At 71.0% G+C, this 55553-nt stretch carries 54 protein-coding genes and 1 pseudogene (1 of these 55 running past the window's edge); 15 read left to right on the top strand and 40 right to left on the bottom strand.

What is annotated here, in order from left to right; translation table 11 throughout:
* The 5 genes from AB0J02_RS38400 to AB0J02_RS38380 form a co-directional block, all read right to left on the bottom strand.
* Positions 1–403, bottom strand: the beginning of a protein-coding gene (locus AB0J02_RS38400; protein WP_363198521.1) for an MFS transporter. 929 nt of this gene lie to the left of the window's left edge; only the first 403 of its 1332 coding nucleotides appear in the window; it begins with the start codon at positions 401–403; the stop codon falls past the left edge of the window.
* Positions 404–466: 63 nt separating this feature from the next.
* A complete protein-coding gene (locus tag AB0J02_RS38395; protein WP_363198520.1) occupies positions 467–1321 on the bottom strand; it encodes an HEXXH motif-containing putative peptide modification protein in 855 nt (284 codons plus the stop codon).
* A 39-nt stretch (positions 1322–1360) separates the two neighbouring features.
* On the bottom strand, positions 1361–2260 hold the full coding sequence (locus AB0J02_RS38390; protein ID WP_363198519.1) for an HEXXH motif-containing putative peptide modification protein: 900 nt from the start codon (positions 2258–2260) through the stop codon (positions 1361–1363).
* 121 nt (positions 2261–2381) lie between these two features.
* Positions 2382–2531 (bottom strand): hypothetical protein, encoded by a 150-nt coding sequence (locus AB0J02_RS38385; RefSeq protein ID WP_363198518.1) that lies wholly within the window; start codon positions 2529–2531, stop codon positions 2382–2384.
* Positions 2532–2770: 239 nt separating this feature from the next.
* A complete protein-coding gene (locus AB0J02_RS38380) occupies positions 2771–3373 on the bottom strand; it encodes a ScbR family autoregulator-binding transcription factor (RefSeq protein WP_363198517.1) in 603 nt (200 codons plus the stop codon).
* Between the two features lie 283 nt (positions 3374–3656).
* On the opposite strand from AB0J02_RS38380, the gene AB0J02_RS38375 reads away from it, so the two are divergent.
* Entirely contained in the window at positions 3657–4598 is a 942-nt protein-coding gene (locus tag AB0J02_RS38375) for a ScbA/BarX family gamma-butyrolactone biosynthesis protein (RefSeq protein WP_363198516.1), read from the top strand.
* 121 nt (positions 4599–4719) lie between these two features.
* Here the strand turns inward: AB0J02_RS38375 and AB0J02_RS38370 are convergent.
* The 17 genes and pseudogenes from AB0J02_RS38370 to AB0J02_RS38290 all read right to left on the bottom strand — a co-directional run.
* Positions 4720–5658: pseudogene (locus AB0J02_RS38370) on the bottom strand (hydroxyacid dehydrogenase); the annotation flags it as partial.
* Between the two features lie 7 nt (positions 5659–5665).
* Positions 5666–6613, bottom strand: coding sequence for a hypothetical protein (locus AB0J02_RS38365; protein WP_363198515.1), 948 nt, complete (start codon positions 6611–6613; stop codon positions 5666–5668).
* On the bottom strand, positions 6604–7245 hold the full coding sequence (locus AB0J02_RS38360) for a 4'-phosphopantetheinyl transferase superfamily protein (RefSeq protein ID WP_363198514.1): 642 nt from the start codon (positions 7243–7245) through the stop codon (positions 6604–6606). The genes AB0J02_RS38365 and AB0J02_RS38360 overlap by 10 nt, the downstream gene beginning before the upstream one ends.
* A complete protein-coding gene (locus tag AB0J02_RS38355) occupies positions 7242–8375 on the bottom strand; it encodes an acyl-CoA dehydrogenase family protein (protein WP_363198546.1) in 1134 nt (377 codons plus the stop codon). Before AB0J02_RS38355 ends, AB0J02_RS38360 begins: the two co-directional genes overlap by 4 nt.
* A 1-nt stretch (position 8376) precedes the next feature.
* A complete protein-coding gene (locus AB0J02_RS38350) occupies positions 8377–9579 on the bottom strand; it encodes an acyl-CoA dehydrogenase family protein (protein WP_363198513.1) in 1203 nt (400 codons plus the stop codon).
* The gene (locus AB0J02_RS38345) at positions 9576–9848 is read right to left on the bottom strand and encodes an acyl carrier protein (protein WP_363198512.1); all 273 of its coding nucleotides are present in this window, start codon (positions 9846–9848) and stop codon (positions 9576–9578) included. The genes AB0J02_RS38350 and AB0J02_RS38345 overlap by 4 nt, the downstream gene beginning before the upstream one ends.
* Positions 9848–11164 (bottom strand): alanine racemase, encoded by a 1317-nt coding sequence (locus AB0J02_RS38340; RefSeq protein WP_363198511.1) that lies wholly within the window; start codon positions 11162–11164, stop codon positions 9848–9850. Before AB0J02_RS38340 ends, AB0J02_RS38345 begins: the two co-directional genes overlap by 1 nt.
* A complete protein-coding gene (locus tag AB0J02_RS38335) occupies positions 11148–12668 on the bottom strand; it encodes a class I adenylate-forming enzyme family protein (RefSeq protein ID WP_363198510.1) in 1521 nt (506 codons plus the stop codon). Before AB0J02_RS38335 ends, AB0J02_RS38340 begins: the two co-directional genes overlap by 17 nt.
* Positions 12668–13858 carry an acyl carrier protein gene (locus tag AB0J02_RS38330; RefSeq protein ID WP_363198509.1) on the bottom strand — a complete coding sequence of 397 codons (1191 nt, stop codon included), beginning with the start codon at positions 13856–13858 and terminating at the stop codon, positions 12668–12670. The genes AB0J02_RS38335 and AB0J02_RS38330 overlap by 1 nt, the downstream gene beginning before the upstream one ends.
* A complete protein-coding gene (locus AB0J02_RS38325) occupies positions 13848–15218 on the bottom strand; it encodes a TrpB-like pyridoxal phosphate-dependent enzyme (protein ID WP_363198508.1) in 1371 nt (456 codons plus the stop codon). Before AB0J02_RS38325 ends, AB0J02_RS38330 begins: the two co-directional genes overlap by 11 nt.
* Positions 15215–15493: a phosphopantetheine-binding protein gene (locus AB0J02_RS38320; protein ID WP_363198507.1), complete on the bottom strand. Its 279-nt coding sequence runs from the start codon at positions 15491–15493 to the stop codon at positions 15215–15217. Before AB0J02_RS38320 ends, AB0J02_RS38325 begins: the two co-directional genes overlap by 4 nt.
* Before the next feature lie 47 nt (positions 15494–15540).
* The gene (locus AB0J02_RS38315; RefSeq protein ID WP_363198506.1) at positions 15541–16824 is read right to left on the bottom strand and encodes a glutamate-5-semialdehyde dehydrogenase; all 1284 of its coding nucleotides are present in this window, start codon (positions 16822–16824) and stop codon (positions 15541–15543) included.
* A gap of 6 nt (positions 16825–16830) precedes the next feature.
* Positions 16831–17571 carry an SDR family oxidoreductase gene (locus AB0J02_RS38310; RefSeq protein ID WP_363198505.1) on the bottom strand — a complete coding sequence of 247 codons (741 nt, stop codon included), beginning with the start codon at positions 17569–17571 and terminating at the stop codon, positions 16831–16833.
* On the bottom strand, positions 17568–18299 hold the full coding sequence (locus AB0J02_RS38305; protein ID WP_363198504.1) for an alpha/beta fold hydrolase: 732 nt from the start codon (positions 18297–18299) through the stop codon (positions 17568–17570). The genes AB0J02_RS38310 and AB0J02_RS38305 overlap by 4 nt, the downstream gene beginning before the upstream one ends.
* Complete coding sequence (locus tag AB0J02_RS38300; RefSeq protein WP_363198503.1) at positions 18299–21469, bottom strand: amino acid adenylation domain-containing protein; 3171 nt, start codon at positions 21467–21469, stop codon at positions 18299–18301. Before AB0J02_RS38300 ends, AB0J02_RS38305 begins: the two co-directional genes overlap by 1 nt.
* A complete protein-coding gene (locus AB0J02_RS38295; RefSeq protein ID WP_363198502.1) occupies positions 21466–21720 on the bottom strand; it encodes an acyl carrier protein in 255 nt (84 codons plus the stop codon). Before AB0J02_RS38295 ends, AB0J02_RS38300 begins: the two co-directional genes overlap by 4 nt.
* 219 nt (positions 21721–21939) lie before the next feature.
* The gene (locus AB0J02_RS38290) at positions 21940–23253 is read right to left on the bottom strand and encodes an MFS transporter (RefSeq protein WP_363198501.1); all 1314 of its coding nucleotides are present in this window, start codon (positions 23251–23253) and stop codon (positions 21940–21942) included.
* A gap of 141 nt (positions 23254–23394) precedes the next feature.
* Between AB0J02_RS38290 and AB0J02_RS38285 the strand changes: the two genes are divergently transcribed.
* Together AB0J02_RS38285 and AB0J02_RS38280 are read left to right on the top strand one after the other, a co-directional pair.
* Complete coding sequence (locus AB0J02_RS38285) at positions 23395–23955, top strand: CGNR zinc finger domain-containing protein (RefSeq protein WP_363198500.1); 561 nt, start codon at positions 23395–23397, stop codon at positions 23953–23955.
* A 197-nt stretch (positions 23956–24152) separates the two neighbouring features.
* Entirely contained in the window at positions 24153–25697 is a 1545-nt protein-coding gene (locus tag AB0J02_RS38280; RefSeq protein WP_363198499.1) for an amino acid adenylation domain-containing protein, read from the top strand.
* 58 nt (positions 25698–25755) lie between these two features.
* Here the strand turns inward: AB0J02_RS38280 and AB0J02_RS38275 are convergent, their stop codons facing one another.
* On the bottom strand, positions 25756–26676 hold the full coding sequence (locus tag AB0J02_RS38275; protein ID WP_363198498.1) for a LysR family transcriptional regulator: 921 nt from the start codon (positions 26674–26676) through the stop codon (positions 25756–25758).
* A 161-nt stretch (positions 26677–26837) separates the two neighbouring features.
* On the opposite strand from AB0J02_RS38275, the gene AB0J02_RS38270 reads away from it, so the two are divergent.
* Together AB0J02_RS38270 and AB0J02_RS38265 are read left to right on the top strand one after the other, a co-directional pair.
* Positions 26838–27353 carry a flavin reductase family protein gene (locus tag AB0J02_RS38270; RefSeq protein ID WP_363198497.1) on the top strand — a complete coding sequence of 172 codons (516 nt, stop codon included), beginning with the start codon at positions 26838–26840 and terminating at the stop codon, positions 27351–27353.
* Positions 27354–27415: 62 nt separating this feature from the next.
* Entirely contained in the window at positions 27416–28522 is a 1107-nt protein-coding gene (locus AB0J02_RS38265; RefSeq protein WP_363198496.1) for a Gfo/Idh/MocA family oxidoreductase, read from the top strand.
* A 78-nt stretch (positions 28523–28600) separates the two neighbouring features.
* Here AB0J02_RS38265 and AB0J02_RS38260 read toward each other — a convergent pair whose 3' ends face one another.
* From AB0J02_RS38260 to AB0J02_RS38215, 10 genes are all read right to left on the bottom strand, one after another.
* Positions 28601–29347 carry an alpha/beta fold hydrolase gene (locus AB0J02_RS38260; protein WP_363198495.1) on the bottom strand — a complete coding sequence of 249 codons (747 nt, stop codon included), beginning with the start codon at positions 29345–29347 and terminating at the stop codon, positions 28601–28603.
* Between the two features lies 1 nt (position 29348).
* Positions 29349–30107, bottom strand: a complete 759-nt coding sequence (locus AB0J02_RS38255) for a 4'-phosphopantetheinyl transferase superfamily protein (RefSeq protein ID WP_363198494.1) — start codon at positions 30105–30107, stop codon at positions 29349–29351.
* On the bottom strand, positions 30079–30474 hold the full coding sequence (locus AB0J02_RS38250) for an acyl carrier protein (RefSeq protein ID WP_363198493.1): 396 nt from the start codon (positions 30472–30474) through the stop codon (positions 30079–30081). The genes AB0J02_RS38255 and AB0J02_RS38250 overlap by 29 nt, the downstream gene beginning before the upstream one ends.
* A gap of 155 nt (positions 30475–30629) precedes the next feature.
* The gene (locus AB0J02_RS38245; RefSeq protein WP_363198492.1) at positions 30630–31655 is read right to left on the bottom strand and encodes an AvrD family protein; all 1026 of its coding nucleotides are present in this window, start codon (positions 31653–31655) and stop codon (positions 30630–30632) included.
* Between the two features lies 1 nt (position 31656).
* A complete protein-coding gene (locus tag AB0J02_RS38240; RefSeq protein ID WP_363198491.1) occupies positions 31657–31944 on the bottom strand; it encodes a phosphopantetheine-binding protein in 288 nt (95 codons plus the stop codon).
* Positions 31938–32687 (bottom strand): SDR family oxidoreductase, encoded by a 750-nt coding sequence (locus AB0J02_RS38235; protein WP_363198490.1) that lies wholly within the window; start codon positions 32685–32687, stop codon positions 31938–31940. Before AB0J02_RS38235 ends, AB0J02_RS38240 begins: the two co-directional genes overlap by 7 nt.
* Positions 32684–34030, bottom strand: coding sequence for a long-chain fatty acid--CoA ligase (locus AB0J02_RS38230; protein ID WP_363198489.1), 1347 nt, complete (start codon positions 34028–34030; stop codon positions 32684–32686). Before AB0J02_RS38230 ends, AB0J02_RS38235 begins: the two co-directional genes overlap by 4 nt.
* A complete protein-coding gene (locus tag AB0J02_RS38225; RefSeq protein WP_363198488.1) occupies positions 34027–34812 on the bottom strand; it encodes an HAD-IB family hydrolase in 786 nt (261 codons plus the stop codon). Before AB0J02_RS38225 ends, AB0J02_RS38230 begins: the two co-directional genes overlap by 4 nt.
* Before the next feature lie 309 nt (positions 34813–35121).
* A complete protein-coding gene (locus AB0J02_RS38220) occupies positions 35122–35970 on the bottom strand; it encodes an MBL fold metallo-hydrolase (RefSeq protein WP_363198487.1) in 849 nt (282 codons plus the stop codon).
* A 113-nt stretch (positions 35971–36083) separates the two neighbouring features.
* The gene (locus AB0J02_RS38215; RefSeq protein WP_363198486.1) at positions 36084–37532 is read right to left on the bottom strand and encodes an MFS transporter; all 1449 of its coding nucleotides are present in this window, start codon (positions 37530–37532) and stop codon (positions 36084–36086) included.
* 242 nt (positions 37533–37774) lie between these two features.
* On the opposite strand from AB0J02_RS38215, the gene AB0J02_RS38210 reads away from it, so the two are divergent.
* The gene (locus tag AB0J02_RS38210) at positions 37775–38203 is read left to right on the top strand and encodes a MarR family transcriptional regulator (RefSeq protein WP_363198485.1); all 429 of its coding nucleotides are present in this window, start codon (positions 37775–37777) and stop codon (positions 38201–38203) included.
* A gap of 1 nt (position 38204) precedes the next feature.
* Here AB0J02_RS38210 and AB0J02_RS38205 read toward each other — a convergent pair whose 3' ends face one another.
* Entirely contained in the window at positions 38205–39170 is a 966-nt protein-coding gene (locus AB0J02_RS38205) for a helix-turn-helix transcriptional regulator (protein WP_363198484.1), read from the bottom strand.
* 344 nt (positions 39171–39514) lie between these two features.
* Here AB0J02_RS38205 and AB0J02_RS38200 point away from each other — a divergent pair, with 344 nt between their 5' ends.
* From AB0J02_RS38200 to AB0J02_RS38185, 4 genes are all read left to right on the top strand, one after another.
* The gene (locus AB0J02_RS38200) at positions 39515–40153 is read left to right on the top strand and encodes a TetR/AcrR family transcriptional regulator (RefSeq protein WP_363198483.1); all 639 of its coding nucleotides are present in this window, start codon (positions 39515–39517) and stop codon (positions 40151–40153) included.
* 237 nt (positions 40154–40390) lie between these two features.
* Positions 40391–41218: an AAA family ATPase gene (locus tag AB0J02_RS38195; RefSeq protein WP_363198482.1), complete on the top strand. Its 828-nt coding sequence runs from the start codon at positions 40391–40393 to the stop codon at positions 41216–41218.
* A 69-nt stretch (positions 41219–41287) separates the two neighbouring features.
* A complete protein-coding gene (locus AB0J02_RS38190; protein WP_363198481.1) occupies positions 41288–41893 on the top strand; it encodes an ATP-binding protein in 606 nt (201 codons plus the stop codon).
* Positions 41894–42000: 107 nt separating this feature from the next.
* Positions 42001–43161 (top strand): LLM class flavin-dependent oxidoreductase, encoded by a 1161-nt coding sequence (locus AB0J02_RS38185; protein WP_363198480.1) that lies wholly within the window; start codon positions 42001–42003, stop codon positions 43159–43161.
* Between the two features lie 77 nt (positions 43162–43238).
* Here the strand turns inward: AB0J02_RS38185 and AB0J02_RS38180 are convergent, their stop codons facing one another.
* Both AB0J02_RS38180 and AB0J02_RS38175 read right to left on the bottom strand, forming a co-directional pair.
* Positions 43239–43994: a glucose 1-dehydrogenase gene (locus AB0J02_RS38180; RefSeq protein ID WP_363198479.1), complete on the bottom strand. Its 756-nt coding sequence runs from the start codon at positions 43992–43994 to the stop codon at positions 43239–43241.
* A complete protein-coding gene (locus AB0J02_RS38175; protein WP_363198478.1) occupies positions 43995–44699 on the bottom strand; it encodes an HAD family phosphatase in 705 nt (234 codons plus the stop codon).
* A gap of 325 nt (positions 44700–45024) precedes the next feature.
* Between AB0J02_RS38175 and AB0J02_RS38170 the strand changes: the two genes are divergently transcribed.
* On the top strand, positions 45025–46521 hold the full coding sequence (locus AB0J02_RS38170) for a carboxylesterase family protein (RefSeq protein WP_363198477.1): 1497 nt from the start codon (positions 45025–45027) through the stop codon (positions 46519–46521).
* A gap of 22 nt (positions 46522–46543) precedes the next feature.
* Here the strand turns inward: AB0J02_RS38170 and dnaE are convergent, their stop codons facing one another.
* The gene (gene dnaE / locus AB0J02_RS38165; RefSeq protein ID WP_363198476.1) at positions 46544–50143 is read right to left on the bottom strand and encodes a DNA polymerase III subunit alpha; all 3600 of its coding nucleotides are present in this window, start codon (positions 50141–50143) and stop codon (positions 46544–46546) included.
* Between the two features lie 282 nt (positions 50144–50425).
* Between dnaE and AB0J02_RS38160 the strand changes: the two genes are divergently transcribed.
* On the top strand, positions 50426–51190 hold the full coding sequence (locus AB0J02_RS38160; RefSeq protein WP_363198475.1) for a hypothetical protein: 765 nt from the start codon (positions 50426–50428) through the stop codon (positions 51188–51190).
* Here AB0J02_RS38160 and AB0J02_RS38155 read toward each other — a convergent pair.
* Positions 51174–52316, bottom strand: a complete 1143-nt coding sequence (locus tag AB0J02_RS38155; protein ID WP_363198474.1) for an NAD(P)/FAD-dependent oxidoreductase — start codon at positions 52314–52316, stop codon at positions 51174–51176. The genes AB0J02_RS38160 and AB0J02_RS38155 overlap by 17 nt on opposite strands.
* A 140-nt stretch (positions 52317–52456) precedes the next feature.
* Between AB0J02_RS38155 and AB0J02_RS38150 the strand changes: the two genes are divergently transcribed.
* Positions 52457–53173 (top strand): TetR/AcrR family transcriptional regulator C-terminal domain-containing protein, encoded by a 717-nt coding sequence (locus AB0J02_RS38150; protein WP_363198473.1) that lies wholly within the window; start codon positions 52457–52459, stop codon positions 53171–53173.
* A gap of 85 nt (positions 53174–53258) precedes the next feature.
* Here the strand turns inward: AB0J02_RS38150 and AB0J02_RS38145 are convergent, their stop codons facing one another.
* Complete coding sequence (locus tag AB0J02_RS38145) at positions 53259–53441, bottom strand: DUF5302 domain-containing protein (protein WP_363198472.1); 183 nt, start codon at positions 53439–53441, stop codon at positions 53259–53261.
* Positions 53442–53568: 127 nt separating this feature from the next.
* Positions 53569–54303 carry a helix-turn-helix domain-containing protein gene (locus AB0J02_RS38140; RefSeq protein WP_363198471.1) on the bottom strand — a complete coding sequence of 245 codons (735 nt, stop codon included), beginning with the start codon at positions 54301–54303 and terminating at the stop codon, positions 53569–53571.
* Between the two features lie 252 nt (positions 54304–54555).
* On the opposite strand from AB0J02_RS38140, the gene AB0J02_RS38135 reads away from it, so the two are divergent.
* A complete protein-coding gene (locus tag AB0J02_RS38135) occupies positions 54556–55227 on the top strand; it encodes a DUF4097 family beta strand repeat-containing protein (protein WP_363198470.1) in 672 nt (223 codons plus the stop codon).
* A 47-nt stretch (positions 55228–55274) separates the two neighbouring features.
* On the top strand, positions 55275–55553 hold a 279-nt coding region (locus AB0J02_RS38130; RefSeq protein ID WP_363198469.1), incomplete at its 3' end, for an ATP-binding cassette domain-containing protein.

The following is a 55553-nucleotide window of genomic DNA, read 5'->3' as shown; positions in this document are numbered from 1 at the left end:
GGACGAGAGCGCTGACGGCGGTGGCCGCGACGACGTCGGCGACACCGAGGACGAATCCGATGCCGTACAGGGCGGGCAGGCCGACCGGACCGGCGAGGGCGCAGACGAGCAGGGTGCCGAGGGAGGCGACGCGGGCGGCGTTGGAGAGCCAGAGCAGCGCCCGCCGGTCGTAGCGGTCGACGAGGACGCCGATGTGCAGGGACAGCAGCAGGGTGGGCAGCATCAGCACCGCCGACAGCGTCGCCACGGCAAGGGGTGAGGAGGTGAGTCCCGCCCCGAGCAGCGGAAGGGTGATCTTCAGGGCGCCGTCGGCGAGGTTGGTGACGGCGGTGAAGGCCAGGATGGCCAGGCTGTTGCGGGCCCCTTCACCGCGGCCCGAAGGCGCCCGGGCTGATGTCCTCATGTCGCTTCCTTCACGCGGCCGGGGCGGCCGGCCGGCAGTCGGTGGTGGTGCCGCGCCCGTCTCTCAGAACGTCGTGAGGCGCTGCCCGGCCGCGGCCACGAGCTGGAACATGCGCGGCTTGACGATGCCGTCCCAGTCCGGCAGGGAGACCAGGGTGCGGTGCGAGTCGCGGGCCTTGTCGAGCATGGCCCGCGAAGAGCCGTGGAGCCGGAAGGGGACGGTGTCCCACAGCCCGTGGGCCTTGCGCCACGACAGCACTTCGGTGGCGACGAGGAGGCTGTGCACGACGGCGGGCAGGGTGCGCTCGTCCTTGCGGATGGCGGAGTGCAGCAGCACCTCGTCGGCGCCCACGCGGAAGTGGCCCTTGGCGCGCTCGTCGAGGAACAGGGCGGTGTGCGTGAACTCGTGGAGGAACGCCTCGGCGATGTCGTTCTCGTGCCAGTTCTCGCCCGGGATGATCAGGGTGGCGCCGATGGCCCGCCGGTCCGACATCGATCCGTGCCACGAGGTCTGGACGGTGAATACGGTGTGGGTCAGGAGCGTGATCAGTCCGGCGAGTCCGGGGTCCCGGTCGGCGATGAACTCGCCACCTTTCCGGCACTTGTCCAGTTGCCATGCGGAAGCCGGCGTGAACTGGTCGGGGCCATTCTTGTCCGGGTTCCCGAATATCGCCCCCAGAATCCCGATCTCCAGGCTGCTGTCCGTGAACAGCATCTCGCCCGCGCTCTCGCTATCGCGCTGCTTGAGGCGTCCGTCGAGATAGTCCGCGTAATCACCGGAACCGGCCAGCTCACGCAGGAATTCGAGATACGCGGTCCGCAGTGATCGTGACGACACCGATTCCGGGTCGTCCAGATACGGATGGCTGAGTACGGCGGCGTTCCGGAGGATCTCCGTACTTCCTTCGAGGTGGAACATGGGCGGCCTTCCTTACGCGGCAAAGGTGTCGGAACGGGATCAGGATTCGCTGATCACCGCGAGGCGCTCACGGCAGAGTTCGAGGATTTCGATGGGGCGCGGCCGCAGGAGTTCGTCGAGGGGCAGCGCGAAGACGTCGTCCAGGCTGGTCGTCACGCCGGCCAGCAGCTCGGCGCTCGCGGGGTGCAGGTTGAGGTCGACTCCCTGGGGGCGCACGATGCGCTTCTCGTGGCGGGCGAGCAGCACTTCGGTGCCCACGACGATGCTGTGCAGGACCTTGTCCAGGGGGCGGCGGTCCTGGCGGATGGCCGAGCGGGTGAGGTAGCGGTCCTCGACCAGCAGGCCCATGTTCTTGTAGAAGCCGTGCCGGCGCTCTTCCAGGAACAGGGTGTGGTGCACGAACTCGTGGAGCAGGAACTCCTGGATGTCGACGCTGTTCCAGTGGCCCTTGGGATCCAGCCAGAGCACGCCGAGCACGGTGCTCGCGGTGCCCCCGGCCAGGCCGCCGTCGGGGGCGTAGAGCAGGACGGGCACGAGGAGTTCGTAGAGGCTGCGGAACTCGGGCCACTGCCGCCCGGTCTCGGCGAGTGCGGCCTCGACCGGCGCGTGCTTGGCCCGCAGTTCCTGCGGGGTGTCCTCCTGGGCCCGGGAGAAGATGTCGTAGTCGACGGAGGCCTCACCGGCGACGGAGCCGATGAACGCCTTGACGAGGCCGCTGTGCGCCGGGCCCGAGCCGACGGCGACGGGGAGGTCCGCCGCGCCGGGCAGCACGTCGCGCAGGGCGGGCTGCTTGTCGCTGATCATCAGGTGGTACGTGGCGCGCAGCGCGGCCAGCGCGTCGCTGCCGGCCGGTACGTCCTGACCGGTTTTCCTGGCGTGCGCGCTGGAAACCACATAGAGGGTTTCGACAACGCTCTGAGGGCCTTTCAGGGAAATCATCGAACCCACCCTATTGTTCTCGTGACGGGGTGACGCATGACTGTATTCGCGCGAAATGTGGTACCCGATGAGGCCCGGCCGGTCCGGCATACGGGCCGGCCAGGCCTCATCACCGTCGGCCTTACTTGTCGAGCGCGAACATGTTGACGGGGCCGAAGGTCATCGCGTCCTCGTCGAGGTTCGAGGAGACCTGGGCAGCGGCGGCCACTTCCTCCGCGGAAACCTGACCGACGACGCCGGCAACGATCTCGTCCAGACGAATCGAACCCATGGCGATTCTCCTTTGCGGTTTTTCGAGCGACCGATTCGCTCGACACCGAGGACAGTAGCGACACCAAAGGGAGAGTGATGTGACCCAGATCACAGGCGATTCATGGGAATAGAATTTCCGAATAGGCACCCTCGAAAACAATGCCCATGCGTTAAATTCTGGAGAGCCGGGACTCCGCTTCCGGCGCGGAGGACCATGACGTGGTCGGACTCCGCGCCGGGCCCGGCGGCGACCGCCCGTCAGGCGGTGAGGCGCTTCACGCGCTCGTGGGTGACCTCGGTCCGGGCGATGATCGCGGGGACCGCGACGCCGGGCAGCAGCAGCCGCCACATGCGCAGCGTGCGCTCGGTCAGGTCTTTGCGGCCGCTGACCACGGCGGAGAACATCTGCATGCCCGTGCACGCCTCGGTGACGAACTCGCCGAGTTCGTCCGGCGATACGCCGGCCTGCAGTTCGCCGGTGTCCTTGGCGTCCTGCAGGCAGTCGGTCATCACGCCGGCCCAGGACCGGTAGGGCGTCGCGTCCCGGGTCCCCATCGACGCCTGCTCCCCCGTCAGGCGCACGGCGGCTCTCAGCAGCGGGTCGACCTGGAGCATGTGGGACCACAGCAGGGTGATGTCGACCAGCCGCTGCAGGCCGTGGGACTGCAGCTGAGGGACGATCAGTTCGGGCTGGGCGTTCATGACCGCATGAGCCAGGTCCTCCTTCGAGTCGAAGTGGAAGTACATGGCTCCGGTGGTCAGGCCCGCTCTCTTCAGGATCATGTTGATGCTCGCGCCCGCGTAGCCGTACTCATCGAAAGTCTCGGCCGCCGCGCGGAGGATCGCCTTGCGGGTCTGCACCGCTCGCTCTTGTTTGGGCTCCGCCACGGTCTCTCGCTTTCTACAAAACGTAACGCTCTCTATGTTACGTCGTCGATCAAGACGCAGCAACCCTCGCCCACACACGCCTGCAGCAGGCGGCCAGGCCCGTGGACGCCTGTGCCGCCTCGAACGGAGATCGAGGTTTGCTACATCTTTACTTCCCAAAAAACCGAACACTCTTTATGTTGTTGCTGCGGGGCGACCCAACCGGATCCGCGGGTGCCCTGAGTCCGTTCGTTCCGCACCACTGATGGGGGACAACATGCTCACCACGCTGGCGAACACATCCGAGACAACGATCGGCGGACGGCCCGTGTCCGCGGCCGAGGTGCACAAACTGGACGCGAGCGAGGTGCTGCTCCGCGACTGGCAGCAGGTCGGCGCCGATCGCTTCAGCATCTCCGCGCACTGGCCCGCCCACCACCGGTTCTACGCGGGAGCACACGGCTGCCGCGATGCCCTCATGCTCGTCGAGTGCATACGCCAGTCGATCCCGCTGCTCTGCCACTCCGCCTACGACGCACCGTTCGGTTTCCGGCAGGCGTGGGAGAACCTGCACTTCACCATCGAGCCCTCGATGCTCGCCGGGGCCGACACCCCCGTGACCATGCAGCTGGACGTCACCTGCTCCGACGTCATACGCCGCGGTACGCGGGTCGGGGGAATGACCATGACCGTGCAGGCGTCCTGGCACGGCCTGCCCTCGGCGTACGTCCGGACCAAGTTCAACAACCAGTCGCCGGCGGTCTACCAGCGACTTCGCGGGGAGAACGGTGACATGGCGAGGGCCCACGCCCGTGCGCTGCCGCCGGGCCCGCCGGTCGCCCCGGAGCTCGTCGGCCGGCACAGCGGTTCGGACGTCGTGCTGTCACCGGCGCCGGAACCCGGAGCGGACCACTGGTTCCTGAGAACGGACCTCGGCCACCCCCTGCTCTTCGACCACCCGGTCGACCACGCGCCCGGGATGCTCCTGCTCGAGGCTGCGCGGCAGGCAGCGCTGGCGCGGTCCCCCCGCAGGGCATCCGTGATCGGCATGACGACCCGCTTCATCCGCTACGCCGAATTCGACGTGCCGTGCCGCGTCAGCGCCGTGCCGCTGGCCGCGGGGGCCGACAGCCGCAAGGGGACGCAGGTCGTCCAGGTCACGCTGGACCAGAACGGCCGGCCGGTGTTCACCGCCGACGTGACCACCGCTTCGGTGTAGTACGCCGGGTGCTGGGAGCGGGGGCCGGATCGCTGATCCGGCCCCCCTGTCATACGGCCCCGGCCCCGATCGGCACCTGTGCCTGTGCGCCGGAGCCCTCGGTCCCGTGCCACCAGACCTCGTTGACCGCGTCCGGCACGCGCTCCCCGCCGAGGGCGAGTCGCACCGATTCGGCCACCGAGACACCTGCCCGGTCCTGCGCCTCCCGCGTGGAGGCGCCCAGATGCGGGGTGCAGACCACCTGGTCGAGCCCCAGGAGCGGCGAATCCGTGCAGGGCTCCTGCGCGTAGACGTCCAGGCCCGCGGCGGCCACCCGTCCGTCCACCAGGGCGGCGTACAGGGCCTCCTCGTCGACGATGCCGCCGCGGGCTGCGTTGACGAGACGCACGCCCCGCTTGACCTCGCGCAGCTCCCGCGGGCCGATCAGCCCGAGCGTCTCGGGCGTTCTGGGCAGATGCACGGTGAGGAAGTCGCTCGCGGCGAGGAACTCGTCCAGCGGCAGGATCCGCACACCCAGGCGGTCGGCGCGGGCGGGGTCGATATAGGGGTCGTGGGCGACGATCTTCATGCCGAACGCGGTCATCCGCTCGGCGACCAGCGCACCGATGCGGCCGAGGCCGAGCACGCCCAGCGTCTTGTGCGCGAGCTCGACGCCGCCGTACCGGGAGCGGTTCCACTCACCGTTCTTCAACGCCTGTCCGGCCTGCGGGATGTTGCGTGCCGTGGCGATCAACAGGCCGCAGGCGAGCTCCGCGGCACTCACCACGTTGGCGAACGCGGCGTTGACGACCAGCACACCGGCCTCGGTGGCGGCGGCCACGTCGACGTTGTCCAACCCCACGCCCGCGCGCGCGACCACCTTCAACCGGCCTGCCGCGGCGAGCACTTCGGCATCCAGCCGGGTCGCCGAACGGATGAGGACCGCGTCGACGTCGGCGACGGCCGCCAGCAGTTCACGGCGGTCGGCGCCGTCGCAGTACCGGACCTCGGTGTCCGGCCCCAGGGCGTCGACGGCGGCCGGTGACAGTTCTTCGGCGATGAGGACGATCGGCCTGTTCATGGCAAGCTCATTCCGTATCGGGTGCGGGCAGTTCCCGCAGTGCGGTGAGGAGTTGGTCGACGGACCGGTCGATCGCGCCCGGGCGGGGGCGGCCGCGCGCGGTGGACTGGGCGGCGAACCGCAGCGCTCGGGGCAGTTCGTCCCAGGCAGCCGTCGCGGCCGCGGCCCGTTCGGGATGGGTGTTCCCGTCCGTCACGTCGAAGGCCAGCTTGAAGGTGTGGTGGCGGGCGGCGGCCCACAGGTCGTCCACGTAGCGGGCGACCGTGGCCGGGTCGGCGCGCAGCACCTCGGAGATCCGCAGCAGAGACGGCTCGAGGTCGAGGAGCCAGCTTCCGGGGCCGGGGGCGGCGCCCGGGTCCTCGGGGGCGGGCTCCCAGTCCAGCCAGCGGTAGTGGTCGGCCGGCACGGTGGTGGTCTGCTGCCCGAGGGCGAGGGCGTCGCGGCGGGCGACTTCTTGCGGAGGCCGGGTCCAGGGAGCCAGTGCGACAGCGAGCTCGGCGTCGGTGATCCAGCCCAGGTAGGGCTCCTGGTCGCCGAACGGGGTCAGGGCCGAGAAGTGGTCGGCCACCAGCCACTGGTCCTCACGCCGCTCCTTGATGATCACCCAGTGCGGGGCGTCCGCCCGTCCCCGCGCCGGCGCCCAGGGCAGATGGCGGGTGTTGCCCACGGCGAGGGCGCGCTGGTCGCGCCGCAGCGTGCGGTGCAGGGCCTCGCGCGTGGTCGGCCAGTCGCGTGCGCCGGCGTAGCCGAGCTGTCGGCCGTCGTCGGTCCGGTCGATGCGGGGATGGTGGGAGAAGGCCAGCTCGCCCGTGGGCAGGTCGGTGCGCACGGCGAGCCGGACGGCGGTGGCCAGCCGGCGGTGGACATCGGGGACGTCCGGTGCGAGGAAGGCGAGCAGGTTCGTGGTGTAGCAGCTGAGGTCCGGCATGGTGGCCGGGGCGCCGGTCAGGAACACGTGGCCTCCAGGCCGTTGTCGGGAGCTGAGAAGGCACAGCTCAGGGGTGTGTGGGAGCGATCGCGCAGGCTGATCCAGCGGAACTGTTCCCACTGGCCCTCGTGGCGTCCGGGGGTGATGTCGATCGACCACGGGCTGCCGGGCAGACCGGTTCCCGCCGCTTTGACGCAGGCTTCCTGGGCCGTCCACACCCAGGCGAGCTCGACGGCCCGCCGCCGCTCGGACAGCGGGCGGATCTTCGGTGTGTGCGGTCCGAGGCAGCGTCGCAGCAGGCCGTCCGGCACGGTGTTCAAAGGGAGTTGGACATCGACGCCCACCCGTCGGCGACGGCCGACCGCGACGGCGATCGCGCTGCCGTCGTGCGAGATGCTGATGCCGGTGCCGGGGTCGCCGTCGAGCACCGGCCGGCCGTGCGCGTCGGCCCGTATCGGCGTCCGGGCCCGCTCGGGCACGGTGAGGCGCAGCAGGTGGCGCAGCAGCGACCGGCTGGCGACGAACTCGGCTTCGCGCCGCCGGGACAGGGGCGCCGCGGCGGCCCGGTCGTCGGGGTGCGCCTTTTCCCGGGCCCACTGCTCCAGTTCGCCGCTCGCCACCCACACGTCGGGGGCCGCCTGCGTGATGAGAGTCGTCATGCGCGCAGCTCCGCGAGGATGGACTGCGCGTGGTCGGCGACCGTGTCCAGGACCAGTTCGGTCACCCCGCCGCCGATGCCGAACACCGCGGCCTCGCTGCGGACACGCTGGGCTCCGTCGCGCGACAGGCCGTCGGCGCCCTGCAGTTGGGCGCAGACGGCCAGTACGGGGTCGACGACCAGGCCGACGGCGGACTTGAGCAGCGCCGCCGCGGCGAGGTCCTGGTGCCGGGCGATCCGGTCACCGAGGCCGTCGCACAACGCGTGCAACTGTCTGACCTGGACGAGGCAGGCGGCGTAGCGCTGGCGCACGGAACTGTTGTGCCACAACGGCAGGCCGTCCACGTGCCGCCGGGTCAGCCGCTCTTGTGTGTCGGTGAGCACCCGGCTCGTCAGCGCGACCGCCCACAGGGCGCCCGCCAGCCGTTCGGTGCCCATGTGCTGGGCGAAGGCGACCATGCCGCGGCCCGGGCGGCCGACCACGTGGTCCGGCGTGAGCCGGACGTCCGTGAACTCGACGTGCCCGGTCGCGGCGCCGGTCAGCAGGTCGGTGTCGGCCGGGGTGACCCGGACACCGGGTGCGTCGGCCGGGACCAGGACCCAGGTGAAGCTGGTGAAGTGGCGGCCGGGGCGGTGCCTGGCGAGGACGAGGAACCACGGGGCCGTGCACGCGGTGGTGATCCAGCGTTTGCCGCCGCGCAGCACGATCTCGTCCGGCCCGATCACCACCTCCGTCTGCAGGCCCGCGAGGTCGGAGCCCGCCGCCGCGCTGTCGGTGGCGGCGAGCGCGAGCGTCTGCGTACCGGAGCGGACGCGCCCCAGTGCCTCCCGCACGGGTCCGTCGGCCGGGGCACCGGCGGCCAGCACCGGGAGGGCGCTCGCCGCCTGGACCAGCACGCTCAGCGTCACCCCGTTGTCGCCGCGGGCGTCGACGGCGGTGAGCAGTTCGGCGAGCCGCCGCGGGTCGACGGATCCTTTCCGGTCGTAGAGCCCTTCGATCAGCCCGGCCGCACCGCAGGCCTCCCAGACGAGCGCGGCCGGAGCCCGCTCGGGCAGGGTGGCGAGGACGGCGGCCGGTCCGAGCGGTGAGGGCCGCGAGGGGAAGTGCCGGACGTTCGTCGGTGCCTGCACGTCAGTCAAGTCGCACCTCGGAGTCCAGCAGGGCGAGCTTGCCGTCCACGAGGTGGAGGCGGTCGTTGCTGTAGTTCAGGGCGGCCGAGCGCAGATCCCGCAGACTCTGCTCCAGCCGTGTGGGCGAGTCCTTGAGGTAGCCGTGCCGCATGCCCACGGCGTCCACCAGCTCGTCGACGGCGCGGTAGCACTCCTCGGCGGCGGTGATCTTCAGCCCGTTCAGCAGCAGTTGGACGCGCGGGGCGCCCACGTCGGGGGCCTCGGCGACGGTCCTGCGCGTGTGGTCGAGCAGGGCGTGCACGGTGTCGATGCGCTGCCTGGCCCGGGACAGCCGGGTGAGCAGCAGTTCCGAGTCGAGGTCGGCCCGTCCCCTGGTGCGCGCGGAGCGCAGCAGTTTGACGACACGGGAGAGCGCGCCCGCCGCGGTGCCGAGCCAGCAGGCCGACCAGCCCAGGTGGGCCAGGGGACCGAACACGGTGGTCACGATGGTGCGGAAGTCACCGTGTTCGCCCACCACATGGTGCGCCGGCACGGTTCCGGCCAGTCGCAGGGCGACGCTGTGGCTCGAGCGCATGCCCAACGGCTGCCAGTGCCCGGACCGTTCGATCTCGAGCTGGTCGCGGTGGGCGTAGACGAGCGAGACCTGGTGCGGGGAGGCGGAGTCGGGGCTCTGCATGGTGACGAGGAAGCCGTCGGCGTGCTCGCCGCCGGTGACGATCGGCGCGAAGCGGTCGAGGACCAGGCCACCGTGGTGTGCCGTGAGGGCCGTCTGTGAGGTGAGCAGGTGGCCGCCCTTGCCGGACTCGGTGGTGACGGAGGCCAGGTACTGGCGGCCCGCGGCGACCTCGGGCAGCAGCTCGTCGCGCAGCCGCCGATTGCCGAACTCCACGAGGGCAGCGACCTGTTGGCAGTGCATGACGAAGATCATCGCCACGGACATGTCGACGCGGCCGAGGGCGATGCCGGCCCGCACCACATCGGCGGGGGTGCCGCCGAGCCCGCCGTGTTCCTCGGGCACGAGCAGGCCGAGCAGCCCGCCGGTGCGCATCTGTGCCAGCGCCTCCACGGGGAAGGTGGCGTCCCGCTCGTGCCGGGCGAGGTGTTCGCCGGCGACGGCGGCGACCTCCTCGACCCGGCGGCTCAGGCTCACGGCGTCCGGTGCGACAGCCGTGGGCGGCGGCGGGAGAACGGCGGGCGCGCTCATGCCGCCGCCCGGGAGGTGTCCGCGAGGCCGTGCTCGGCCTCGACCGCCGCGGACACCGCCTCCCACAGGCTGCCCGCGGTGGCGAAGGTGGCGTCGTTCATGGCGTCGTCCGGAAGGGTCACCTCGAACGCGTCCTCCAGGGCGAACAGCAGCTCGATGGCCTGCATGGAGTCGAGGCCGTACGACCGCAGGGACGCCTCGGGCGCGATCTCCTGGCCGTCGAGGAACTTCAGGAACGGCACGAGCGCGTCGGTGAATCGGGGGTCCATCACTTCACTCCCAGGGTGGTGCCGGCCTCGGCCGGGACGGTGGTGCGGGTCAGGTGGATGCGGGTGGTCTCGGGGACGCTGCCGGGGTCGTCGCCGTCGATGACGGCCTCCAGCGGCAGCGGGTGGCCGAGGAAGGCGATGAGGCTCGCGCTCAGGCCGTAGGCGCCGACGTTGGGGACGACCAGCACGTCGCCGGGGCGCAGCGCGGGCAGCTTCGCCGCCCGTGACCATGTGTCGAGCGGAGTGCACAACGGACCGGTGACCAGGGCGTCGAGGACGTCCGGCCGCGGGGCGGCGGATCCGGTGGCGTCCGGCACGAGCTGCGGGTTGAGCGGCGGCAGGCGGCGCATCCCGGACATGCCGCCGAGGTGGTTGATACCGGACTCCAGGACGACGACGTCCTTGCCGTGCGAGCGCTTCACGTCGAGCACCGATGTCAGCAGGACCCCCGCGGTGCCCACCAGGTACCGGCCCGACTCGAACACGATGCGGGTGCCGTCGTCGTGCCGGTCCGGCAGTTCCTCGTCGAGCAGTGCGGTGAGGCCGGGGCGCAGCGCGCTGAGGTCGATCCGCTCGCCGGCGCTCGCGAAGGGCGCGCCGAAACCGCCGCCGAGGTCCAGGACGCGCAGGCGCACACCGTGTTCGGCGAGCACCGTGCGGAGGGTTTTCGCGGTGCGCAGCGAGCGGTCGAACTGCCCGAGGAGCGCTTCGGGTTCTGCCAGGTTGGTGCCCATGTACAGGTGCAGGCCGACGAGTTCGGCGTGCGGCCGTCCGGCGAACCGGGCCGGCTCCTGGAGCACCCACTGGGTGTCGGCCCCGAACTGGGACGCCACCCCGGTCATCGCCAGTCCCTGTCCCCGCACGGGCTGGTCGTCGTTGATCCGCAGCAGGCACTGGGCTCTCACGTCGAGCCGTCGGGCGATCCGGTCCAGCTGCTCGATGGCGTGGGGGGAATCCACCGAGAAGTGGCGCACCCCGGCGCGCAGCGCCTGCTCGATCTCCTGGTCCCGTTTGCCGGGGCCGCTGTACAGCACCTCGGCTGCGGGCCATCCCGCGCCCAGTGCCGCCTCCAGTTCTCCGCTGGAGCACACCTCGGGGCTTGCTCCCTGTTCCCGCAGCACACGCAGCAGGGACGGATGGGCGTTGGCCTTGAGCGAGTAGTACACGCCGCTGTCGGCGGGCAGGGCCGCACGCAGCGCCCGGTGGTTGCGCCGCACTTCGGCGAGGTCGTAGACGTAGGCGGGGGTGGGGATCTGCGACAGGACGCCGGGCGGTGGCTGCGCGGCCGGGGTGACGGCTTCAGCGGGTGCGGACACGGACGGCCTCCTCGGTCAGGGCGGCGAGCGCCTTGCGGTCGACCTTGCCGTTCCCGGTCAGGGGGAGCGCGTCGAGCACGAGGCAGTGCCGGGGGATCTTGAACTCCTCGATCTCCTCCCGCATGCCGCGCAGCACCTCGCTCGCGGACAGCCCGCCCACGGCGAACAGCAGCGCGGGGGCGGGGCGTTGCGGGGGCAGCACCGCGGCGGCGGTGACGCCGGGCACCCGGCGGGCGGCCGCTTCGACCTCGGTGGCGCTGACGCGGAAGCCGTTCTCCTTGTAGATGTCGTCGCGGCGGCCGTCGAAGTAGAGGAAGCCGTCCTCGTCGACCCAGCCGTAGTCACCGGTGTCGAGTTGCGGGAAGAGTCCCTCGACGCGCCGGAAGCGCTGGGCGGTGAGTTCGGGGCGCCGCCAGTAGCCGGCCATCACGTTCGGTCCCCGCACCACGATCTCGCCGATCTCACCGGGGGCGAGGCGGCGGCCTTCCTCGTCCACGACGAAGACCTCGGTTCCCGGCAGGGCCCGGCCGCTGGATCCGGGCCGCTCCAGGTCGCCGTCGGGCGGCATGATCGTGGCCCGCTTGCACTCGGTCAGCCCGAACATCAACTGGACGTGCAGGCCGGGCAGGGCCGAACGCAGGGTGCGCAGCGTCTCGGCGGGCATCGCCGCCCCGGTGTTGGTCAGCAGCCGCAGGGGCGGCGGCGGGCCGGGCCGGCGGGCGCGGCCCAGCAGCCGGGCCAGGGCCTCGGCCACGGACGGAACCGCGGCGAGCACGGTCGCGCCGGCGCGCACCAGATTGTTCAGCAGCGCGGGCCCGACCTCGGCGGGACGGCCCAGTACGACGTGGGCGCCGGACAGCGTCGATACGAACAGCTGGTAGAGGCCGTAGTCGAAGGAGAGGGGCAGCGGGCTGTACACGACATCGCTCGGGCGGTAGCCGAGGACGCTCTGAATGGCGTGGACGGAGAACGTCAGTTGCTGATGGGTGGTGACGACGGCCTTGGGCAGGGAGGTCGTACCGGATGTGTAGATGAGGCACACGGGGTCGACGGCGAGCGTGCCCGGCGGCGCCACCTCGGGGGCGGGCCCGTCGGCGAAGGCCACGGCGGCCAGCGCCTCGGTGGTCTGCGCCCGTACGTCCCGGCGGCGCGCGGCTTCGCGCGCGTCGGTGTCGTCGGTGACGAGCAGCGCCGGTTCGCAGTCGTCGAGTACGTGGTCGAGCTGGACGCCGCGCACCTGTTCGTGCAGCAGGGAGAAGGTGATGCCCGCGCGTGCGGCGGCGTAGACCAGGGCGGGCTGGACGACGGAGCCGGGCGCGCACACGACGAGCCGGTCGCCGCGGCGCAGGCCCTGGGCCTGCAGCCATCCGGCGAGCCGGTGCGAGGCCGCGTCGAGCTCCCGGTAGGTCAGGGTGTGGTCACCGCTGCTCACGGCGGGGGCGTCCGGGGTGGCGGCGGCCGCCTCGTCGAGGAGATGGTGCAGCAGTTCGGCGTGGGCGGACATCAGTTCCCTCCTGTGCGGGCGGCGATGCGGGCGGGCTCGGGTGCGGTGTGCAGGGCGCTCAGGACGATGCGGCCGATGCCGTCGAGGTGGTGGAGGTTCTCCGGGACGAGGTCGTCGGCGGCGCATTCCACGGACAGGTCGTGTTCGAGGCGCTCGATGATCTCCACCACGCGGAACGAGGTGAAGCCCGGCAGGTCCGCCAGCGAGTCCGCGTCCAGCACTCCGGCGACGTCCACGGTGAGCACCGCGGCGACGGTGTCGGCGACACGATCGCGCAGCGGGGCGGGCACCGTCACCGCGGCGGTCTCGGCGCGCGCCACGGCGTGCGCGGTGCCGGCCCCGAACACCTCGCGGTCGCGGCGGAGCTGTGCGGCCAGCCGGTCCGGTGTCCCGGCCGGTGCGGAGCGGCCGCGGGCCACCCTGCGGTAGCCGACGTAGACGCTCTCGGCGAGCGCCTCCCACGCGGCCACGTGAGCGTCCCGCACCGGGTCGGCGGCGAGACCGGCCGGGCCGTCGAGGAAGGAGGCGTGCAGTCTGCGGGACCGGGCCAGCAGCCAGGTCTCCAGGGTGAGCCGGTCGAAGGCCGCGACACGGTCGGGGTGGCCGGTGTACGCGGACACGTAGGCGTCGATGGTCGCGTCGTCCGCCAGATCGATCACCGTGGCGGGGGTGGCGGGTGCGGGACGCGCGGGTGCGAAGGTGACGGTCGTCGCGGACCCGGGTACGGCTGCGGCGAGTTCGGCGCGGTCCAGTCTGCGCGTGAGGGGCCTGGCGCTGCCCCACGGCGTCTCGTTGTGGTAGCCGTCCACGACCACGGCGCCGTGTGCGTCCGCTTCCAGCAGGAAGCTGTGCTCCATGTGGCGCTGACCGGCGTAGGGGACCCACGGCAGGTGGTAGGCGTCGGAGACGATGTAGCGGCCCTGGGCGGGCTCCGGCGGCTCGCCCGCCCGGGTCCGTGCCTGCTCGGTGATGTCGAGGCCCAACAGGGGTGCTGCTTCGGCGAGTTGGTCGGCCAGGGAGCGTTCCACCGTGGGCAGACCGGCCGGGCCCGGGGTGGGCCAAAAGCGCAGGACGGACCCGAGGTTGAGATGGGTGTGTACGCCGTGCCAGCGGTCCGCGAGGATCGCGAGGTTGACCTGGACGCAGTCGAAGAGGCGGCAGTCGGTGGTGATCGGGCGGTCAGTGCTCACGGCCCGCTCCGACCCCGGCGAGTGTGTTCGCCGGACGCAGGTCGCTCATGGCGCGGCGCAGTTCCCGGGGGTCGGGGGCCACATCGCTCAACTCGCCGTCCAGCAGCTGCTGGTAGGCCCCCAGATCCAGGTAGCCGTGGCCGCTGACGCACACGAGGACGCCCTTGTCGGAGCGGAGCGGGCCGTTGTTGCCCTGCGCCCCGGCGGCGGCCAGGCGGGCGGCGGCGGCCAGTGCGTGTCCCGACTCCGGTGCGGGCAGCACCATCTCGCTGCGGGTGAACAGGCGGCCCGCGTCGAGCGCGTCGACCTGGCCGACGGCCGTCGCGGATATCTGATCGCGGTGGCGCATCGCCGACAGCACTTTCGCGGCGCCGTGGAAACGCAGGCCGGCGGAGTGCGAATCGGGGATCGGATAGGAGCTTCCGATGGTGTACATGGCCTCCATCGGCCCCGTGCCGGTGGCGTCCGTCCGGTCGTAGGCGTACGTGCCCCGGGTCAGTTTGGGCGTGGTGCTGGACTCGGCCGCCAGCAGGAGCGGCGGCCGGGTCCCCGCCGCGGACGCGGCGGCGAAGAACGGCAGCGCGATCCCACCGAAGTTCGAGCCGGCCCCCACACAGCCGACGACCGCGTCGAACTCCGCGTCCAGATCGGCCAGTTGGTCGGCGGCCTCCAGGCCGATCACCGACTGGTGCAGGATGCTGTACGTCTCTCCGCTGCCGATGCAGAACGCGGCCCCCTCGGTGCGGGCGGCGTACTCCACCGCCTCTCCGATGGCCAGGGACAGGCTGTTGACGCCGGCCTCGCTCTGCGCCGCCACCTCGGTGAGCGGGCTGGGGCTGGCGTGCACGGTGGCGCCGAGCGTGCGCATGAGCGTGCCCCGGTAGGGCTTGCGCCGCAGGCTGTTGCCCACCATGAAGACGGTGCACTTCATGCCGAACATGGCGCAGGCCGCGGCGAGCGCGGTGCCCCACTGGCCCGCCCCGGTACCGCTGACGAGTTCCCGGACACCCGCCTTGGCGTAGTAATACGCCTGCGCGAGCGCGGTGTTGAGCTTGTGGCTGCCGGATATGTTGCCGCCTTCGTACTTGACGTAGATCGGCACGCGCGCCCCGACGGCACGCTCGAAGCCCTTGGCCCGCCACAGGGGGGTCGGGCGGAAGGCCTTGTACGCCTCGACGACCTCGGCGGGGATGTCCCAGTGCTCCTTCTGCAGGACGCTCTGGCGCACCAGTTCCATGGGCAGGTTGACCTGGACGCCGCCGTCGCGGCCCGCGGTCTGCGGGGTGCGGTCCGGCGGCAGCTTCTCGTCGAGGTGCGGCAGGACACTGCGCCACGTGGTGGGAAGCCGCGTGGCGCTCATCGGGCCGCCTCCGCGCCGAGCAGCACGACCTCGATCAGGTCGTGGACGGTGCGGAAGCTGCGCCCGACGAACAGGTCGTCGGGCAGGACGATGTCCAGCTCGTCCTCCAGCTGCACCAGCATGCCGACGAAACCCAGCGAGTTGACGTGCAGGATCTCCCCGTTGAGCGGTTCGTGGTCGGCTATGTCGGCGGGCTGCAGGGGCAGGCGGGACTCGGCGAGCACCACGCGCTTGACGGATTCGGCGACCGCCGTCCGGTCCAGTCCTGTGATCATTGAATGCTCCGTGGAGGGGGTGGTGGATCTGTCAGGGACGAGGGGGTTCAGACAGAGCTGCGCAGGGCTCCGCGCGCGTCGACGACCCAGCTGTAGGTGACGAGGGACCCGAGCGTGACGGGGCCCCGGACGTGCATGCGGCCGGTGCTGATGGAGATCTCGGAGCCGAGGCCGAGGGTCGGGCCGTCGTGCAGGCGCAGAGAGCCGTTGACGACGATCGCGGCGGCGTCGGCCCGGCGGGCGAAGTCCTGGGTGACCTCGGGCTCGGTGGCGAAGACGCCCTCGGTGTGGCCGGACCCGTACCTGCGGATGTGCTCCAGAGCCTCGGCCGGTCCCGCGACCGGGTACACACCGACCGTCGCGTCGAGGAACTCCCTGCCGAGGTCGTGCTCCTGCAGTTCCTCGATGCGCCAGGGCCGCTCGCCGTCGTGCCCGGCCGCCGCCTCGGGGCGGGGGATGCGCGAGGAGAGCCGCACGTTCACCCGCCGGTCGTTCCGCTCGGAGGCGCGCAGCAGGGCCGCCACGAAGTCGGACGCGACCGCGTCGTCGACCAGGACCACCTCGGCGGTGTTGCACGCGGTGGGCTCGGGGAGCTTGCTGTCCAGCGCGGCCTCGGCGGCGAGTTCGAGGTCGGCGCTGCGGTGCACGTACAGGTGGTTGACGCCGCCGCCGCTGGCGATCACGGGGATCGTCGACGCGGTCCGGCAGAAGTCGATGAGGGACGGGCTGCCGCGCGGGATGAGTACGTCGATCGCGTCCGGGCGCTTGAGGAGCGCACGCAGCTGGGCGCGGTCGGGGTCGTCCAGCACGGTGATCAGGCCGCCGGGCAGCCCGGCTGCCTCCAGCGCGTCACGGGCCACGGCGGCCAGGGCCTGGTTGGTCCGCGCGATCTCCTTGCCGCCGCGCAGGATCACGGCGTTGCCGACGGCGACGGGCAGCAGGGAGCCTTCCACGGTGACCGTGGGGCGCGCCTCGTACACCATGAAGACGACGCCGAGGGGCTTCGGCATCCGCAGGCGCGTCCCCCACTCCCCCACCGGCACGCCGGCGTCCGGGGCGGTGACCGGGTCGAGTTCGGACAGCACCGCTTCGGTGAGGCGCTCCAGCTGACCGAGGTGGGCGGCGGTCAGGCGGAGCCGGTCGATCAGTACGGGGGGCAGGCCGCGCTGTTCGGCGGCGGCGATGTCCCCGGCGTTGGCCTGCAGGACGGCCGGCCAGTGGGCGGCGAGTCGTTTGGCGAGTTCGCGGCAGTAGCGTTCGTAGGCCAGGTCGCCGACCGGAGGGGCGGTGGCGACGGCTTCGCGGGCGGATACGAGAAAATCTTCGGACATGATCTCCTACCACATGAACTGGCCGCCGTCGACGATCAGCTTCTGACCGGTGACGTAGCGGCTGAGCGGACCCACGAGGTACTCGAGGGCGTCGGCGATGTCATCGGGGGTGCCGATGCGTCGCTGTGGGATCTCGGACAGCACCGCGCCGCGGTGCTCCGGCTCGTTCAGCCGGAACCGTTCGACGAGTTCCTGGGTCTCGGTCATCCCGGGGATCAGACAGTTGACCCGCACGGTGGGGGCGAGCTCCAGGGCCAGGCATTTGGTGAGCTGGAGCAGCCCGGCTTTGGACGCCGCGTAGTTGGCGCCGTTGAGACGGGGGCGCAGTCCGGTGGTCGCGCCGACGTTGACGACGGTCCCGTGACCGGCGTCGAGCATCGCCGGAGCGAAGGCCTGCGTGAGGTGGAAGGGGCCGGACAGGTTCGTGTCGAGCACGCTCTGCCAGTCCTCCTCGGTGAGTTCGAGGAAGGGCCGGTCGATGTTGATGCCCGCGTTGTTGACCAGCACCTCGGGCACGCCGTGCTCGGCCAGGACGTGCCGGGCCGCGGCGCGCACGGACGCGCTGTCGCCGAGGTCGGCCCGGACCGTGCTCAGTCCGTGTTCGCCGGCGGCCCGGAGCGCCGCGTCCTTGTCGGACCGGTACAGGGCGACCGTGCGGTAGCCGAGCCGGCGCAGGCGCCGGGACAGGGCCAGGCCGATGCCGCGGGTGCCGCCGGTGACGACGGCGAGGGGGCTGGGGCGGGTCATCGGGATGTCTCCTGCGGTGGGTCGGTGAGACGGGCCAGGAACGCGTCCAGGTGGGACAGGAGGGGGGGCTGGTGCTCCGGGTCGAAGACCTCGAAGTGGCCGCAGTCGAGGTCGCGTACGGTCAGCCGTCCGGTCAACGCGCGCCAGCTGTCGATCTGTTGGTCACGGCCGGCGCTGTCGCAGGCCATCAGCAGCGCGGGGCCGTCGTGCCGGGCCCGGGTGCGGTGCGCGGCGCTGGCCTCGACGTGGGCCAGCGCCGTGCCGCGGGCCCGGGCGGCGTCGGTGCTGTTGCCCAGGTGGCTGACGGACTGCTCGATGGCGTCCAGTACGTCGGTCCGGGCGCGGGCGCTGATGGTGGTGTGCTCGGTGAAGCTGTCGATCAGCACCACGGCGGGGGCCGGGCCGTGCTCGGCCAGGCGTGCGGCCAGTTCCCAGGCGATGACTCCGCCCAGCGACCAGCCGACCAGCAGACGCGGACGCTCGGGCAGGTTCTCCAGCAGGTCCAGGTAGCTTCGGACCATGTCCGCGACGTTGTCGTGCGGTGTCTCGCCCGGCAGCAGCCCGGCGGCCCGGATGCCGGACACGCTGCCGTGCCGGGACAGCCGGGCGGCGATGCCCAGGTACTGGCCGAGTCCGCCGCCGGCCGGGTGGACGAGGACGCCGGGCAGCGGTCCCGGGCGCTGGGCGAGCGGCACGAGCAGCCGGGTCTCGTGGGTGGCGGCAGGCATCAGCGCACCTCGCGGAGGGCGGTGATCCATGCGGCCTGCGCGCGGATGGTCGGGTCCTGGAAGAAGTCGAGGATCGGGATCTGGACGCCGTGCTCCTCCTCGATCGTGGCGCTGGCGGCCATGACGGTGAGCGAGTGCGCGCCGTGCTCCAGGAGCGAGCGGTCGATGGGTACGTCGCTCAGTGACAGCAGGCGTCCCCACATCTGCTGGAGCGCGGCGATCAGCGGGTCGTCGGTCGTCGTGGTCGGGGCGCCGGCGGAGCCGGCCTCGTCGCGCAGGGCCTGCTGGGCCCGGGCGGCGAGGGAGGCGCGGTCCACCTTGCCGTTGCGGGTGGTGGGAACGGCGTCGAGGGGGAAGGCGCGGGCGGGCACCATGTAGCCGGGCAACGTGCCCGCCACATGACGGCGTACGTCGTCGGGTTCGGGGGCCCGGCCGTCCTCGGGCTGGAAGAACAGGGCGAGTCGGCGTTCGTGGCCCGTGCCGTGCGCCACCGCCACCGCGCGGCGCACGCCGGGGTGGGTGGTGGCGGCGGTCTCCAGTTCCCCGAGTTCGACCCGGTAGCCGCGGATCTTCACCTGGTCGTCGTCGCGGCCCAGGAAGACGAGCGCGCCGCTCTCGTCGCGCAGGACCTGGTCCCCGGTCCGGTACATGCGGGCGTCGGCCTCGTCGGCGTACGGATCGGGCAGGAACCGCTCCCGGGTGCGGGCGGGGTCGTTGACGTAGCCGAGCGCGGGGCAGGCGCCCGCGAGGTACAGCTCGCCGGGCACTCCGCGCGGGGCCAGGTGGCCGGTGGTGTCCACCACGTGGGCCGACACGCCGGTGATCGGGCGGCCGATGGGGACGTGGGCGGGCCAGGGCCGGTTGTCGCCGGTGAGCCGGTGCGTGGTGACGGCGTGGGTCTCGGTGGGTCCGTACAGGTTGATCAGACGCAGGTGCGGGCGCTCGTCGAAGAAGCGGCGGACCCGGTCGTCGAGCAGGAGTTGCTCGCCGGACACGCACACATGACGCAGGTGCGGCAGGGCGTCGCCGGTGTCCTGCGCGGCCCGGGCGAACGCGGGCAGTGCGGCGACCGGAAGGTAGACGTGGGACACCCGGTGGGCGCGCACCCGCTCCAGGACGGCGGGCAGGTCCCTGCGGTCGGCCGGTTCGCGCGAGACGAGGGTGCCGCCCGCGGCCAGGGTCGGCAGGATCTCCTGGAAGGAGACGTCGAAGCCGAGCGGCGCGTACTGCAGGAAGCGGGTGTGCTCGTCCATGTCCAGGGCGTCGAGCTGCCATTCGGTGAGGTTCATCAGCGGGCCGTTGTGCATCAGCACGCCCTTGGGCCGGCCGGTGGAGCCCGAGGTGAACATGATGTAGACGCCGTCGGACGGGCCGCTCGCGGCGGCCGGGCCGAGCGGCCCGCCGTGCTCCTCCGCGGCCAGTTCGGCCGGGGAGACGAGGCCGATACCGTCGACCGGCTCCTGTCCGACGATCAGGCGGCAGTCCGCCTTCCGCGTCATGTACGTCAGCCGCTCGGCGGGCAGGGCCGGGTCCAGGGGGAGGAAGACGCCGCCGCGGGCGAGGACGGCCAGGACGGCCACGACCGTGTCGAGGAGTGTGGTCGTGGTGAGGCCGACCACGGTTCCCCGGCCGACACCGCGTCCGGCCAGTGCGCCGGCGGCCGTGGCGGCCAGGCGGTCCAACTCGCCGTAGGTGACGCGGTGTTCGCTCTCCTCCACGGCGATCTGCTCGGGCCGCTCCGCCGCGGCTGCCTGCACCGCGCGGTACAGGTCGGGCTGTGCCAGGGCGCGCCGGAAGCCGTCGTGTGCGCGGGAGTCCTCGGGCGAGGCGTCCACGAAGAGGTCGGCCACGGTCCGGTCCGGGCGGGCGACGGCCCGCTCGAGCAGGCCGCTCAGCGATGCGGCCAGGGCGTCCACCGAGGTCCGCGGCAGCAGTTCGAGGTCGCTCTCGAGTTCGAGCAGCCAGCCGTCGGGGCCGGGAGTGACACCCAGCCAGAGGTCGAACTTGGCGGTGCCGTTGCCGTGTTCGCGCACGCGGCGCACCGCGGAGCCCGGCTCCGCGTCGGTCGCGTCCTGCAGGGCGAGCATGCAGGAGAAGACGGGGTTGCGGTTGGTCGAGCGGTCCGGGTCGACGTGGCGGACGATGCGGTCGAAGGAGACCGCCGCGTCGGCTCTGGTCCGGTCGGCCTCGGCCCGGACCGTCTCCTTGACGAAGCGGTCGAACGGCGCGTCCCAGGGGACGTCGACGATGAGCGGCAGGGTGTTGACGAAGAATCCGCACAGGTCGATCGAGCCCAGGGTGCGGCGGGCCATGACCGGACTGCCGAAGACCACGGCCGTGTTGGCGCTGTGCCGGGCCAGCACGGCCGCGTAGGCGGCGGAGAAGAGGACGAACGGGGTGACGCCGAGCGTCGCGCACAGGGCGTCCAGGTCGGCGGAGTGCCGCGCGGACAGCCGGATCTCGCGCCGGGTCCCGGTGAACGCGGTGGTCGCGGGGCGGTTCGGCCGGGGGTCGAGGACGGTGGCGGGTGTCGCTCGCAGCCGGCCGGCCAGCGCCACGGCCGCCTGCTCGGCCTTCTCCTCGTCGGCGGCGGCGAGTTGGGCGCCGAGTTCGATGCGCAGGGCCCGTTCGCGGACGGCGCGCACGGCCTCGACGTCGAGACTCCGGCGGGCGGCCGCGGTCAGGTCGCGGACGAACTGGCGCAACGAGAAGCCGTCGAAGACGAGGTGGTGCACCACGATCAGAAGCGTCGAGCGGGTGTCGTCCTCGCAGCGCAGCAGGACGGCACGCAGCAGCGGGGAGCGCGTCAGGTCGAAGGCGGTGTCCCCCAGGCCGGCGAGCAGTTCATCGCGCCGGTGCTCGTGGGCCGCACGGTCGGTGGTGACCACGCGCAGAGGCGCTTCGTCGGGGACGCCGCCGAGGACGGCGTGCGGGTCGGCCCCTTCCCGGATGCTCAGGCGCAGCGCCGGCTGCACGGCCAGCACCGCGGTCAGGGCCGACGCGACGGTGTCCGTGGTGAGTGCCGGGTCCAGTTCCAGCTCGGCCACGACGTTGTAGAGGTGGGGCACCGGCACCGTGCGATGCACGACGAGCAGCCCCTTCTGCGCCGCCGTCAGGGGCAGGGTGGCGGTGGCGGTGTCGGTGTCGGCGGTGTGGGGCGCGAGGGTCATCGGACGCTCTCCTTGGGGGCGAGGAGTCCGCGCAGCCACTTGCGCAGCTCTCCCACCGTGTGCACGGCGGCGAGGCCGGTGGGGTCGATCTCCTGATCCGGGTCGGTGATCAGCTCACTGGCGATGCGCAGTACGGAAAGCGAATGCAGCCCCACTTCAGCCAGCGGGGAATCGTCGTCGAAGGACACACGGATGTGCCTCGAAATAGCTGAGCCGATTTCCCCGTCGGCCATCTCGCCCGCATGCTTCATTACTCAGACTCCTCGGGAAAAGGTCGCTTCTTGGCGCACCACAAATCATTCATCAGTGCCTTCGCAGTGGTCAACGGCCCCTCTGCGCGCCCATCGAAGGGTTTGATCGCGATCTTCGCCCGGAAGTACTCATCAAGGAATTCGATCGATGAAGACAATAAAAAAAGAGGAGGCCGGGTTCCCGGCCTCCTCCTCAGAGCTTCCTTCGGCGACGCGCTGTCACCGGTCGCCGAATGCCTCCGTCAGCACGGGCCGCGTCAGGACGCGCAGGAAGGGGGGAACGGTGAGGGCGACCGAGACGGCGAAGACACCGAAGGCCAGCCGCAGCCCGAACCATTCGGCGAGCAGCCCCATGAGGCCGGCGCCCACCGGCATGGCTCCCCAGCTGAACAGCCGGCTGACGGACCCGAACCGGCCGAGCATGGCGTCGGGCACGAGGCGCTGCGCCAGGGTCCGCGAGTTCACCGTCCACAGGGTGCCGCCCATGCCGCCGAGGAAGGCGGCGGCGGCCACGGCCCACAGATTGGTCGTCAGCGCGGGTACGGCCATCATCGCGAAGGTGCCGAACAGGTCGGCGAACATCACCCACCGGCGGCCGAAGAAGCGGTTCAGCCAGGTGACGGCCAGGGCGCCGGCCAGGCCGCCGACGCCCAGGGCGCTCAGCAGGGTGCCGTACTCGCGCGAGGTCAGGTGCATCACGGAGGTCGCGAACAGCGGCATCAGCGCGAGCCAGGCACCCCAGCACGCGCACAGGACGGTGAGGATGAGGGCCATGGTGCGCAGCAGCACGTGGCGCCACAGGTAGCGCAGACCTTCGGCGATCTGCACGCGCACGGCCGCGGGTGCGGCCTGGGCGGCGTCCTGCCGGACCGCGCGGAACCGGCCGACGAGCAGGATCACGACCAGCGAGGCGGCCAGGTAGGACACCCAGGTCGTGCCGAGGGCGATGCCGGTGCCCGCCGCCAGCAGGAGCCCGCCGACGAAGGGGCCGGCGAACTCGTTGCAGACCGTCTCGGCGCCGGCGATCCAGGTGTTGGCCCGCTCCCTGCCCTCCGGCGGGGTCAGGGCCGGGATCAGGGCCGACGCCGAGGTCAGGGCGATGACTTCGGCGATCCCCAGTACCAGGCCGGCGCCGCAGAGGACCGGGATGGAGACGGCGCCGGCGGCCGCCAGGGGCATCAGCGATCCGAGCGCGATCAGGCGCAGGGCGTTGGCTCCCCACAGCAGACGGCGCCGGTCGAGCCGGTCCACCAGGACGCCGACGTGGAGCGCGGCCAGCAGCCACGGCAGGGACAGGGTGAGGGAGACCGCGGAGACCTGGGCCGGTGAGGCGGATGCCTGGGTGGCCATGAGGGGCAGGGCGATCTTGGTGACACCGTCCGCGAGATTGGTGACCGCCGTGAAGACGAGGAGCACGACGGTGTTGTGCGTGCCCCGGCGCGCGGTGGGGTGCTGGGGTTCCGGCGCGGGCGCCGGCGGCGGATCGGTGAGCGTCACCGGCGCCTTCGTGGTGTCGACGCTGAGTTCACTCATCAGTCTCCCCTAACCGTCTAACGGCTTTGCTGGTGAATCCCGAGGTGTCGAGTCTGGCACGGAGGGCCCGCTCCCGCTACCCGGCAAAGCCGATAGCCGGTTATCCCGTGTAGGCTGGGACCTCGTCACAGGAGGTGGCCCATGCTCGACGCACCGGCATCCGCCCAACTGGTCCAGGCGTTCGCCAACACGGTCGATGTCGAGTGCGGGACCGACGAGCTGGACACGGCCGGCAAGCTCGACGCTTGGCTGCGCGAACGGGACCTCCTGCACGGCGGCGAGCGGGTGCACGCGCAGGACCACGCCCTGTGTCTGCGCATGCGCGCCGGCATCCGCGAGGAACTCGGCGCCCACGTGGGCGATCACACCGACCCGGCGCTCCTGCACGAGGCGACCGAAGCACTGCGTGACCTCCCCGTCGTCGTCACCACGGGAGGCGACGCCTCTGGCGTCCTCGCTCCCGCCCCGCATCTCACGGCGGCCAGGAAGGCCCTCGCGGCTCTCGCGATCGCCTGGAGCGAGCTCGCCGTCACCGGCGAGGCCGCACGGCTCAAGCGCTGCTCCGAGCACGCCTGCGCCTGGGTCTTCTGGGACACCTCGAAGAACCGCAGCCGCCGCTGGTGCTCGATGCGGGTGTGCGGAAATCGCGCGAAAGCCCGCCGGTACGCCGCCCGGCAGACCACCGGGAAGACCGTCGAATAGTCTCTGCTCCCGGTCCCGGCAGCAAATAGAGCATTTGAATAATCTATCGGCGCCCTGCCTCTAAGGGCCGCACTCTTGACTCTTCCTGAACGCGCGGCAAAACATTCATAGGACGCCCTCGGTCCCCGCTTCCGCCGCCTTTCTGAGAAGTCCCGGGGGCTCCTCATACACCGCGCCACGGAAGAGGACCGGACATCATGAACGCCACCGGGACCATGTACGACTGGTTCGCGAACTCCGTTGCCCGACACGGCGACCGGCAGACCGCCCTCGAGGTCGCCGGGGAGGTCGTGACCTACGCCGAACTCGACGCGCTGTCCGCACGCCTGGCGGGCGAACTCGTCGCCGCACACGGCGGCGTGCCCGCCCGGGTCGGCCTGCTGGCCGCACGGAGCACGGCCGCCTACGCGGGATATCTCGCCGTGCAGCGCCTCGGCGCCGTCGTCGTGCCGCTCAATCCGGCCTGGCCGGCCTCCCGCAACGCGACGATCGCCGCCGACGCCGGCCTCGACCTCGTGATCACCGAGGACGACACGGACCCGGGGACGCGGACGGTGGAACTCTCCGCGGCCCGCATGAAGGCCCTGCGAACCGCCCCGGCCCCGGATCTGCCGCCGTCGCAGGCCGGACCCGACGACCTCGCCTACATCCTGTTCACCTCGGGCTCGACCGGCCGCCCCAAGGGCGTCCCCATCGCCCACCGCAACGTGTCGGCCTATCTGAGCCACGTCATCCCGCGCTACGAGCTGGGACCGGGAGCCCGCGTCTCGCAGACATTCGACCTCACCTTCGACCCTTCCGTCTACGACATGTTCGCGGCCTGGGGCTCAGGGGCCGCGCTCGTCGTGCCGGACAAGACGGACCTGCTGACACCGGTGCGGTTCGTGAACCGCGAGCGCATCACGCACTGGAACTCCGTGCCCTCGGTCGCCTCCATCGCCATGCGGCTGCGCGCGCTGCGGCCCGGCTCCATGCCGACCCTGCGCTGGAGCCTGTTCTGCGGTGAGGCGCTGACGCTGCGGCACGCGCAGGCATGGCGGGCCGCCGCCCCGCAGTCCGTGCTGGAGAACATCTACGGGCCCACCGAAATGACGGTCACCTGGACCGAGTTCCGGCTTCCGCGGCAGCCGGAGGCCTGGCCGCAGCCGGCCAACGGCACCGTGCCCATCGGCACCCCCTACCCGGGCCAGGAGCACCTCGTACTCGACGAGGCGGGCCGGGCCGCCTCGACCGGTGAACTGGTCGTGCGCGGCTCGCAGCGCTTCCCCGGCTATCTCGACCCGTCCGACAACGTCGGCAGGTTCCTGCGCATGGTGGACGGACGCGCGCTCGTCCACGACGGCAACGAGCCGCTCACGGACGCGCATTGGTATCGCACCGGTGACCGGGTGGGCCACCTCGACGGGGAACTCGTGCACCTCGGGCGGCTCGACCACCAGCTCAAGATCCGGGGCTACCGGGTCGAACTCGGCGAGATCGAGTCGGCTCTGCTCGATCTGCCCGGCGTCGCCGAAGCCGTCGTGCTGGCGCTGCCCGGCCACGGCGGCGACATCGAACTCGCGGCCGTGTGCACCGGAACGGTCCCGGACACCGCCGCGTTGCTCGAGCGGCTCGGCGCCCGGCTGCCCGTGTACATGGTGCCGGGATCCCTCACCGTGCTGGACGGGCTGCCGCTCAACGCGAACGGCAAGGTGGACCGCAAGGCGCTGACGGCCCGGCTCGGCACGCCGGTCGCCGCCTGAGGGATCCGCCGCCGCGCACATCGGCCGGTGGTCTGCGTCGTACGGAGCCCGGCCGGTGTCAGCACGCGGCGCGCAGCGCGACGCCGTCCGTCGGGTCGTCCTCGGCCGTCACCTGCCGGGCCGCGTCGAGAACGGTGGCGAAGGAGGGGTCCTCATCGAGTCCCCGGCGCCAGACGCACTGCGAGTAGACCTCGAAGGGGGCCCACCACCCGATGCGCCCCAGCAGGCCGTCCCGCAGCTCGTCGCGGACCGCGACGGTGGGCAGCAGCGCGATTCCGATGCCCTCGCCGACACTGCGCTTGACCGCGTCGACCGAACCCACCGCGAGCACACCGCCGGCCGGCTCACCCGCCGCGGCCAGCACGGACTCGAAGCTGTGCTGGTAACCGTTCCACCGGTGAGCGCACACCACGGTGCTCGCGGCGAACTCCGCTGCCGATCCGACGGACACACCGACCAGCGGATGGGACGGCGCCGCCACCAGGCTCAGGCTCTCGGGACGCAGGGTCTGGTGACGCACGTCGGGCGTGGCCGGGCGGGGGCCGATGAAGAAGGCGCAGTCCACGCGCTCCTCCCTCACCAGAGCGACCGGGTCGTCGTCGAGCGTACGCAGCGAGACGCCCAGGGTGCGGTGGCGCAGATGCAGATACTCGATCAGCGGGACGAGCCGGTACGTGGTGATGCACTCGGCCGCGCCGATCGCCAACGAGGAGACCTGGTCGGCGGGTTCGGACACGGAGTGCTGCGCCAGTTCGCTCAGCCGGACGATCCGCCGCGCGTAACTGTGCAGGCGCCGTCCCGCGGAGGTGAGACGGGCGCCGCCGGCCGTGCGGTCCAGCAGCGGCGCGTCGACGATCTGCTCCAGCGCCTTGATGCGGGCCGTGACGGTCGGCTGAGCCAGCCCCAGGAGGCGCGCGGCCTGGGTGAAACTCCGTGACTCCGCGACCGCCAAGAATGCGTCGAGTTGTTTTATGTTCATGACTCAGCCGAACCCCCGATCGTCCGTGGTACGGAGCTCGTGACTCCGGAGTGCGACCTTACGGACAGGGAAAGGGAGTTGCATCAGCTGTCGGTGTTGCCGTCACCAATACCACCGAGGGGCACTTGCCCGATTCCCCGGGCCCGGCCAACCATGGCAGCATGACCTCGCCAGTCGCGCCGCCTCAAATCCAGCGTCCGATCGACCACGATGAATTCCGCGCCACCTTGGGAAAGTTCGCCACCGGGGTCGTCGCCATCACGGCCCTGCACGGAATCGACGCCGAACCGGCCGGCGTCGTCGTGAATTCGTTCACCTCGGTTTCCCTGGATCCCGCCCTGGTGCTCTTCTGTATGGCCAGAACGAGCAGCAGCTGGCCGAAAATCCGTACCGCGGACCGCTATTGCGTCAACATACTCGGAAAGAACCAGCGCGAGATCAGCACACGGCTCGCCTCCCGGGGAGGCGACAAGTTCCGGGGGCTGAGCTGGAGCACCACCCCCACCGGCGCTCCCGTTCTGGACGGGTCGCCCGCGTGGCTGGAGTGCTCCACGGAGGCCGAGTACCCGGCGGGCGACCACGACGTGGTCGTGGCCCGGGTGCACCGCCTCGGCGGTCGCGGGGCGGACGCCCCGCTGCTCTTCTACCGCGGGACGTACGGCCGGCTGGCCGACTGACACCACGGTGGGCGGTGGCCCGCCGTGTCCCTCCACACCGAACCAACAAGAGGTACTTCTTCATGACAGCAAGCACCGGTCCCCGCAAACCCATCGGCGTGGGCATCGTCGGCCTGAGCGCCGGCGGAGGGTGGGGCTCGCGAGGCCATGTGCCCGCGCTCCAAGCCGTGGAAGGCTACGAGTTGCGGGGGCTCGCGGCCTCCTCCGCGCAGGCCGCGCAGCGAGCCGCCGAGGCCTACGGCGTGCCGGCGGCCTACTCCGATGTGAGCGATCTGGCCCGCGACGAGAACATCGACCTCGTGGTGATCGCCGTACGCGTGCCCAGGCACCGCGAGTTGATCCTGCCCGCGCTCCAGGCCGGCAAGGCCGTGCTGAGCGAGTGGCCGCTGGCCACGGACCTCGCGCAGGCCGAGGAACTCGCCCTGCTCGCCGAGCGGCACGGCGTCCGCACCGCGGTCGGCCTGCAGTCGCGTTCGGCGCCCGCGGTGCGCTATCTCCGCGACCTGATCGCGGACGGGTACGTGGGCGAGGTCCTGTCGACCACGCTGCTCGGCTCGGGCGGCGGCTGGGGTCCGGCCGTGGGGTCCGGCGGGGCGTACACGGTCGACCGGAGCAACGGGGCGACCCTGATGACCATTCCGTTCGGTCACACCCTCGATGCCCTGACCATGTGCCTGTCCTCCTTCGAGGAGCTGAGCGCGACGACGGCCACGCGGCGCCCGACGGTCGAGGTCACCGACACCGGCGAGACCATCCCGATGACCGCCGAGGACCAGATCGCCGTCTCCGGCCGGCTGGCGGGCGGAGCCGTCGCCTCACTGCACTACCGGGGCGGGTCCAGCCGGGCGGCCAATCTGCGCTGGGAGATCAACGGCACCGACGGCGACCTGGTCGTCTCGGGGAACACCGGGCACCTCCAGTTCGGCCAGTTCGACATCAGCGGGGCTCGCGGCAAGGAGCAGCATCTCGCGCCGCTCCCCGTCCCGGCCCGGTACCAGGAGGTCGCCGGGGTGGAGGGTCCGGCCGCCGTGGTGGCGCACGCGTACGCCCAGCTGCGGGAGGACCTGCACACCGGCAGCACCACCGTTCCCGACTTCCGGCACGCGGTCGAGCACCACCGTCTCCTGGACCGTATCGCCAGGTCCGCCGAGACCGGGACCCGTCAGTAACGGGCAGGAACCGCACCACGATCGATGCCCTGCCGGCCTGGCCGGCAGGGCATCGATCGTGGTGCGCGGGCGTGCGGGTCAAGCGGCGGAGCGGCAGGACGCGACGAGCCGGGCGCACACGGCTTCCGCGTGCTCGTAGAGGTAGAAGTGCCCGCCCGGCCAGGTGTGGCAGGACACCGGACGGCTGGCGTGGGCCGACCACTCGCCCAGCGTCGCCGCGGGGGCCAGCGGGTCGTCCTCGCCCCCGAACACGGACAGCGGCGTCCGCAGCGGTTCGCCGGGAGCGTACGCGTAGTCGTCGACGAGGAACAGGTCGGCCCGCAGCGTGCGCGCCACCAGCTTCGCCAGCGCGTCGCGGTCGCCGTATCCACCGGGCAGGCCGCCCAGGCCGTGCACCTGGCGCAGCATGCGGTGCGCCGGCTGCGACGGGTCCAGGGGACCGGAGAGCCCGGCGCCGAACCGCTGCGGCGCGCGGCTGCCCGAGACACCGAGCCAGCAGGGGCCCCGGCGGTCGGACTCCAGCGCCCGCGCGACCTCGAAGGCGAGCAGCGCTCCCAGGCTGTGCCCGAACACGGAGAACGGACCCGACAGGGCAGGACCCAGGGTGGTGCACAGGTAGTCGACCGCTTCCGCTGCCGTACGGCACCGCTCCTGCCCGCGGTCCAGCAGACGCCCGGGCAGGTCGACTCCCCAGACCCGCCAGTCCGCGGGCAGGTGGGGCAGCAGCGGGGCGAAGCCGCGCGACGAGCCGCCCGCGTGGTGCAGCAGCACCAGGGTGTGGGCGGGCTCGCCGCGCAGTGCGGGGTTGAGATCGAGGATCGGCATCTCAGGCCGCCAGCTCCGCGAGGAAGGAGCGCTGTGGGTCGAGCGGCACCGGATCGTCCTTGTACAGGCACTCCATGGCGAGCCAGTGCACCCGCACCCGGGCCCGCACCGTGTCGTGCAGCGCCACGGCCGCGACGTGCTGCGGACCGCACGGCACGTCGATCACCTCCCAGGAGTCGGGGCGCCGCGCCGGGTCGCCGCCCAGGTAGTCGGCTGCCAGCGGGCGGCCGAGGCCGGTGCCGAGCCCCTTCAGGTAGGCCTCCTTGCGCGTCCACAGCTGTCCGAACTCGACGACGCCCGCGGACTCGCCCGCCAGCTCCTCCTGTTCGTCCGGGTGCAGGGCGGGAGTGCACACCCGCGCCGTCTCGGCCGTCGGGACCTTCTCGACGTCGACGCCGATCGGCACCGTCGACACCCCGATGAGGGCCATGCCGTTGCTGTGGGAGAGGGAGAAGTGCACGGGCGCGTCGGGGGACTCCAGGACGGGTCGGCCGTGCGGTTCGTCGCAGCACGGGCAGGGCTCCCGGCCCATCCGCAGGCTGCGCGGGTCGGTGTCCAGGTAGGCGCTGAGCAGTCGGCGCAGGCCTACGTGTGCGGAGCTGTAGAGGAGCCGGCCCGCCTCGCGCCGGCACGTCCCGGCGCGGCTCTGTTCGGCCGCGTCGAGTTCGGTGAGGTCCAGGACGCCTGTGCAACTACCGAGCGGTGGCTGGCGCAGGATCCACAGGTCCGCGCTACTTTGCGGCGGGATCGGCAATGTCACGCTGGTCAGTCCCTGCCTTGGATCGGGTGAGGAGGTCGCCGAGGTGGCGGGCGAGCGTTCCGGTGTCGGCGGCACGCAGGATGAAGGTGAGGTCGGGCTCGACCTCCAGGGCGGCGGCGATACGGCGCTGGAGCTCCAGGCCGATCATGGATCCGACGCCCAGGTCGGTCATCGTCTGGTGCCGGTCGACCGCCTCGGCCGGGCAGTGCAGGACCCGGCCGATCTCCTGGCAGACGTGGTCCTCCAGGAGTCGCTCCCGCTCGGCGGGGGCCGCGCGGCGTATCGCGGCCGCGGGTGCGAGTGCGGGTGCGGGTGCGGGCGGTTCGGCGGAGGTCAACTCCGGTTCGGGCCTTGGGAGTCGGGTCATTTCTGACGGACTGATGGAGAACCAGTCGAGTACGGCCTGATCCACTGTCGTGTATCTCTCTGTCGGTCATGGTCAAGGAGCCGACCGGCGGCGCGCCGGGAGCCGGGGGGTGGGCACAGCGGCGCGCCGCCGGTCGTGTCTTTCAGGGCGGGCGGTCAGTCGGCCGCGGCGGCGCCCGGCGGCAGTTCGTGGGCGAAGCCGCAGCGCAGGTTCATGCCGGCGAGTTCGCCGGTGATCTCGACGCTGCGCCACAGGCCGCCGCGCAGCGGCAGCAGCCGCCGGCTGCTGAGCCTGGTGTGCGCGACGGACGCGTCGGGGCCTACGGGCCACGACGTCTCGGGCGGCGCCTCGAGAACGGTCTGCATCATCCACAGCGTGTTGCTCTCGGCCCGGCTGATCGAGTCCAGTTCGTACATGAGGACCTGCGCCAGCTGCAGATTCACCACGAAGGCGTCGACCAGGGAGACGGCCGGCTGCCGGTCGCCCTCGATCCCCTCGTGCGCGGGTTCGCTCTCCGCGTCGAAGGCGATGTCGGCGCGGGCGGAGAAGTCGTCGAGGTCGATGCCGACGTCGCGGATGTGGTGGCGCCTGCGCTTGAAGCCGCCGCCCCAGAAGCGGTCCCGCTCCGGGCCGAGCGCGTCCGTCAGGCTCCGGTGGTGGGCCTCCTCGACGGCGCGTGCGGCGATCTCGTGCTCGATCTCGCAGCGGACCCGCAGATTGCCGACGGTGCAGTCGTGCACCGAACGGAAGCGCCCGGCCCGGCCGGGCAGCGCCGTGGTCTCCACCAGGCGGGCCGCGAGCGGAATGCCGAGCAGCTCCTCCTGGGGTGCGCCGCCCGCCCGCAGGACGACCTTGTGCAGGCGCAGGCGACGGCGGGCCGAGCCGTCCAGGCCGTATCCGTGCGTCAGGTGGAGCTCCGCCAACTGAACGGCCAGGACCAGGGCGTCCACCGTGCTGAGGTGCGGCCGCAGGTCCGTGCCGTCCTTCTTGCGGGACCAGTCTGCGGGGTAGCCGACGTCGACCGTCGCCCGCACTCCGGCGTCCGGGGCGTCGGCCGGCGTGACGACGATGTCACTGACGCGGTACTCGGCCCGCTGGTAGCCGCGGGAGAAGAACCGGGTCTCGCCCGGGCCCAGGTAGTCGTCGATGGAGTGCAGCAGTACGTGCTGACCTGTGCTCACGTCACACACCCGCCCCGGCGGTCTGTATGGAGTCCTCGTAGGCGGCGATCAGTTCACGGACGGTACGGACATCGGTGATGGACCGGTCGCCGTCGAAGGGGTCGACGCCGAATTCGGCCTCGAGCTGCAGCAGCAGCTGGGCGAGCAGCAGCGAGTTGAGGCCGACGGTCAGCAGCGGGTCGTCGAGGTTGTACTGGATGCTGCCCTCGTCGTTGAGCAGGACGTTGTCGATCTCTCGCAGGATGGTCTGCTGCGCTGTGCCGTCCGGGGCCTGGGTGTCCTTCAGCATGTGATTCCTCCGTCGATGACCATGGTCTGTCCGGTGATGAAGCGTGACTGGGGGGTGGCGAGGAAGAGGACCGCGTCGGCGATCTCGTCCACGGTTCCCAGCCGTCCCAGCGGCGTGCGCTGCTGGATCTTTTCGCGGTTGCGCGACGTGACGTCGGCCGTCATGTCGCTGTCGAAGAACCCGGGGGTCAGGGTGTTGACGCGCACTCCCTGGGGTCCCAGCTCGCGCGCCATGCTGCGTCCCAGGCCTTCGAGACCTGCCTTCGCCGCCGCGTAGACGGCCACGCCCCGGTAGCCCCGGATGGCGTTGATGGACGAGATGTTGACGATGCTTCCGCCACCGGCTCGCACCATGAGCCGTGCGCCGGCCTGGCAGAGGTGCAGGGGCGCGAGGAGATTGACTCTGATCAGCTCGTCCATCCGCCCGGGGGCGGAGGTGAGGAAGAGCTCCTGGTGCAGCACGCCGGCGTTGTTGATGAGGAGGTCGAGCCGGCCGAACCGCCTGCCGGTGTCGCGGACGAACCTGCGCAGTTCCTGGGTGTCGGCCAGATCGACGGACTCCCAGTGGAAGGCGTCCTGATGTTTTTCGGACATCTCCGTGACGAACTCGTTGGACGTCCTGCTGAAGGTCGACACGTACCACCCGTCGGCGAGCAGCCGTTCGACCAGCACGCGGCCGAGCCCTCGGCTGCCGCCGCTCACCAGGGCGACGCGGCGGTCCGCCGGTGGCGGGGTCGCGTTCATACCGCGGCCCTGACCTTCTTGAAGCGTTCGGAGTGGTGGTCGTCCTGCCCCACCTCGACCAGGAGCGGCACCTTGTACGACTCCAGGCGCGTGCTGCAGAACTGGCGGACCTGGCGTGCCACTTCCTTGGGGTCGGCCGGGTGCGTCAGCTTCACGAGTGCCTGGACGACCTGACCGGTGATGTGGCTGCTGCGGCCCGAGACCGTGGCATCGGCGATGATGTCCATCTCCAGCAGTACGTTCTCGACCTCGCTCGGGTACACCTTCTCCCCGGCGACGTTGATGATCTCCGACTTCCGGCCCAGGATGCGCACGTACTCGCCGTCGGTCTCGACCGCGTCCTGGGTGTTGAAGTACCCCTGCTCGTCGAAGGGCGCGGGCGCGTTGAGGTAGCCGAGCATCGCCATGTCGGAGCGGATCCACAGGATCGCGTCCCGTATCTCGTAGTCGAACCCCTCGCCGCCGAGCTTGACCCAGAGGCTGTCGTCGCTGCGCGACTTGGTGGCCATGATGCCGAGTTCGGACAGGCCGTAGGTCTGCTTCAGCCGCACCTCGGGGAGCGCCTCGTGGAGCTTTTGCAGCACGCCGAGCGGCATGGGCTCCGTGCCGTAGGTGATGAGCCGCAGCGAACTCAGGTCGTGGCTCTCGTACGCGCCCGAGATCAGGAGCATGTTCAGGAACGTCGGTGTGGTGGGCAGCACGTGGATGTGGTGGGCGGCGATCGCGGAGCAGACCGTGTCCGGGGTGCGCTCGGCGATGGTGACCAGCGCGCCGCCCTGGCTGAGGGTGTGCAGCAGGGTGTTGATGCCGCCGATGTGGTCCAGGTTGAGGAAGCCGAGGGTCCGCTGTGCCCTGCGGACCTCGCGGTACTTGTCGAGCACCTTGGCCATGTCCAGGACGGTGGCCTTGCTGCGCCCGGTGGTTCCGGAACTGAACAGCACCAGGCCCGGGGTGGCCGATGAGCGCAGCCGGTCGTAGAGGTCGTGTCCGGCGCGGCGTCCGGTGCGCTCGACCCGGTGCCCGGCGGCGGATGCCCCGAGGGTGACGACCGCCTCCACTTCGGCGACGTCGAGGAACTCGGTCCGCTTGGCGGCGGGCAGCGGGGCCATGGGGACGACGATCGCTCCCCGCTCGATCAGGGCGAGCAGCCCGGCGCACGCCTCGACACTGCTCGGGCCCTCCAGCGCGACGACGTCTCCGGCCCGGATGCCGTGCGTGTCGAGGAGCGCGCCCCACCGGGCGGTGAGCCCGAGTACGTGCGCGTAGCTGTGCGTCCGGCCGTCGAACACGATCGCGTCGGCGTCCCCGAACTGTTCCAGTCGTTGAAAGAACCAGGTAGTCATGCGCTCTCCGACATGTCATAGAGGGCTGAGGTGAGGAAGGACGGTGGTGTCCGGCCGGGGGCCGGCCGGACGGTGGCGCCGGCGGACCAGGCCGGCAGCCGGAGGTCCGGCGCGGGCGCGGTACCGGGCAGCAGGGGCCAGCCGTAGGTGCGTGCCAGTGCGCGCAGCCGGTCGTCCCCTCCTACGACGACGGCCGAGCCGGCGGCCTTGAGCAGGGGAAGGTCCGAGATGTGGTCCCCGTACGCGATGGATTCACGGGCATCCACCCCGCGTTCGAGGAGGATTTTCAGCGCGGCGTCCGCCTTGGCGATTCCGATCATGGGAGGGCCGTCCAACGCGCCGGTGTAGCGGCCCCGTTCGGTCCGCGGGACGGTGCACCGGGTCTCGTCCGCCCCGAGGTCCTCGGCGATGAGCCGCAGCGGGGCGGGGAAGGAACCGGAGACGAGGACGACGTGTGCTCCCTGGCGCCGATGCCGGCGCAGCTCGGCGACGGCGGGCTCGTGGTAGAAGCCGCCGGTGGACAGCTCGGCGTCGAACCAGGCGCGTGCCATCGCGGTCATGACCGCCGTGTCGAGGCCTTCCAGCCCCGCGTAGTAGGCACGGTTGACCGTCTCGCGCGGGCAGCCGAGAGCCGACATGGCCTTGAGTTCGCACATCCGGTCGTCGACATACCGGCGCGGGTGGCCCAACGCCGCGTGGTAATAGGCCAGAAGCCGGGACATGCTGCCGGAGGTGGTCAGTGTGTGATCCACGTCGAAGAACGCGACTTTCGCACGTCTCATCTGTCGGTACCTCCTGTGGCCTGGGCGAGGGGAAACGACGCGACGGAACTCTTCGTCATTCCTGATCGGTTGGGACAGATACAGATAAGGAAAGGTCCATGGTGAGCGCCGCGGATTCCCGGCTCCCGGCCTCGCGCCGAAGGATGCGGACTCCGGTTCTGCTAAGACTTCGAATAGAAGTTCTGGCTCACGCGATGAATCATCGCAGTGGACGCCCCGGCTCCCCAGACTTCAATGTCACCGGCTTCCACGACGCGACCATTAAGGACACTGCCGCTCCCACCAATACGCAATCGGCCGGAATTCGTGCTAGACGTCCAGGGCCGTCCACTGCGGGACACCGCGTCGTTCCCGGAGCCGGCCCAGTGGGCTCTCGGCGAAGTGGGTGGCGAAGGCGAGGGTGTCGGGGCGGGTCAGTTCCGCCGCCATCGCGTGGCGGGTGCGCACCGCCGTTGTCGGCTCGGCGTCCATGGCGCACGTCCAGTCGGGATGGGCGAACTGGTCCGGAACGTGGAAGACGTCGCCGAAGGCGATCAGTCGACGGCCCCCGGCCGAGAGCACGTAGGCGGTGTGCCCCTCGGTGTGTCCGGGAGCGGCCCACGCCCGGACACCGGGGAAGATCTCGTCGCCGGTGCTCGCGGCGCGGGTCGTCACCGCCGCCGACTGCCGTTCTCCTTGCGCCCATTCGGCGGCGGAGGCCACGTATGCGGCCCGGGGGAAGAGGCGCGGTGTGTCGGGCCCCGAGGGAAAGCCCCATCCGACGTGGTCGTCGTGCAGGTGGGTGAAGGCCACGGTGTCGATGTCCGCGGCGTCGCGTCCGTGGCGGGCCAGGGCGGTCGGCAGGTGTCCGCCGTACAGGTTCCCGATGGTGGCGATGGTGTCCTCGGCGGCCGCGCTGTGCGCGCCGTACCCGGTGTCGATGAGGAGTGCCCGGTCCCGGTGCTCGACCAGCAGGGCGGTGATGGGGGCCGGGATGTACCCGGTGCTGTCCAGGGCGGAGGAGTTCCGGCCGCTCCAGTCGTCCCGCGTGGAGTCGGGGAACCAGTGCAGCGGGTGGAGTTGGACGGCCCCGTCCGTGAGGACGGTGACGCGGTGCTCGCCGAGGCGCAGTGTCGGGTTACGGCCGTGGGTGATGGACGGTTCGGTGGTGTGTGTCATGGGTCTCTCTCGTGCGCGAGGCCCGGTATCGAGTGGTCTCGATACCGGGCCTCGGTCGGCTCCGTGCGCACGCCGCGTGGACTGCGCTCGTGCGCACGGACTTTGACGGTCCGTCAGGCGTTCTGGGTCTGCACGGCCGGCTCCACCGGGGTGGCGCTCGCCGCGGGCTGCGGGCTCTCGGCCTCGACCTCGACCTCGGCCGCCTGCTCCTTCGGCTGCTTGCTCAGCGCCAGGGCGAGGCCGACGGTGAGCAGGATGAGCACGGCCGAGGTGTACGTCGCGGTCTGCAGGCCGTCGGACAGCTTGGCCGGAGTGGGGTCGGAGCCGGCGACGGCGTTGGAGACGGCCACCAGAACGGCGAGGCCGACGGCGGCGCCGACCTGCTGCCCGCTCGTGGCAAGGCCCGAGGCCAGGCCCTGCAGGCGCTCCTCGACGCCCGCGGTGGCCGCCGAGAACATGGCGGTCCAGATGAGGCCCTGGGCGAGGCTGAAGATCACGATGCCGGGGCTCATCTGGGCGTAGGACGCGTCGGCGCCCAGGAAGGCGGCGAACAGCGCCGTGCCGACGGCGCCCATGACCAGGCCGATGACGAGCGTGCCGCGGACACCGATCGCGGTGGACAGTTTGCCGCCGATCACGGATCCGACCAGCACGCAGGCGCAGGGCAGGATGAACGCCAGACCGGTGGCCAGGGCGCTCCAGTCCCGCACCGTCTGCAGCGCGAGCGTGATGAAGTAGGCGCTCGCTCCGAAGGTGGCCATGAACATGAACGTGATCATCGAGCCGAGACGCAGGCTCTTGTAGGAGAAGACCTTCAGGGGCACCAGCGGGTCGGCCGTGCGCGACTCGATGACGACGAAGGCGGCGATGAGGGCCGCGGCGGCCACGAAGCTGACCAGCGTGACGGGCGCGGCCCAGCCGGCCTCCGGCCCCTGGACGAGCCCGAAGACCAGGAGGAGCGCACCGGCGGTCACGGAGATGCCGCCCGGCAGGTCGAAGCCCTGGCGGCGCTCGGCCGGGCGGTCGGCGGGCAGCACCCGCAGGCCGAGCACCCCGACGCCGATCGCGAGGGGCACGTTGACGTAGAAGATCGCCTCCCAGCCGAAGGCCTGGGTCAGCACGCCGCCCAGCAGGGAGCCGACGACCATGCCGCTGCTGCCGGTCGCGCCCCAGATGCCCAGCGCCCGGTTGCGCTCACGCCCCTCCGCGAAGGTGGTCGTGAGCAGCGACAGGGTCGCGGGGGCGAGGAACGCTCCGCCGATGCCCTGGACGGCGCGCGCGCCGACGAGCAGACCCGGGTTCGTGGCGAGGCCGCCGGCGACGGAGGCGATGGCGTACAGGGCGAGTCCGGTGAGGAACATGCGACGGCGGCCGAGCAGGTCGGCGAGGCGGCCGCCCAGGAGCAGGAAGCCGCCGAAGGCGACGGCGTAGGCCCCGATGACCCACTGCAACTGCTGGCCCGAGAAGCCCACCCCCTCACCGATGTCCGGCAGCGCGACGAACACGATGCTGTAGTCCAGCGCGATGATCAGCTGGGCCAGCGCCAGCGCAGCCAGGATCAAGGCTGGGCGGCGAGCGGTACCCGATGAAGTCATGGGTCTGTGTGCCTCTCTGAATGTTCTGTGGGGTCGACAGGGTGCAACGTGGTTCTACATGGTTCTAGTTCGTATCATTCGAGCTAGAAGTAATTGGCTAGACCGTAAGGCCAGTTCGCCATGGACAGCAAGAGCGCTGCGTGACTAGTCAGTTCGAGTTCGTACTAATTTTTGAAGCTTTCGGGGCGACCGGCCGGTACGATGCGTCCATGGCGCTCCCGAACTCCTCCGACCGGCTCGCGAACAGCGAGGTGTGCAGCCTGGTGAATGCCCTGGCGCAGGCGATCGACCGGCACACCCGGCAGGTGTCGGACGCCGTCGGCCTCACCTCCGCCCAGGCGATCGCACTGCGCGAGCTGCCCGAACCCCGCACCCTTCGGGAGCTGGCCCGGCGCATGCACTGCGAGGCGTCGAACGCCACGTTCGTGGCCGACCGGCTCGAGGCCCTCGGCCTGCTGGAGCGGCGGGCGCATCCCACCGACCGGCGCGCCAAGCTGCTCCACCTCACGCCGGCCGGCGCGTCGTTGCGCAAGCAGGTCGTGAAGCGGCTCGGCACGGATTCGCCGGTGGGCAGGCTCAGCGACGACGAGCAGACGACGCTGAAGGCGCTGCTGGAGCGGGCGACCGCCGAGGACTGACTCAGGCGGGTACGGGAACCGGCGCGCTGGACAGCGGAACCCCGCGGGCCCAGCGTGCGATGCGGTCCGCGACGGCGCCGGACTGCGGATCGAGCAGAATGAGCTGCAGACCGGGCCGCGCCGCGAAGTCGAGGCAGAGCTGGGACAGACACACCTGCCCCAGGTCGGGGTGGCGCAGCTCCTGGGTGACGTGCGTTCCGTCGCCGAAGCGGTGCCGTTCCCACAACTCGGCGAAGACGGGGCTGCATTCGCGCAGGTGCTGGGTGAGAGCGGCCAGCCGGGGATCACCGAGGAACTCGCCGCTCTGGGTGCGAAACCGTGCCACCGCCTCGTCCGCCACCCGGTCCCAGTCGGCGAACCGGTCCCGGGAACGCGGGTCGAGGAAGAGCGTCTCCAGGTAGTTGTGGTTCGCCCCTTCGAAGCCCAGCAGCCGCATCGCGGTGCTGTTCGCCGCCAGGACGTCCCAGTAACGGTCCACGAAGTAGGCCGGCTTGGGCAGGAAGCTGTCGACCACTCTCATCGCCAGCCGACGGTCGTCGTCGACGGGGTTGCGCGGCCGCCGGGGCACGGCGTACCCCGCGAGACGCATCATGTGCAGGCACTCCACCTCGTTCAGGCGCAGCACGTGCGCGATGGCCTCGAGGATCTCCAGGGAGACGTTCTTCGCCCTCCCCTGCTCGATCCAGGCGTACCAGGACGCCCCGATCCCCGCGAGCATCGCCACCTCTTCGCGGCGCAGCCCGGTCAGCCGCCGTGAACCACCGCCCGGCAGGCCCACCTGCTCGGGCGTCACCTCGGCCCGTCGGGCAGCGAGGAAGCTGCCCAGTTCGGCGAACTTCAGGCTCGAGGGCCTGGCCGGTACGAGATTCTGCGTCGCCTTCTGCCGGGAACCTCCCTCGGCCTCCCGACGCCCCATGTCGCGCATCAACAACGCGACCCGGGCTGCCGGCGATCCCGTGACAGTCATCGTGGCCATCCTCCTCCGCGAAACAACGAACACTTCCCCCGCCGTCGGATCGGCGCTACCCAACAACATAGCGATCGATCTTTTTTTTCTCCACCCAGAACAGAGAGATCTCTATGTTTTTACTCAATCGCCACGTACACAGAGAGGGGGTAAGTGTCCGTTAACACGGAAAGTGAGACCCAATTATCACGTTTTGTCCAATATGGACAGGCCGATGACGCCCGCCAGAGCATAGCAATCGCTCTCTTCTCGGAGCAGGGCAGGCCGCCGCACGCGGCTTGCACCCTTGCCATGACTCTAGGTAATTATAGAGATTGATTGGTTTTTTATGACTCGAGGAGAAGATGATGATGGCGAGCCAGCGGCGGGCCGAGCGCACACGACAGCGTCTGCTGCACGCCGCCGCCGTGGACATCTCGGCGTTCGGTTACGACGGCTCGTCCCTCCAGCGCATCAGCAGGGCGGCCGGCGTGACCATGGGGGCCCTGACGTTCCACTTCCCCGCCAAGCTGGATCTGGCGTACGCGATCCAGGTGGAGGGCGCGGCCCGCACCCACGAGGCCGTGTCCGCGATCGCCGGGGCGCAGGCCCCCGGCGGCGCCGGCCCCGCCCTGCCGCGCATCGTGCGGATCACGCTGGCGCTGGGCGAACTCCTCGCGGACGAGGCCGCGGTCCGTGCGGCCGCGCGTCTCACCCGGGAGCGGACCCTGGAGCAGGTCGACTGGAAGGACAGCTGGCTGCCCAGTGTGCGCCGGCTGCTCGATCAGGCGCGCGGGGACGGCGAGTTGAGGCCCGGCGTCGCCCCGGCCACCGTAGCGGCACTGACGCGGTACCTCGTCTCGGGACTGGAGGACTCCGCGCTGCCCGGCAGCGGCACGGCCCCCGTGGACGAACTGGCCGACGTGTGGGAGCTGATCCTGTGCGGCCTGAAGGAGTCCCACCCGGCGCTCTCGCAGAACACGTCGAGCCCCCTGACCGATTGAGCCGACGCCGCTCGTGCGTCGCCCTCCGTCACGGGATTCCCCGTATCCGGCGTCCTGTTGGTGGCAGCAATGGTGTGAGCGATGACCGGCCCCCCAACACTGTTGAATCCGGAGTCTGGGCACCTCCGGAGGTCGTTGCCATGCTTCTCACGTGGGTCCGGCCGGTCCCGAACTCGCAGTGAGGCGCACCGCGTTCGTCCCGGCCGCGTCGACGGACCGCGTCTTCCCGTACTTCTCATGGGTCACTGTCGCCCCGCACGGACCAGGGGACCGCTCGCCGCGTACGCGACCGGATCCGCCCTGGACGACGCCTCGCACCACCTCCATCATCTCGCCCTCACGACTCCACCGGGAGCATCAGTGAACCTGTCCATCTCCGGCACCTACTCCGTCGGCAAGACGATCACCAGCATGGCGATTGCCCACCTGACCGGGATCCCGCGCACCGCGGCCCCGACCATGCGGGAGCTCCTTCCCATCTCGCTTCCGGGGAAGACGCTCGAGGAGTGCAACGGCGCGGAGCTCATCATGCTGATCAGCCGGCGGATCCAGGGGCGCGCCGTCGCCGAGAGCCACCTGCCGAACGGTTACATCTCGGACGGTTCCGCTCTGCACGAGTGGTCGTACGCCAACGTCCGCGTCAAGGTCGGCATCAACCCGAACGAGTCCGTGGACCTCGACAACGTCGAGATGCCCGACGACGTCCGGTTCTACGCCGAGGTCATGAAGCAGATCGCGATACCGGCGAAGCAGCACACCAAGAGCAACTACGACGCGTTCGTGCACCTGCCCATCGAGTTCCCGATCGTCGAGGACGGGCACCGTCCGGTGAACGAGCGGTTCCGGCAGCTCGCCGAGCAGCTGCTCCTGGAGACCCTCGACGAGCTGGAGATCCCGGTGCACATCGTCGGCGGCACGATCCCGGAGCGGCTGGCGAGGATCGTCGAGATCTTCGGCTTCCCGCAGGTGATGACCATCGAGCAGGCCATCGCCCGCGCCGAGGAGGAGTACGCGCAGCTCGACACGCGCAACGAGCTGGAGCGCATGGCGGACGCCGCCGCCTGACGGCCCCGCGGTTTCACCCCGGGCAGGCGCTCCCGCCTGCTTTCGACCACTGACTTTTGAGAGGCACGCGTGCGAATCGCTTTTGTCGGCGCATACGGGAACGGCAAGACGACCCTCACCACCGAACTGGCCGAGAAGCTCGGCCTGGAGCGCACCCACGGGAGCGCCATGCGCGACCCGGCCGGCGGCACCCCCAAGGCGCTGGAGGAGACCGACGAGCCCGAGCTGATCCAGCTCGCCGTGCGCCGCTACACCGAGCGCGCCGTCGAGGAGGCCGCGCACCCCGAGGGCTTCCTGTCGGACGGTTCGATCCTGCACGAGTGGGTGTACAGCAAGGTCCGCCTGGCCGTCGGCCGGCACCCGGAGCCGACGGACACCCTGGAGGCGGCGGTCCGTGAGCCGCGGACGCAGGGCTTCGAGGACGTCGTGGACCAGCTGGGCCTGCTCGCCAAGGAGCATGCCCGGACCGGCTACGACGTGTTCATCCACTGCCCGGTCGAGTTCCCGCTGCCGGAGGGCCACAGCCCGATCAGCGAGCGTTTTCGCACGCTGTCCGACGAGCTCATGCTCGACATCCTCAAGACGCTCGACATCCCCGTGCACATCGTCACCGGCACCTTCGAAGAGCGCCTGAACCAGATCCTGAGCATCCCGGGCGTCTCCGAGCCCGCCTGACACCCGCAGCACGTGCTCGACCGGGCAGGAGACCCGAACCGCCTGCCCGGGCCTGGCCCCTGACGCACCGTCACCGCCCCCCTTCCCCGCCAAGCCGAGGAGACACCTTGCACACCGGAATCGGAGCATTCCTCTCACCGCTGCACGCGCCCGGCCAGGACCCGCACCTGACCATCCGCCGCGACCTGCAGCTGGTGGAGCATCTCGATGAGCTGAACTACGACGAGTGCTGGTTCGGCGAGCACCACTCCCTGGCCTGGCCGACGATCGGCGCGCCGGAGACCTTCATCGCCGCCGCCGCGGAGCGGACCCGCCAGATCAAGCTGGCCAACGGCGTCGTCCCGCTCCCCTTCCACCACCCGTACAACGTCGCGACGCGGGCCATCATGCTCGACCACCTGACCCGCGGCCGCTACATCCTCGGTGTGGGCCCCGGCGCGACGCCCAACGACGCCCACCAGTTCGGTGTCGACCAGGACGAGCTCAAGCGGATGGCCAGTGAGGCGATCCCGGCCGTCCGTGAGCTCGTCAACGGCGAGGAGCGCGTCAGCGCCAAGAGCGACTGGTTCGTGCTGCAGGACGCCAAGATGCAGCTGCCCCGCTACAGCAAGCCGGGCATCGAGATGGCGATCTCCAGCATCGGTTCCGCCAACAGCCCCAAGGTCGCCGGGCAGTTCGGGCTGAGCCTGGTCTCCTGGGGCGCTCCCCCGCCCGGTGCCCCTGCCACCGACCTGGCGCAGCAGTGGCGCTACGCGGAGGAATCGGCCGAGGAGTACGGCAACACGATGGACCGCGGCAAGTGGCGTGTCGTCGCGCCGCTGTACATCGCCGAGACCCGCGAAGAGGCCTACCGCGACGCCCGGGAGGGCTTCTCGACGTGGCTGTGGGACTACTGGGGCAAGGCCGCGGGATTCGACGTCGCCGCGAGCATGGAGGGCGTCAAGTCCTCGCAGGAGCTCGAGGCCGGCATCGAGCAGGGGCTGGCGATCGTCGGATCCGTCGAGGACGCGGCCGCCGCCATCCAGCGCCTGCAGGACGAGACGGGCGGCTTCGGCACGTTCCTCGTCTACGCCATGAACTGGGCCTCGTTCGAGAAGACGAAGCGGAGTTACGAGCTGCTCGCCGAGCAGGTCGCGCCGCGCTTCTCCGGCAGCACCGCCCGGGGGGACGAGTCGATCCAGTGGAGCGTCGACAACCGGCACGTCTTCCCGCACACGCAGGCGCGGCGGGAGCGGGCCGAGCGCGAGGGACGGTCCGTGCACTCCTAGGACGCGTCGGCGCCGGCCCCGGGCGACATCCGCCGGGGCCGGCGCCACGTACGCGTGCCGGAGGTGGCGCGCGTCGGTCAGGCGGTGGCCGTGGCGCCGCCGTCGACGGGCATGGCGGCACCGGTGACGAACGAGGACTGATCGCTGCAGAGCCAGGCGGCGGCCCGGGCGACTTCGAGCGGGTCCGCCATCCGGTGCTGCACCGACTCGGCCATGAAATCGCTCTCGAGGCCCGGGTTCGCCGCGATGACCTGCTGCATCATCTCGGTCCTGGTCGCCCCGACGACCAGCGCGTTGACCCGCACCCCGTGTCGCCCGTAGTCCGCGGCGGCGGCCTTGGTGAGGCCGATGACGGCGTGCTTCGCGGCGACGTAGGCCGCGGAGGCACCGGTCGCGGCGACGCCGGCGACACTCGAGGTGTTGACCACGGCGCCGCCCCCGCCCGCCAGCATCACCGGGATCTGCTGCGCGAGGCAGTTCCACACGCCGCGCACGTTGACGTTCATCGTGCGCTCGTAGACCTCGGCGTCGATCTCGTGCAGGCGGACACCCGCGGAGGCGAAGCCGGCGTTGTTGAAGGCCGCGTCGAGCCCGCCGAAGGTCTCCACGGCCGCGTGCACAGCGCGCTCCACGTCCTCCTGGCGGCAGACGTCCCCGGCGACGGCCAGCGCGCGGCCCCCGTCCTTGCGGATCCGCGCCACCAGTTCCCGGAGGCGGTCCTCGCGACGCGCCACCAGGACGACGGCCGCCCCCTCGGCGGCGAACAGTTGGGCCGCCGCGGCGCCGATGCCGCTGGAAGCGCCGGTGATCATGGCCACCTTGCCGTGCAGCATTCAGGCCTCCCACAGCGTGCCGGCGGCGGCTTCTTCGTCGACGGTCCGCAACAGGTCCTCGTCGATGTCGTCCAGGGACCGGATCACGTGACGGACACCTGCCTCCTTCATGAGGTGACCCTGGAAGCTGTGCTCGAACGACGTGGGAAAACCGATGAACGGTATGCCGTGCCGTCGCGCGGCTTCCGCCACCCGCGCCACGTCGTCCACGAACAGGGCCTGGTCGTTGCGGAGCGAGAAGATCTCGGTGGTGATCTCGTGCAGTCCCGGGCGGATGGCGTCGGTGCAGACATAGCCGGGGCCGTCGAACAGGGGCGCGTACTCGCCGAGGAACCTGTCGAAGTGGTCCTTGGCCAGGCCTCCGTAGCAGACGGTCCGCAGCCCCAGCGCGCGCAGCCGCGTCAACAGCTCGACGACACCGGGGTGGACGGTGACCGGGTGCTCCCGCAGGTAGGCCTCCCGCTCCCGGAAGTACCCGGCCAGGGCTTGCGGGCCGCTCAGTCCGCTGCCCAGGACCTCGGCCATGCGCTCCCCCGCGACCTTCTGCGGCTGGGAGAAGATGGTTCGCTCGACGTCTGCCGTGTAGGCCCGGCCACGCGTGGTGATGTAGCGGTGGATGACGGGGCTGAAGGTGTCGTTGAGCAGGACACCGTCGATGTTCAGCGCCACCAGTCGCAGTCGGGCGAAACCGTGCGCGTGCGACATGTATGCCTCTCCGTCGGTGGATTACCGGAGCGGCGCCGCCTCTCCCCCGGACACGCGCACGTCGAGGAGTGCCGCCCGCACGCCAGCCCCCCGAGAGCGTCGAGGCCCGAGGCACGGCCGCGCTCCTAACAATCAGAACGTTCTTTATGTTATCGAGCGGGCGCCATACGTGTCCACAGATTGAGGAATGGACGACCGATCAGGCATCACCGCGCCGACGTCATCAGGAGCTGCGCGGCCGGAAGGTCCGCGGGAACGCCGTGCTGACCATCGGCTGACCCTTTGTAGCCTCCTGAGGAGCGAATGAGGAAGGACGTCACAGCTGATGACAAAGGTGCGTACAGGCAACGGGGTCGTTCGAGGGTGTCCCACGGAGGGCGTCGTCGCCTTTCGCGGGATTCCCTACGCCGCCGCTCCGACGGGCGCGGACCGGTTCGGGCCGCCCCGGCCGGCTGCCGCGTGGGACGGTGAGCTGGACGCGACCCGGTTCGGCCCGACCTCGCCGCAGCCGGGGACCGATCTGCCGGGCGGCCTCGATCTGAAGGCCGTGGTCGGGCCGGGGTGGATCGAGGGCGAGCAGAGCCTGACCGCGAACGTGTGGACCCCCGATCCGGCCGCCGGCGGGCTGCCCGTGATGGTGTTCGTGCACGGGGGCGCCTTCGTCGGCGGGGCGGGGTGCTCGGCGGGCTATGACGGCACCCGGTTCGCGCAGGACGGGGTCGTCCTGGTGACGTTCAACTACCGTGTCGGCGTGGCGGGTTACGCCTCCTTGGCGGGCGCCCCGGAGAACCGGGGGCTGCGCGACCAGATCGCCGCGCTGCACTGGGTGCGGGAGAACATCGCGGCGTTCGGTGGCGACCCCGGCAAGGTCACGGTGTTCGGTGAGTCGGCCGGCGGCATGAGCGTGGCGGCGCTCCTCGCGGCGGCGCCCGAAGGGCTGATGCGGCGGGCGGTGTGCCAGAGCGGCGCCGGTCTGGGCAGCCTCACCGGCGGGCAGGCCGGGATCGTGTCCCGGGCGCTCGGCGAGCTGGCGGGCGTCGCGCCGGACGCCGCCTCGTTCGCGGGGTTGTCCGACCGGGATCTGGTGGGCGCGGTGCTGCGGCTCGCCGCCGAGCGGCCTCGGCTGCGCGTCGAGGGGGCGCGGGATCCGCTGATGGGTCTCTCCTCGTTCTCGACGGTGATCGACGGGGAGTTGCTGCGCGGGCAGGCTTCCGACCTGGTCGCCGCGGGCGCCGCCGCCGGTGTCGATCTCCTGGTGGGCGCGAACGCGCACGAGATGAATCTGTACGCGGTCGCCCTGGGCGGCGGCGCCGCCGTCGACGAGGGCGCCCTGGCGGCAGCGGCCGGGGCCGTGCACCCCGACCCCGGCTCGCTCATCGCCGCCTACCGTTCGGCGGGGCGCGGCACGAGCCCGGCCGAACTCCTGTCGGCCATCGGCACCGACCACGTCTTCGGCGAGCCGGCCCGTCGGCTCGCCGAAGCCCACGCCCCGCATCCGGGCGGCACCTGGCGCTATGAGTTCGACTGGAGCTCACCCGCGTTCGACGGCCGCCTCGGCGCCTGCCACGGCCTCGAACTCCCCTTTGTCTTCGACGGGGTGGGGCGCGTCGACTACGGCAGCCTCGGCGTGCCCGACGACGAGAGCACGCGTGAGCTGGCGCGCCGCACGCACCGCGCGTGGACGGCCTTCGCCACCGACGGCGACCCGGGCTGGCCCCGCCATACGCCCGAGCGCCCCCTCGTGCAGCGCATCGGCGCCGACTGGGCGACCACCGAGCACGCCGACGGCCCCGAGCGCGCGCTGTGGCACGGCGTCCGGTGAGGAACCGCCCCGTCCCCCTCGCTCACGCCACCCCCTGCCACGCGTTGGGCCCGAAGGCCCCCTTGATGTCCGAGGCGATGGTCGCCGCGTTCACCATCGAGGGGAGTTCGTAGACGGTGGTCTTCTGGGGGCCGCGGACCGCGACGCGGACCGGGTTCTGGCCGGGGTGGGCGCCCATGATGCGTTTGAGTTCGCCGATGAACTGTTCGTTGATGCGGTGGTACGGCAGTTGGAGGCGGACCGGGGCCGCTCCGTCGCGTTCGGCGGAGCTCACGTCGAGGACCTGGAGTTCCTGGCCGAAGATGCTGATGGCGCCGTCGCGGTCGTTGATGCGGCCCTGGACCGAGATGACGCTGTCCTCCACGAGGGCGGCGGCGACCAGCTGGTAGGTGGCGGGGAAGAAGAGGACCTCGGTGGTGCCGTCGCGGTCGGCGAGGTTGACGATGGCCCAGGCGTTGCCCTGCTTGGTCATCTTGGGCTGGACGCTGGTGATCAGGCCGGAGAGGCGGACGACGCCCTCGGTGCGGCCGGAGGACAGCAGGTCGACGATGGTGGTGTCGCGGTTGGCGGAGAGGATGTGCTCGGTGCCGTCCAGCGGGTGGGCGGAGACGTACATGCCGAGCATCTCCCGTTCGGTGGCGAGGAGTTGCTTGCGCGGCCATTCGTCGTCGCTGATCGGCACGTCCAGGCTGAAGCCCCCCGCGTCGCCGGCGGCGTCGCCGCCCAGGCCGGCGAAGAGGTCGTCCTGGCCGTAGGCGGCGGCCTTCTTCAGCGGGACGACCGCGTCGATGGCGCTCTCGTGCGCGGCGGACAGGCCCTTGCGCGTATGCCCGAGGGAGTCGAAGGCGCCGGACTTGATGAGGGATTCCACGGCCCGCTTGTTCAGCGCGGGCAGCTCCACCTTGTCGAGGAAGTCGCCGAACGAGCTGTACTTTCCTGCCGACTTGCGGGCGGCGATGATCGATTCGATGACGTTGTCGCCGACGTTGCGTACCGACAGCAGGCCGAAGCGGACGTCGTCGCCGACGGCGGCGAACTCGGCGAGGGACTCGTTCACGTCCGGCGCGAGGACGGTGACGCCGAGCTTGCGGGCGTCGGCGAGGTAGATGCCGGCCTTGTCCTTGTCGTCGCCGACGGAGGTGAGCAGGGCCGCCATGTACTCGGCCGGGTAGTTGGCCTTGAGGTAGGCGGTCCAGTAACTCACCAGCCCATAACCTGCGGTGTGGGACTTGTTGAAGGCGTAGCCGGAGAAGGGGAGCATGACGTCCCAGATGGCCTTGATGGCCTCTTCCGAGTACTTGTTGGCCTCCATGCCGTCGTGGAACTTCTGCCACTCGGCGGCCAGCACCTCGGGCTTCTTCTTGCCCATCGCGCGGCGCAGCATGTCGGCGCCGCCCAGGGTGTAACCGGCCAGCGTCCGGGCGATGGCCATGATCTGCTCCTGGAAGATGAGCAGGTGGTGGGTGGAGCCGAGGATCGGGTCGAGGACTTCCTTGAGGTCCGGGTGGATCGGGTCCGGGTTCTGCTTGCCGTTCTGCCGCAGCGCGTAGTTGGTGTGCGCGTTGGCGGCCATCGGGCCCGGCCGGTACAGGGCGAGAGCGGCCGCGATGTCCTCGAAGCGGGAGGGCTCCATCAGCTTCAGCAGGGCGCGCATGCCGCCGCCGTCGAGCTGGAACACGCCGAACGTGTCGCCGCGGCCGAGGAGTTCGAAGGTCTTCTTGTCGTCGAGGGGGATGACGGTGATGCCGTCGTCGCCGTTGCCCGGGTCGACGGTGGCGAGGCGTACGCCGCGGTTCTCTCGGATGTTCTTGAGCGCGTGGTCGATGACGCCCAGGTTGCGCAGGCCCAGGAAGTCCATCTTGACCAGCCCCATGTTCTCGCAACTGGGGTAGTCGAAGCCGGTGATCTTGACGCCGTCCTTGGCGCGCATGTGCAGCGGGATGCGCTCGGTCAGCTTCGTCTTGGACAGGATCACCGCGGCGGCGTGCACACCGGTGCCGCGGGTCAGGCCCTCGACGCCCTTGGCGGTGTCCATGACCTTGCGGACGTCCGGCTCGTTCTCGTACATCTGCCGGATCTCGCCGGCCTCGCCGTAGCGGGGGTGAGCCGAGTCGAAGATGCCGTCCAGCGGGATCGACTTGCCCATGATGTCCGGCGGCAGCGCCTTGGTGATGCGCTCCCCGTGCTGGAAGGGGTAGCCGAGGATCCGGGAGCTGTCCTTGATCGCGTTCTTGGCCTTGATCTTGCCGAACGTGTTGACCATCGCGGTGTACTCGTCGCCGTACTTGTCGGTGACGTAGCGGACCATGGCGTCGCGCTGGCGGTCGTCGAAGTCGAGGTCGACGTCCGGGGGGTTGATGCGCTCGGGGTTGAGGAACCGCTCGAAGAGCAGGCCGTGTTCCAGCGGGCACAGCTCGGTGATGCGGGTCGCGTACGCCACGATCGAGCCGGTGGCCGAGCCGCGGCCCGGCCCGACGGGAATGCCGCTGTCGCGGGCGTGCCGGCAGATGTCGGCGACGACGAGGAAGTACGAGGAGAAGCCCATCGGGCCGATGACCGTCATCTCGGTCTCGAAGCGCTCCGTGACCTCGTCCGGGAGCGGGGTCCCGTAGCGCATCTCGAGTCCCTGGAGGCACTCCTTGCGCAGCCACGACTCCTGCGTCTCCCCCTCCGGCACGTCGGGGTACTGCGGCATCTCGTCCTCGTTCTCGAAGACGCTGTCGTACGAGCCGATGCGCTCGGCGATCAGGAGGGTGTTGTCGCAGGCCTCGGGCAGTTCGGAGAACAGCTCGCGCATCTCGGCGGCGGACTTGAGGTAGTAGCCGCTGCCGTTGAAGCGGAACCGCTTCTCGTCCGCCTTGTTCTTGCCGACGCCGATGCACAGCAGGTTGTCGTGCGCGTCGGACTGGTCCTGGTGGACGTAGTGCGCGTCGTTGGTGGCCAGGAGCGGGATGTTCAGGTCCTTGGCGAGGCGCAGCAGGCCCTCGCGGACGTCCCGCTCGATGGACAGGCCGTGGTCCATCAGCTCCAGGAAGTAGGACTCCTTGCCGAAGATGTCCTGGTAGGCCGCGGCGACCTCGCGGGCCTCGTCGTACTGGTTGAGCCGCAGCCGGGTCTGGACCGCGCCCGAGGGGCAGCCGGTCGTGGCGATGATGCCCTCGGCGCGCTCGCTGATCAGCTCCATGTCCATCCGCGGCTTGCCCGCCGGGAACTGGCCGGTGTAACTCGCCTCGGTGGACAGGGAGAAGAGGTTCTTCAGGCCCTGGACGTTCTCCGCCCACATCGTCATGTGCGTGAAGCGGCCGCCGCCGGAGACGTCCTTGGACCCCTCGCCGTCGTCGGACATGGCGCGCTGTCCGCCGGGTCCCCAGAACTCCTGCTTGCGGTTGCGGCGGGAGGACGGGGCGACGTACGCCTCGATCCCGATGATCGGCTTGACGCCGTCGAAGCCCTTGCTCACCGAGTGGAACTCGTACGCACCGAACATGTTGCCGTGGTCGCTCATGGCGACCGCGGGCATGCCCTGCCGGTCGACCTCGGCGAACATCGGCTTGAGCTTCTGCGCGCCGTCGAGCATCGAGTATTCGGTGTGATTGTGCAGGTGAACAAAGGAGTTCGTCACCGGGAGGGCACCTCCGAAGGGTGGGGGCAGGGCAGCGTGAAGGCAGCACCCTAACCCCCGGACGATGCTCGGAACCGCCCCCGGAGGGACCTCGAAACCGTCCGCCCCCGACGCGGCGCGGGTGACCTCGCGGTCTCACCGAGAGAAGTCGGATTACTCCTCGGCGTGGCGGCGTATCGCGTGTCGTGGGCGATCATCAGTTCCGCGGGACATGTCAGTGGGGCGTCCTGGGGCCTGTCTTCGACAGGCAGGGGCCTGCGCGTTGTGCTTGGAGGGGGCATCGTGGGAGACGGTCTTCAGTGGGCGGTCGGCGCGACGGCGAGTTCGGGCTGGATGCTGGACGTGCACTTCGCCCGCGGCATCGACGCCGGGGAACTGGCGGTCCGGATGGGAGCGTCGCGGGGTGCGGCGGCGGAGCCGATGACCGACGCCGAGATCGCCGGCCTCGACGTCGACGGCTTTCCCGCGCGAGGGCGGCCGAGCAGCGCCGTGGTCCGTGTCGGCGAGGACAGCGGGTGGGCGTTCGCGATTCTGTACGGCCCCTACGTGGACCGGCTGGAGGAGGTCTCACGCGACGGCGTGGAAGCCGTCCACTACCACTACGACTCGGAGCATCCGCCGACCCTGATCATGTACGCGCGCGACGGCCGCACCCTGTGCGGATACGGGCTGTGCGAGGAGCGCAACCGCTACGGCCGTGAGCCCGACCTGCTCCTGCCCGCCCTCGTGTCCGCCGGGATCCTGCGCCCCGACGGAGTTTCCTACGGCGATCACGAGAACGAGGACCACACCACTCGCGAGCGCCGCGGCCTGTCCGTCTTCGAGGAACGCTTCGGTCTCTCCCTGCCCCGCACCGCCCTCGCCGAGGACCGCCTCCCGGTGTACGCGATCGCGGGATCGCCGGACCGCGACTTCGAGGAGATCTCCGCGTGGGCCGCCGCGAACGGCCGGCCTCTTCCCGACGAACGCCTGCGGCTGATCCCGGCAGGCCTGCGCGCCGAGTACGAGCGGGCGCTTGACCCGCGGTGGCCTACTCCTGTCCGGTGAACAGGTGGAGCAGGCCCTGCGGGGCGTCGGCGCCGAACATGAGGTCGTGGAGTTCCTCGCCGTCGGCGGCGGCCGCGGCGCTGCGGGGGAACATGGCCTGCTCGTATGCGGTGAGTGCGGTGTCGAGGTCGTCGGGGTGGGCGGCGATGGCCTTGCCGAGTTCGGCGCCGTCGTACATGGCCAGGTTGGCGCCTTCGCCGTTCGGGGCCGCCAGGTGGGCGGCGTCGCCGAGGAGGGTCACGCCCGGCACCCGGTCCCACCGGTGGTCGACGGGCAGGGCGTTGAGGGTGCGCAGGACCGGCGGGGTCTCGCCGTCGGTGATCAGCGCGGTCAGCTCCGGCGCCCAGCCGTCGAACTCGCGCGCGATCCGCGCGGCGGCCGTCCCGGGGTCGGTGAAGTCGATGCCGGCGAACCACTCCTGCGACTCGGTGAGCGCCACGTAGGTGTGGAGGGTCCCGCCGCTCTCCCGGTGGGCCTGGATGCCCTTGCCCGGCTGGAGGGCGAAGAGCGCTCCGCCGCCGACCGCTTTCGCGGTGGCCGGGTGCCGGGTGTCGGCGTCGAACAGGTAGGTCTCGACGAACGAGCGGCCGGTGTACGAGGGTGTCGCGTCGGAGAGCAGCGGCCGCACCCGTGACCACGCGCCGTCGGCGCCGACCAGCAGGGTCGTGACGGTCGTGGTGGCGTCGGCGAAGGTCACCTCGTGGCGGCCGTCGCCGAGGGCGCGGACGCCGCTGACCTTGTGTCCCCACTGGACGGTGCCGGCCGGGAGCGATTCGAGCAGGACGCGGCGCAGCTCGCCGCGCAGCACCTCGGGGCGGCCTCGCTCGCTGTCGTCGTCGAAGAGGACGGCGCCGTCCGGGGCGAGGACGCGCGTCGCCTCGCGGCCCTCCAGGACGAGGCCGCGGAACGCGTCCGTCAGCTCTGCCGCCCGGAGCGCCTGCTGGCCGTTCTCCTCGTGGATGTCGAGCATGCCGCCCTGTGCGCGAGCGGTCGGGGAGGCCTCCGCCTCGTAGACCGTGGACGGGATTCCGTGGACGTGCAGGACGCGGGCGAGCGTGAGGCCGCCGAGTCCGGCGCCGATGATCGTGACGGGCGCCTGGCCGGGGGTGCGGGTCGCGGTGTTCATGGTGACTCCTTCGGGGCCGAGGCCGAGGGCGCCCGTGGTGACCATCGGAGCGACCCTCTCTGGTACGTCGTTCCAGTGTTGGAACAGCGCTCCAGAAATGTCAAGTTGGAACGGCGCTCCAGTCGTGCCAGAATGGCGGTATGGCAACGCGGACACGCAGGTCACAGCGGCGCACGGAGGCACTCTCCCGCGAGCGCATCGTCGAGGCCGCCGTCGAGGTGCTCGACGCGGCCGGCGAGGGCGGGCTGACGTTCCGGGTGCTCACCGAGCGGCTTGCCACCGGGCCCGGGGCGATCTACTGGCACGTGGCGAACAAGGGCGAACTGCTCGACGCCGCGACCGATGCCGTGGTCGCCGCCGCGCTGGCCGTCGGGCCCGGACCCGCCGGGGCCACGGACGCGCCGCAGGAGGGTGTCCACGCTGTCGCGCTCGGCCTGTTCGAGGCGATCGAGGAGCACCCGTGGCTCGCCACCCAGCTCGCCGCGCAGCTCGCGCGCAGCCCCTGGCGGTCGGTGACGCCGCGGATCTTCGAGAGCGTGGGCCGTCAGGTCCAGGCGCTGGGCGTGCCGGAGGACAGCTGGTTCACCGCGACCTCCGCGCTGGTGCACTACATTCTCGGCGCCGCGGGTCAGAACGCGGCGAACACCGCGAGCGGCCGGGAGCTCGGGCCCGACGCGGACCGCGGCGAGTTCCTCGACGGTGTGTCGAGGGCCTGGGAGGAACTCGACCCCGACGCGTACCCGTTCACCCGGGCCGTCGCGGACCAGATGCGCGACCACGACGACCGCGAGCAGTTCCTCGCCGGGATCACGCTCATCCTGACCGGGATCACCGCGGACCGGCCGCTCAGCACGTAGAAGGCGCGTCCACAGCGGTCGGTGACAAAAAAACCGCGGCACCCCGGGGACGGGGTGCCGCGGTCTTTGTGGAAGGAGTTCGCGCTCAGCCCGACTTGCGACGGAAGTTACGTTTCTGTCCTGCGGGGCCGCTCATATTCGTGACCTTGCCGCGCCCCTCTTCATGCGCCTGCTTGGCCTGCGAGGTCTTGGACTTGCGCTCCAAGGCCTCCTTGAACTTCGCGAGCGTCTCGTCCTCGGGGCGGTTGCTCTTCGGAGTTTCGGTCATTCGGTCCTCCTTGCGGTAGTGGACAGCTGTTGTGTCGGGAAGACCCGCCCCCAGGCTATGTCCTGCCCGCCCCGTGCGGTGCACCGATTGACCGGGCGGAGGGAAGGCCGACCTGGCCGACGGTGGTTCAGGCGGTGCTGTCCGGCGTCGGTTCGGGCTTCGTGTGCAGGATGTCGCGGGCCTGGTCCGCGGCGCGGGTGATGCTCTCGGAGACGAAATCGAGGAAGCGGGCGACGTTCTCCAGGCGGGTGGCGGCCGGGGTGCCGGAGCCGAGGACGGAGACGCCCTGCCGCGCGGTCTCGACGAGCTGCGCGGTGGAGCGGGCGCTGACCATCATCGACTGGTACCAGATGTCGTCGTCGACCACGTAGCGCTCGCGGCGGCGTTCGTCGCGCTCCCGGCGCACGAAGCCCTGGGCGTCCAGGAACGCGATCGCCTTGGAGACGGACGCCGGGCTGACCTGGAGGTGCCGGACGAGTTCGGAGGCGGTGAGACTGCCCGTGTCGGTGAGAGTGAGGCAGGCCATCACCCTGGCCCCCATCTTGGGCATGCCCGACGCCATCATGACGGTGGTGAACGCCTCCTCGTACGACCGCACCTCCTCGGCGTCGCGCCCGTAGGGCTGCGGGGTCGCTTCCGTCCCGCGGGGCGTGGCCTGCCGGCGCCGGTGCGCGCGGTGTTCGGTGGCACGGTGGGCGATCTCGGCGCGGTAGGCGGTGGGGCCGCCGTTGCGCATGACCTCGCGCGTGATCGTCGAGGTCGGGCGTTCGAGGCGTCTGGCGATCTCCGCGTAGGCGTGACCGTCGGCCAGTCCCAGCGCGATCTGCTGGCGTTCCTGCTGAGTGAGCCTGCCTCCCGGCATCGCGGTCTCTCCCTCGTGGTCCGTGCTGCCCTGACCTGCCCAGCATAGCGTTCACCTTCAGTCTATTGCAACGCACGTACTGCGGGTTGTTGCATTAGGCTCAAGACCATTGCAATGAAATGACCCTCCTCACCTGCAACGATGGGCTTTACGCGCAACGAATGTGTTGCCAGTACTGTGAATGCAACGTAGCTTTTCACTCATCGGAAACAGCGGGCCGAAGAGCCCGCACCGCAGACGAAGGAGAGCGTCATGCAGAAGTTCGACACCCCGGCCCCCGTCTCCACCATCCTGGACATCCCCGCGGGACTCATCCGGTTCATCGCCGCCGACCGCGCCGACACCACCGTCGAGGTCCGGCCCGCCAACGCCGCCAAGAGCCGCGACGTCAAGGCCGCCGAGCAGACCGACATCGCCTACACCGACGGCGTCCTGCGGATCCAGGCCCCGCAGGCCGCGAACCGGCTCCTCGGCAACTCCGGCTCCGTCGAGATCACCGTCCAACTGCCCGCCGGCTCCCACGTCGAGGCGAAGGCCGCCGCCGCCGAGTTCCGCAGTGTGGGACGCCTCGGCGATGTCGCCTTCGACGGCGGCCACGGCTCCGTCAAGCTCGACGAGGCCGCAAGCGCACGCCTCACCGGGCTCGACGCCGCCATCACCGTCGGCCGCCTGAACGGCCCCGGCGAGATCAGCACCCAGCGCGGCGACGTGACCGTCACCGAGGCCACCCGCGGCACGCTCACGCTCACCACCCAGCAGGGCGACATCACCGTAGGCGCGGCCCGCGGCACCTCCGCAGCCCTGGACGCCGGCACCGGCACCGGCCGGATCACCAACTCGCTCCACAACACCGACGGCCCCACCGCCGCCCTGAACATCCACGCCACCACCACCCAGGGCGACATCACCGCCCGCAGCCTCTGACCTCCGGCGACAAACCCCGCCCGCAGCCTCTACAAGGAGCACTCCTCATGAGCGACCCGGCCATCGCGGCGCACGGACTGCGCAAGTCCTACGGCGACAAGACCGTGCTCGACGGCATCGACCTGACCGTCCCGGAAGGCACGATCTTCTCCCTGCTCGGTCCGAACGGGGCCGGCAAGACCACCGCCGTCAAGATCCTCTCCACCCTCGTCACCGCCGACGCCGGCGACCTGCGCGTCGGCGGGCACGACCTCGCCACCGACGCCCAGGCCGTGCGGGCCGCGATCGGCGTCACCGGGCAGTTCTCCGCCGTCGACGGGCTGATC

This window comes from Streptomyces sp. NPDC050264 (assembly GCF_040655895.1).
GTDB lineage: Bacteria > Actinomycetota > Actinomycetes > Streptomycetales > Streptomycetaceae > Streptomyces.
Note: the sequence above shows the minus strand (reverse complement) of the source record. Positions and strands in the feature narration are given on the sequence as shown.

What these genes read in the sequence shown, in the direction of transcription:
- AB0J02_RS38395 (WP_363198520.1), bottom strand. Translation starts at nt 1,321, where the DNA reads ATGTTCCACCTCGAAGGAAGTACGGAGATCCTCCGGAACGCCGCCGTA.
- AB0J02_RS38390 (WP_363198519.1), bottom strand. Translation starts at nt 2,260, where the DNA reads ATGATTTCCCTGAAAGGCCCTCAGAGCGTTGTCGAAACCCTCTATGTG.
- AB0J02_RS38385 (WP_363198518.1), bottom strand. Translation starts at nt 2,531, where the DNA reads ATGGGTTCGATTCGTCTGGACGAGATCGTTGCCGGCGTCGTCGGTCAG.
- AB0J02_RS38375 (WP_363198516.1), top strand. Translation starts at nt 3,657, where the DNA reads ATGCTCACCACGCTGGCGAACACATCCGAGACAACGATCGGCGGACGG.
- AB0J02_RS38360 (WP_363198514.1), bottom strand. Translation starts at nt 7,245, where the DNA reads ATGACGACTCTCATCACGCAGGCGGCCCCCGACGTGTGGGTGGCGAGC.
- AB0J02_RS38350 (WP_363198513.1), bottom strand. Translation starts at nt 9,579, where the DNA reads ATGAGCGCGCCCGCCGTTCTCCCGCCGCCGCCCACGGCTGTCGCACCG.
- AB0J02_RS38345 (WP_363198512.1), bottom strand. Translation starts at nt 9,848, where the DNA reads ATGGACCCCCGATTCACCGACGCGCTCGTGCCGTTCCTGAAGTTCCTC.
- AB0J02_RS38335 (WP_363198510.1), bottom strand. Translation starts at nt 12,668, where the DNA reads ATGTCCGCCCACGCCGAACTGCTGCACCATCTCCTCGACGAGGCGGCC.
- AB0J02_RS38325 (WP_363198508.1), bottom strand. Translation starts at nt 15,218, where the DNA reads ATGAGCGCCACGCGGCTTCCCACCACGTGGCGCAGTGTCCTGCCGCAC.
- AB0J02_RS38320 (WP_363198507.1), bottom strand. Translation starts at nt 15,493, where the DNA reads ATGATCACAGGACTGGACCGGACGGCGGTCGCCGAATCCGTCAAGCGC.
- AB0J02_RS38315 (WP_363198506.1), bottom strand. Translation starts at nt 16,824, where the DNA reads ATGTCCGAAGATTTTCTCGTATCCGCCCGCGAAGCCGTCGCCACCGCC.
- AB0J02_RS38310 (WP_363198505.1), bottom strand. Translation starts at nt 17,571, where the DNA reads ATGACCCGCCCCAGCCCCCTCGCCGTCGTCACCGGCGGCACCCGCGGC.
- AB0J02_RS38305 (WP_363198504.1), bottom strand. Translation starts at nt 18,299, where the DNA reads ATGCCTGCCGCCACCCACGAGACCCGGCTGCTCGTGCCGCTCGCCCAG.
- AB0J02_RS38300 (WP_363198503.1), bottom strand. Translation starts at nt 21,469, where the DNA reads ATGACCCTCGCGCCCCACACCGCCGACACCGACACCGCCACCGCCACC.
- AB0J02_RS38295 (WP_363198502.1), bottom strand. Translation starts at nt 21,720, where the DNA reads ATGAAGCATGCGGGCGAGATGGCCGACGGGGAAATCGGCTCAGCTATT.
- AB0J02_RS38290 (WP_363198501.1), bottom strand. Translation starts at nt 23,253, where the DNA reads ATGAGTGAACTCAGCGTCGACACCACGAAGGCGCCGGTGACGCTCACC.
- AB0J02_RS38285 (WP_363198500.1), top strand. Translation starts at nt 23,395, where the DNA reads ATGCTCGACGCACCGGCATCCGCCCAACTGGTCCAGGCGTTCGCCAAC.
- AB0J02_RS38280 (WP_363198499.1), top strand. Translation starts at nt 24,153, where the DNA reads ATGAACGCCACCGGGACCATGTACGACTGGTTCGCGAACTCCGTTGCC.
- AB0J02_RS38275 (WP_363198498.1), bottom strand. Translation starts at nt 26,676, where the DNA reads ATGAACATAAAACAACTCGACGCATTCTTGGCGGTCGCGGAGTCACGG.
- AB0J02_RS38270 (WP_363198497.1), top strand. Translation starts at nt 26,838, where the DNA reads ATGACCTCGCCAGTCGCGCCGCCTCAAATCCAGCGTCCGATCGACCAC.
- AB0J02_RS38265 (WP_363198496.1), top strand. Translation starts at nt 27,416, where the DNA reads ATGACAGCAAGCACCGGTCCCCGCAAACCCATCGGCGTGGGCATCGTC.
- AB0J02_RS38260 (WP_363198495.1), bottom strand. Translation starts at nt 29,347, where the DNA reads ATGCCGATCCTCGATCTCAACCCCGCACTGCGCGGCGAGCCCGCCCAC.
- AB0J02_RS38250 (WP_363198493.1), bottom strand. Translation starts at nt 30,474, where the DNA reads ATGACCCGACTCCCAAGGCCCGAACCGGAGTTGACCTCCGCCGAACCG.
- AB0J02_RS38240 (WP_363198491.1), bottom strand. Translation starts at nt 31,944, where the DNA reads ATGCTGAAGGACACCCAGGCCCCGGACGGCACAGCGCAGCAGACCATC.
- AB0J02_RS38235 (WP_363198490.1), bottom strand. Translation starts at nt 32,687, where the DNA reads ATGAACGCGACCCCGCCACCGGCGGACCGCCGCGTCGCCCTGGTGAGC.
- AB0J02_RS38230 (WP_363198489.1), bottom strand. Translation starts at nt 34,030, where the DNA reads ATGACTACCTGGTTCTTTCAACGACTGGAACAGTTCGGGGACGCCGAC.
- AB0J02_RS38225 (WP_363198488.1), bottom strand. Translation starts at nt 34,812, where the DNA reads ATGAGACGTGCGAAAGTCGCGTTCTTCGACGTGGATCACACACTGACC.
- AB0J02_RS38220 (WP_363198487.1), bottom strand. Translation starts at nt 35,970, where the DNA reads ATGACACACACCACCGAACCGTCCATCACCCACGGCCGTAACCCGACA.
- AB0J02_RS38210 (WP_363198485.1), top strand. Translation starts at nt 37,775, where the DNA reads ATGGCGCTCCCGAACTCCTCCGACCGGCTCGCGAACAGCGAGGTGTGC.
- AB0J02_RS38205 (WP_363198484.1), bottom strand. Translation starts at nt 39,170, where the DNA reads ATGACTGTCACGGGATCGCCGGCAGCCCGGGTCGCGTTGTTGATGCGC.
- AB0J02_RS38200 (WP_363198483.1), top strand. Translation starts at nt 39,515, where the DNA reads ATGATGATGGCGAGCCAGCGGCGGGCCGAGCGCACACGACAGCGTCTG.
- AB0J02_RS38195 (WP_363198482.1), top strand. Translation starts at nt 40,391, where the DNA reads ATGGGTCACTGTCGCCCCGCACGGACCAGGGGACCGCTCGCCGCGTAC.
- AB0J02_RS38180 (WP_363198479.1), bottom strand. Translation starts at nt 43,994, where the DNA reads ATGCTGCACGGCAAGGTGGCCATGATCACCGGCGCTTCCAGCGGCATC.
- AB0J02_RS38175 (WP_363198478.1), bottom strand. Translation starts at nt 44,699, where the DNA reads ATGTCGCACGCGCACGGTTTCGCCCGACTGCGACTGGTGGCGCTGAAC.
- AB0J02_RS38170 (WP_363198477.1), top strand. Translation starts at nt 45,025, where the DNA reads ATGACAAAGGTGCGTACAGGCAACGGGGTCGTTCGAGGGTGTCCCACG.
- AB0J02_RS38155 (WP_363198474.1), bottom strand. Translation starts at nt 52,316, where the DNA reads ATGAACACCGCGACCCGCACCCCCGGCCAGGCGCCCGTCACGATCATC.
- AB0J02_RS38150 (WP_363198473.1), top strand. Translation starts at nt 52,457, where the DNA reads ATGGCAACGCGGACACGCAGGTCACAGCGGCGCACGGAGGCACTCTCC.
- AB0J02_RS38145 (WP_363198472.1), bottom strand. Translation starts at nt 53,441, where the DNA reads ATGACCGAAACTCCGAAGAGCAACCGCCCCGAGGACGAGACGCTCGCG.
- AB0J02_RS38140 (WP_363198471.1), bottom strand. Translation starts at nt 54,303, where the DNA reads ATGCCGGGAGGCAGGCTCACTCAGCAGGAACGCCAGCAGATCGCGCTG.
- AB0J02_RS38135 (WP_363198470.1), top strand. Translation starts at nt 54,556, where the DNA reads ATGCAGAAGTTCGACACCCCGGCCCCCGTCTCCACCATCCTGGACATC.